Source organism: Hydrogenophaga sp. NFH-34, from assembly GCF_021401345.1.
GTDB classification, from domain to species: domain Bacteria; phylum Pseudomonadota; class Gammaproteobacteria; order Burkholderiales; family Burkholderiaceae_C; genus Hydrogenophaga; species Hydrogenophaga electricum.
The window spans coordinates 56,935-107,188 of record NZ_JACBGE010000020.1; the positions used below are offsets into that span (position 1 = coordinate 56,935).

General features: G+C 69.0%; 46 protein-coding genes (1 of these 46 cut by a window edge). 30 read left to right on the top strand and 16 right to left on the bottom strand.

Annotated elements, in window-relative coordinates; all coding sequences use genetic code 11:
* The 3 genes from L0977_RS18345 to L0977_RS18355 all read left to right on the top strand — a co-directional run.
* Positions 1-2,316 carry the 3' portion of a heavy metal translocating P-type ATPase gene (locus tag L0977_RS18345; protein WP_234266312.1) on the top strand. 21 nt of this gene lie to the left of the window's left edge, so 2,316 of the gene's 2,337 nt are visible here — the last part of the coding sequence; the start codon falls outside the window, past its left edge; it ends in the stop codon at positions 2,314-2,316.
* Between the two features lie 125 nt (positions 2,317-2,441).
* The gene (locus tag L0977_RS18350) at positions 2,442-3,038 is read left to right on the top strand and encodes a hemerythrin domain-containing protein (protein ID WP_234266313.1); all 597 of its coding nucleotides are present in this window, start codon (positions 2,442-2,444) and stop codon (positions 3,036-3,038) included.
* Between the two features lie 101 nt (positions 3,039-3,139).
* The gene (locus tag L0977_RS18355) at positions 3,140-3,520 is read left to right on the top strand and encodes a hypothetical protein (protein WP_234266314.1); all 381 of its coding nucleotides are present in this window, start codon (positions 3,140-3,142) and stop codon (positions 3,518-3,520) included.
* A 9-nt stretch (positions 3,521-3,529) separates the two neighbouring features.
* Here L0977_RS18355 and gstA read toward each other — a convergent pair whose 3' ends face one another.
* Positions 3,530-4,141, bottom strand: a complete 612-nt coding sequence (gene gstA / locus L0977_RS18360; RefSeq protein ID WP_234266315.1) for a glutathione transferase GstA — start codon at positions 4,139-4,141, stop codon at positions 3,530-3,532.
* A gap of 177 nt (positions 4,142-4,318) precedes the next feature.
* Between gstA and speB the strand changes: the two genes are divergently transcribed.
* On the top strand, positions 4,319-5,251 hold the full coding sequence (gene speB / locus L0977_RS18365) for an agmatinase (protein ID WP_234266316.1): 933 nt from the start codon (positions 4,319-4,321) through the stop codon (positions 5,249-5,251).
* An 11-nt stretch (positions 5,252-5,262) separates the two neighbouring features.
* Positions 5,263-6,573: an NAD(P)/FAD-dependent oxidoreductase gene (locus L0977_RS18370; protein ID WP_234266317.1), complete on the top strand. Its 1,311-nt coding sequence runs from the start codon at positions 5,263-5,265 to the stop codon at positions 6,571-6,573.
* A 15-nt stretch (positions 6,574-6,588) separates the two neighbouring features.
* Here L0977_RS18370 and L0977_RS18375 read toward each other — a convergent pair whose 3' ends face one another.
* Positions 6,589-6,735 (bottom strand): hypothetical protein, encoded by a 147-nt coding sequence (locus tag L0977_RS18375; protein ID WP_234266318.1) that lies wholly within the window; start codon positions 6,733-6,735, stop codon positions 6,589-6,591.
* A gap of 118 nt (positions 6,736-6,853) precedes the next feature.
* On the opposite strand from L0977_RS18375, the gene copM reads away from it, so the two are divergent.
* Complete coding sequence (gene copM / locus L0977_RS18380) at positions 6,854-7,255, top strand: CopM family metallochaperone (protein ID WP_234266319.1); 402 nt, start codon at positions 6,854-6,856, stop codon at positions 7,253-7,255.
* 13 nt (positions 7,256-7,268) lie between these two features.
* Here the strand turns inward: copM and pdxR are convergent, their stop codons facing one another.
* Entirely contained in the window at positions 7,269-8,753 is a 1,485-nt protein-coding gene (gene pdxR / locus L0977_RS18385) for a MocR-like pyridoxine biosynthesis transcription factor PdxR (RefSeq protein WP_234266320.1), read from the bottom strand.
* A gap of 154 nt (positions 8,754-8,907) precedes the next feature.
* Here pdxR and L0977_RS18390 point away from each other — a divergent pair, with 154 nt between their 5' ends.
* The 10 genes from L0977_RS18390 (at position 8,908) to L0977_RS18435 (ending at position 21,517) form a co-directional block, all read left to right on the top strand.
* Positions 8,908-9,708 (top strand): gamma-glutamyl-gamma-aminobutyrate hydrolase family protein, encoded by an 801-nt coding sequence (locus L0977_RS18390; RefSeq protein ID WP_234266321.1) that lies wholly within the window; start codon positions 8,908-8,910, stop codon positions 9,706-9,708.
* Between the two features lie 66 nt (positions 9,709-9,774).
* The gene (locus L0977_RS18395) at positions 9,775-11,136 is read left to right on the top strand and encodes a glutamine synthetase family protein (protein ID WP_234266322.1); all 1,362 of its coding nucleotides are present in this window, start codon (positions 9,775-9,777) and stop codon (positions 11,134-11,136) included.
* 122 nt (positions 11,137-11,258) lie between these two features.
* The gene (locus tag L0977_RS18400) at positions 11,259-12,698 is read left to right on the top strand and encodes an aspartate aminotransferase family protein (RefSeq protein WP_234266323.1); all 1,440 of its coding nucleotides are present in this window, start codon (positions 11,259-11,261) and stop codon (positions 12,696-12,698) included.
* 148 nt (positions 12,699-12,846) lie between these two features.
* Complete coding sequence (locus tag L0977_RS18405) at positions 12,847-14,016, top strand: extracellular solute-binding protein (protein ID WP_234266355.1); 1,170 nt, start codon at positions 12,847-12,849, stop codon at positions 14,014-14,016.
* An 83-nt stretch (positions 14,017-14,099) separates the two neighbouring features.
* On the top strand, positions 14,100-15,194 hold the full coding sequence (locus L0977_RS18410) for an ABC transporter ATP-binding protein (protein WP_234266324.1): 1,095 nt from the start codon (positions 14,100-14,102) through the stop codon (positions 15,192-15,194).
* A gap of 129 nt (positions 15,195-15,323) precedes the next feature.
* Positions 15,324-16,244: an ABC transporter permease gene (locus tag L0977_RS18415; protein WP_234266325.1), complete on the top strand. Its 921-nt coding sequence runs from the start codon at positions 15,324-15,326 to the stop codon at positions 16,242-16,244.
* Positions 16,241-17,104, top strand: a complete 864-nt coding sequence (locus tag L0977_RS18420) for an ABC transporter permease (RefSeq protein ID WP_234266326.1) — start codon at positions 16,241-16,243, stop codon at positions 17,102-17,104. The genes L0977_RS18415 and L0977_RS18420 overlap by 4 nt, the downstream gene beginning before the upstream one ends.
* Before the next feature lie 160 nt (positions 17,105-17,264).
* Positions 17,265-18,743, top strand: a complete 1,479-nt coding sequence (locus L0977_RS18425) for an aldehyde dehydrogenase (protein WP_234266327.1) — start codon at positions 17,265-17,267, stop codon at positions 18,741-18,743.
* An 81-nt stretch (positions 18,744-18,824) separates the two neighbouring features.
* Complete coding sequence (gene gabT, locus L0977_RS18430; protein ID WP_234266356.1) at positions 18,825-20,111, top strand: 4-aminobutyrate--2-oxoglutarate transaminase; 1,287 nt, start codon at positions 18,825-18,827, stop codon at positions 20,109-20,111.
* A gap of 65 nt (positions 20,112-20,176) precedes the next feature.
* Entirely contained in the window at positions 20,177-21,517 is a 1,341-nt protein-coding gene (locus L0977_RS18435; RefSeq protein ID WP_234266328.1) for a type III glutamate--ammonia ligase, read from the top strand.
* An 84-nt stretch (positions 21,518-21,601) separates the two neighbouring features.
* Here L0977_RS18435 and L0977_RS18440 read toward each other — a convergent pair whose 3' ends face one another.
* The 3 genes from L0977_RS18440 to L0977_RS18450 form a co-directional block, all read right to left on the bottom strand.
* Positions 21,602-22,375 carry a class II aldolase/adducin family protein gene (locus L0977_RS18440; protein ID WP_234266329.1) on the bottom strand — a complete coding sequence of 258 codons (774 nt, stop codon included), beginning with the start codon at positions 22,373-22,375 and terminating at the stop codon, positions 21,602-21,604.
* Between the two features lie 185 nt (positions 22,376-22,560).
* Positions 22,561-22,749, bottom strand: a complete 189-nt coding sequence (locus L0977_RS18445) for a YgaP family membrane protein (RefSeq protein WP_234266330.1) — start codon at positions 22,747-22,749, stop codon at positions 22,561-22,563.
* Between the two features lie 173 nt (positions 22,750-22,922).
* Positions 22,923-23,588: a Crp/Fnr family transcriptional regulator gene (locus L0977_RS18450; protein WP_234266331.1), complete on the bottom strand. Its 666-nt coding sequence runs from the start codon at positions 23,586-23,588 to the stop codon at positions 22,923-22,925.
* A 151-nt stretch (positions 23,589-23,739) separates the two neighbouring features.
* On the opposite strand from L0977_RS18450, the gene L0977_RS18455 reads away from it, so the two are divergent.
* The 3 genes from L0977_RS18455 to L0977_RS18465 all read left to right on the top strand — a co-directional run bounded on the left by L0977_RS18455 (position 23,740) and on the right by L0977_RS18465 (position 25,599).
* On the top strand, positions 23,740-24,294 hold the full coding sequence (locus L0977_RS18455; RefSeq protein WP_234266332.1) for a cytochrome b: 555 nt from the start codon (positions 23,740-23,742) through the stop codon (positions 24,292-24,294).
* Between the two features lie 22 nt (positions 24,295-24,316).
* The gene (locus L0977_RS18460) at positions 24,317-24,886 is read left to right on the top strand and encodes a YceI family protein (protein ID WP_234266333.1); all 570 of its coding nucleotides are present in this window, start codon (positions 24,317-24,319) and stop codon (positions 24,884-24,886) included.
* Between the two features lie 140 nt (positions 24,887-25,026).
* Positions 25,027-25,599 (top strand): YceI family protein, encoded by a 573-nt coding sequence (locus L0977_RS18465; RefSeq protein WP_234266334.1) that lies wholly within the window; start codon positions 25,027-25,029, stop codon positions 25,597-25,599.
* A 195-nt stretch (positions 25,600-25,794) separates the two neighbouring features.
* Here the strand turns inward: L0977_RS18465 and L0977_RS18470 are convergent, their stop codons facing one another.
* Entirely contained in the window at positions 25,795-26,067 is a 273-nt protein-coding gene (locus L0977_RS18470; RefSeq protein ID WP_234266335.1) for a YkgJ family cysteine cluster protein, read from the bottom strand.
* Between the two features lie 51 nt (positions 26,068-26,118).
* On the opposite strand from L0977_RS18470, the gene mprF reads away from it, so the two are divergent.
* Both mprF and L0977_RS18480 read left to right on the top strand, forming a co-directional pair.
* Positions 26,119-28,713, top strand: coding sequence for a bifunctional lysylphosphatidylglycerol flippase/synthetase MprF (gene mprF / locus L0977_RS18475; RefSeq protein ID WP_234266336.1), 2,595 nt, complete (start codon positions 26,119-26,121; stop codon positions 28,711-28,713).
* Positions 28,710-30,104 carry an AcvB/VirJ family lysyl-phosphatidylglycerol hydrolase gene (locus L0977_RS18480; protein ID WP_234266337.1) on the top strand — a complete coding sequence of 465 codons (1,395 nt, stop codon included), beginning with the start codon at positions 28,710-28,712 and terminating at the stop codon, positions 30,102-30,104. Before mprF ends, L0977_RS18480 begins: the two co-directional genes overlap by 4 nt.
* 26 nt (positions 30,105-30,130) lie before the next feature.
* Here the strand turns inward: L0977_RS18480 and L0977_RS18485 are convergent, their stop codons facing one another.
* From L0977_RS18485 to L0977_RS18505, 5 genes are read right to left on the bottom strand one after another with little or no spacing between them, the layout of a single operon-like run.
* Positions 30,131-30,721 (bottom strand): NADPH-dependent FMN reductase, encoded by a 591-nt coding sequence (locus L0977_RS18485; protein ID WP_234266338.1) that lies wholly within the window; start codon positions 30,719-30,721, stop codon positions 30,131-30,133.
* 46 nt (positions 30,722-30,767) lie between these two features.
* Positions 30,768-31,403, bottom strand: coding sequence for a LysE family translocator (locus L0977_RS18490; RefSeq protein ID WP_234266339.1), 636 nt, complete (start codon positions 31,401-31,403; stop codon positions 30,768-30,770).
* Positions 31,400-31,945: a DUF1772 domain-containing protein gene (locus L0977_RS18495; RefSeq protein WP_234266340.1), complete on the bottom strand. Its 546-nt coding sequence runs from the start codon at positions 31,943-31,945 to the stop codon at positions 31,400-31,402. The genes L0977_RS18490 and L0977_RS18495 overlap by 4 nt, the downstream gene beginning before the upstream one ends.
* Before the next feature lie 13 nt (positions 31,946-31,958).
* Entirely contained in the window at positions 31,959-32,861 is a 903-nt protein-coding gene (locus tag L0977_RS18500; protein WP_234266341.1) for a DUF6920 family protein, read from the bottom strand.
* Positions 32,862-32,915: 54 nt separating this feature from the next.
* Entirely contained in the window at positions 32,916-33,503 is a 588-nt protein-coding gene (locus tag L0977_RS18505) for a Crp/Fnr family transcriptional regulator (RefSeq protein WP_234266342.1), read from the bottom strand.
* A gap of 135 nt (positions 33,504-33,638) precedes the next feature.
* On the opposite strand from L0977_RS18505, the gene mnmG reads away from it, so the two are divergent.
* From mnmG to L0977_RS18535, 6 genes are all read left to right on the top strand, one after another.
* A complete protein-coding gene (mnmG, locus tag L0977_RS18510; protein ID WP_234266343.1) occupies positions 33,639-35,636 on the top strand; it encodes a tRNA uridine-5-carboxymethylaminomethyl(34) synthesis enzyme MnmG in 1,998 nt (665 codons plus the stop codon).
* Positions 35,633-36,409, top strand: a complete 777-nt coding sequence (gene rsmG / locus L0977_RS18515) for a 16S rRNA (guanine(527)-N(7))-methyltransferase RsmG (protein WP_234266344.1) — start codon at positions 35,633-35,635, stop codon at positions 36,407-36,409. The genes mnmG and rsmG overlap by 4 nt, the downstream gene beginning before the upstream one ends.
* Before the next feature lie 486 nt (positions 36,410-36,895).
* Positions 36,896-37,510, top strand: coding sequence for a LysE family transporter (locus L0977_RS18520; protein WP_234266345.1), 615 nt, complete (start codon positions 36,896-36,898; stop codon positions 37,508-37,510).
* A 20-nt stretch (positions 37,511-37,530) separates the two neighbouring features.
* On the top strand, positions 37,531-38,301 hold the full coding sequence (locus tag L0977_RS18525; protein WP_234266346.1) for a ParA family protein: 771 nt from the start codon (positions 37,531-37,533) through the stop codon (positions 38,299-38,301).
* Between the two features lie 24 nt (positions 38,302-38,325).
* Positions 38,326-38,874 carry an RBBP9/YdeN family alpha/beta hydrolase gene (locus L0977_RS18530; protein WP_234266347.1) on the top strand — a complete coding sequence of 183 codons (549 nt, stop codon included), beginning with the start codon at positions 38,326-38,328 and terminating at the stop codon, positions 38,872-38,874.
* Positions 38,875-38,876: 2 nt separating this feature from the next.
* The gene (locus tag L0977_RS18535; protein ID WP_234266348.1) at positions 38,877-39,797 is read left to right on the top strand and encodes a ParB/RepB/Spo0J family partition protein; all 921 of its coding nucleotides are present in this window, start codon (positions 38,877-38,879) and stop codon (positions 39,795-39,797) included.
* A gap of 150 nt (positions 39,798-39,947) precedes the next feature.
* Here the strand turns inward: L0977_RS18535 and L0977_RS18540 are convergent, their stop codons facing one another.
* From L0977_RS18540 to L0977_RS25475, 3 genes are all read right to left on the bottom strand, one after another.
* A complete protein-coding gene (locus tag L0977_RS18540; RefSeq protein ID WP_234266349.1) occupies positions 39,948-40,790 on the bottom strand; it encodes a CsgG/HfaB family protein in 843 nt (280 codons plus the stop codon).
* Positions 40,791-40,862: 72 nt separating this feature from the next.
* Entirely contained in the window at positions 40,863-41,465 is a 603-nt protein-coding gene (locus L0977_RS18545; protein WP_234266350.1) for a sel1 repeat family protein, read from the bottom strand.
* Positions 41,466-41,590: 125 nt separating this feature from the next.
* Positions 41,591-44,116, bottom strand: a complete 2,526-nt coding sequence (locus L0977_RS25475) for a YadA-like family protein (RefSeq protein ID WP_267966506.1) — start codon at positions 44,114-44,116, stop codon at positions 41,591-41,593.
* Between the two features lie 108 nt (positions 44,117-44,224).
* Here L0977_RS25475 and L0977_RS18560 point away from each other — a divergent pair, with 108 nt between their 5' ends.
* Positions 44,225-47,704, top strand: coding sequence for an AAA family ATPase (locus L0977_RS18560; protein ID WP_234266351.1), 3,480 nt, complete (start codon positions 44,225-44,227; stop codon positions 47,702-47,704).
* Here L0977_RS18560 and L0977_RS18565 read toward each other — a convergent pair.
* Positions 47,696-49,120, bottom strand: coding sequence for an FAD-binding oxidoreductase (locus L0977_RS18565; protein WP_234266352.1), 1,425 nt, complete (start codon positions 49,118-49,120; stop codon positions 47,696-47,698). The genes L0977_RS18560 and L0977_RS18565 overlap by 9 nt on opposite strands.
* A gap of 110 nt (positions 49,121-49,230) precedes the next feature.
* Between L0977_RS18565 and L0977_RS18570 the strand changes: the two genes are divergently transcribed.
* Together L0977_RS18570 and L0977_RS18575 are read left to right on the top strand one after the other, a co-directional pair.
* Positions 49,231-49,794: a cob(I)yrinic acid a,c-diamide adenosyltransferase gene (locus L0977_RS18570; RefSeq protein ID WP_234266353.1), complete on the top strand. Its 564-nt coding sequence runs from the start codon at positions 49,231-49,233 to the stop codon at positions 49,792-49,794.
* Entirely contained in the window at positions 49,791-50,141 is a 351-nt protein-coding gene (locus L0977_RS18575; RefSeq protein WP_234266354.1) for a hypothetical protein, read from the top strand. The genes L0977_RS18570 and L0977_RS18575 overlap by 4 nt, the downstream gene beginning before the upstream one ends.
* The last annotated feature ends 113 nt before the right edge of the window (positions 50,142-50,254 follow it).

The following is a 50,254-nucleotide window of genomic DNA, read 5'->3' on the forward strand; positions in this document are numbered from 1 at the left end:
ATCATCGCCGAAGGACCGCCCATCGATCTGGGGATCGGCGGCATGACCTGCGCCTCCTGCGTCACGCGGGTCGAAAAAGTGCTGCGCAAACAGCCCGGCGTGCGCGATGCCACCGTGAACCTGGCCACCGAATCGGCCCGTGTCGTGCTCCAGGGGCCCGCCGATGCCGAAGTGCTGGCCCGTCTCCGCCGCGCGGTGCGCGACGCGGGGTACGAACCCCGCGCCCTGGACGATGGAGCCCAGGACGACGTGCCCCGCTGGTTCGGCCTGCCGGTGGACGTGCTGCCCGTGCTGGCCGGGCTTCTGCTGTCGGCACCCCTGGTGCTGCCCATGGTGGGCGATCTGCTGGGCCGTCACTGGATGCTGCCGGCTTGGGCGCAGTTCCTGCTCGCCACGCCTGTGCAGTTCGTGCTCGGCGCGCGTTTCTACAAGGCCGGCTGGCACGCGCTCAAGGCCCGCACTGGCAACATGGAACTGCTGGTGGCCATCGGCACCAGCGCGGCCTGGGGCCTGTCGACCTGGCTGTGGTGGCGCGCCGCGCCCGACAGCATGCCGCACCTGTACTTCGAGGCCTCGGCCGTGGTCATCACCCTGGTGCTGCTGGGCAAATGGCTGGAAGCGCGCGCCAAGCGCCAGACCACCAGCGCCATCCGGGCCTTGCAGGCCCTGCGTCCCGAACGCGCCCGGCTGCTGCCCGACGGCGTGCGCCGCACCGAGGTGACCGAGGTGCCGGTGGACGAATTGCTGCCCGACGACCGCATCCAGGTGCTGCCGGGCGAGCGGTTTCCGGCCGACGGCGAGGTGGTGGAAGGCCAGACCCAGGCCGACGAGTCCATGCTCACGGGCGAGTCGCTGCCCGTGCCCAAGCAGCCCGGTGACGCGGTCACCGGTGGCGCGCTCAATGGCGAAGGCGCGGTGCTGGTGCGGGTGCGCGCGGTCGGCGCGCAGAGCATGCTGGCGCGGATCATCGCGCTGGTGCAGGACGCTCAGGCGGCCAAGGCACCGGTGCAGCGGCTGGTGGACCAGGTGGCGGCGGTGTTCGTGCCCGTGGTGCTGGGCATCGCCGCCCTCACGCTGGCGGGCTGGCTCTGGACCGGCGCACCGCTCGAAGAGGCTTTGCTGCACGCGGTGGCGGTGCTGGTGATCGCCTGCCCCTGCGCGCTGGGGCTGGCCACGCCGGCGGCCATCATGGCGGGCACGGGCGTTGCGGCCCGGCACGGCATTCTCATCAAGGACGCGCAGGCGCTGGAGATGGCCTACCGCGTCGACACCGTGGCCTTCGACAAGACCGGCACTTTGACCGAAGGCCGGCCGCGCCTGCGCCTGATCGAAGTCCTGCCCGGGGTTGATGAAATGGCGGTGCTGCAGGCCGCGGCCGCGCTGCAGGCCCAGAGCGCCCACCCGCTGGCCCATGCCGTCATGGACGCCGCCCGCAACCGCGGCGTGGTGGTGGCGCCCGATGCCGCGCAGTCGGTGCAGTCGGTGGTCGGGCGGGGCAGTCTGGGCCAGGTCCAGGGGGTTTCGCTGGCGCTCGGCAGCGTGCGCTGGATGGGTGAACTCGGGGTGCCGCAGGCCGAACTCGGTCCGGTGGTGCAGAACCTGCAGACATCCGGGGCCACGGTGTCGGTGCTGGCCAGCGAGCGCGACGGGGTCTGGCGGGCGCTGGCGGTGCTGGCCTTCGGCGACGAACCCAAACCCGGTGCCCGCGCGGCGCTGGAACGCCTGCGCGCCCAGGGCCTGCGCCTGTGCATGGTCTCGGGTGACAACGCCGGGGCGGCCCGCGCCATGGCCGAGACCTTGGGCCTGAAGCCCGCTGCGCTCGAAGAAGGTGGGGAGGTGATTGCCGACGTGCTGCCTGGCGACAAGGCGGCCGTGATCCGCCGGCTGAAGGCCGGGGGCTTCGCCCCCCTTGCCGGCGTTCCTGAGGCGGTGGCGTCCGATGCGCCGGTCCACACCGTGGCCATGGTGGGCGATGGCGTGAACGACGCCCCGGCGCTCGCCGCCGCCGATGTCGGCATGGCCATGAGCCATGCCCAGGGCGGCAACGCCGACGTGGCCATGCACGCGGCCGGCATCACGCTGATGCGGGGCGACCCGGCGCTGGTTGCCGCGGCGCTGGACATCTCGCGCCGCACGGTGCGCAAGATCCGCCAGAACCTGTTCTGGGCCTTCGCCTACAACGTGGCCGGCATTCCGCTGGCAGCGCTGGGCTTCCTCAGCCCGGTGGTGGCGGGGGCGGCGATGGCCCTGAGTTCGGTCAGCGTGATGAGCAACGCGCTGCTGCTGCGGCGCTGGCGGCCACCGGAAGCGCGCTGATCCGGGGACGCTGGCGAGCACGGCTTGACGCACGTCAAGCCCGTCAGCAGCCGGCTGGGGGATAGTCCACGGGTTAGCCGACTGATCGGTCGGCTCTGGCGAACTGACCGGTAGCGGAGACACCCATGACCCCCGAATCCCTGCGCGTGATCCGCGAAGAACACGCTTCCCTGGCTGCCATGCTGCAGTCGCTGCTGCAGATGATCCGCCGCGGCCCCCTTCACGACGGCAAGGACGACACCGCGCTGTATTTCGACGTGCTGCGGGCCATGCTGTTCTACATCGACGAATTTCCCGAACAGCACCACCACCCCAAAGAATCCGACCTGCTGTTCCCGCGCGTGGCGCGGGCGGCACCGCACACCCTGGCCGCGATCGACCAGCTTGAGCGCGACCACATGCAGGGCGAGACGCGGGTGCGTGCGCTGATGCACCTGCTGCTGGCCTGGGAACTGCTGGGCGAGTCGCGCCGCCAGGCCTTTGTGGACGAAGCCACGCGCTACGTGGACTTCTACCTCGAACACATGCGGCTGGAAGAAACCGTGGTCCTGCCCGAGGCCGAAAAACACCTTTCGGCGGCCGACTGGCAGGCGCTCGACGCGGCCTTCGCCACCAACCCCGACCCTTTGAACCCGCGTTTGGCGCGCGACCCGCAGTTTGATCGCCTGTTCACGCGCATCGTGATGAAAGCGCCTGCGCCCGTGGGGCTGGGCGATTCCTGACCCCAGCGCCCTGGTGCGGGGCTTGATGGCTGTCAAAGGCCGTGGGCGCAGATTGTGGGAACCTTGGTACCTCACGGTTCCCAGCGCTTGCCGCTCCCACCATGGTCCGCATTGCCTCTTCCCCCGACCGGCGAATGCCGTCGGTGGAGCACGATCTCCAGTTGCTTGAACAACTGCTGTGCCGCCTGCCCGACGAGGGCGGCTCCGGGGCTTTTTTCGACGTGCTGCAGGCGCTGGTGATCGATGCCAAAGGCCCGGCCACCGTCGAAGCGGTGACCGCCTTGCAGCAATGGAAAGACGGCCCCGGCCATCCGCACGACCGGGTCCCCCGCCTGCTGGCCTGGTTGCGGGACTGGGGGTATCTGTCGGGCGATACCGGTCGCCGCTTCAGCGACCTGCTGGCCGAAACGGCCTGGCGCTACCAGCAGCTGTTCTGGCAGGAGGCCGAGGCCGATCCGGCTACCGGTGGCGTGGCCGATTGAAGCGGCCGCTTACCTGGCCAGACCTTCGGCCTTGAGCGCCGCCTGCACGGCCGGCCGGGCCGCCACCCGGGCGCGGAAGGCCTGCAGGTGCGCCAGGTCGGCGATGTCCACGCCCACCGCGCCCGCCCAGTTGGTGACGGTGAACAGGTAGGCGTCGGCGACGCTGAAGGTGTCGCCCAGCAGATGGGGCTTGCCGGCGAGTTCACCGTCAACCCATTGCAGCCGCTGGCGCAGGCGGTCCTTGGCCAGTTGCTTGGCTTCGGCCGGCATGGCCGGGTTGAACAGCGGCGAAAAGCCCTTGTGCACCTCGGTGCCGATGAAGGTGAGCCATTCCATCAGGCGGTAGCGGCCCAGCGTGCCGTAGGCCGGTGCCAGGTTTTTCTCGGGCACCTGGTCGGCGATGTACTGCACGATGGCCGGGCCTTCGCGCAGCTTCTCGCCGTCGGGCATCACCAGCAGCGGTACGTAGCCCAGCGGGTTGATGGTGTAGTAGTCCGTGCCGTCGGGCAACTGGTGGGTTTTGGTCGGGGCGGGAATGGCTTCGAAGGGCAGGCCCGATTCGTGCAACACGATGTGGGGCGAGAGCGAACAGGCGCCGGGCGAGTAGTAGAGCTTGAGCATGGATGTCTCCGGGAGGGATGGGGGGGAAAGCGAAGCGATCCTATCGGGCTTGCGGATTCTTTGCAGTCCACGGGCCTGGCCCGGTGGCTGGATGCGCAAGTGGTTCTGTGAAATGGGGCTTTTCGCGGTATCTTTCCAGCCACTTGGGCCCGAGTCGCCCGCCAACCCCTTTGTGCCATGGCCACCGGTCACTTCGCTTTTGCCAACAACAGCAACCGCTTTCTCGCCTGCGAGCCGCTGGCCGATCAGCCGTTTGCGGTGGCCGGCGTGCCCTACGACGGCGTGGTGACGAACCGGCCGGGCGCGCGTTTCGGGCCGCAGGCCATCCGCGCCGCGAGCCTGATGCTGTGCGACGGCATCCACCCGGTGTTCGACGTCTCGCCATTGGCCCATGTGGGCGATGCGCTGGACATGCGCCTGCCCAACGCCTCGCCGCTGCCCGAGGTGCGTGCCCACATCGAGCGCCAGGCGGCCGAGCTGATGGCGAAGCACCACTGCGTGTTCCTGGGCGGCGACCATTCGGTCACGCTCTCGCTGCTGCGCGCGGCGAAGGCGTTGTACGGTCGCGGCGAGCCGCTGGCCTGCGTGCATTTCGACGCGCACTGCGACACCTGGAGCGACCATTTCGGCGAACCCTCGGGCCACGGCACCTGGACGTATGAAGCCGTCCAGGAAGGCCTGATCAGCGCGCCGCACACGGTGCAGATCGGCATCCGTTCCAGCGGAGAACGCGCGGCGCGCGAGTACGTGGCCGACCAGGGTGGGCAGATCTTCACCGCGCGCGCCCTGCGCGGCCTGGACGGTGCGGCGCTGGCGCCGGTGCTGGCGGCCATCCGCGAGCGCATCGGTGAGCGGCCCTGTTACCTCACGCTGGACATCGACGTGCTCGACCCGGCCTTTGCGCCCGGCACCGGCACGCCCGAACCGGGCGGCCTGACCAGCGCGCAGGTGCTGACCTTCCTGGAAGAACTGGCCGGGCTGAACTGGGTGGGCATGGACTGTGTGGAGGTGGCGCCGGCCTACGACCACGCCGAACTCACCAGCAACGCGGCCGCCACCTTTGTCTGGACCTACCTGGCAGGCCAGGTGGCCCGCCGTCAGCGCGGCTGAAAGGAAACCCCATGTTCAAGCGCTCTCTGATCGGCTCGGACACCCAGCTCAACCGCCTGAGCTATTACGAGGCCAGCGTGCAGCGTCCGCCCCTGCAGCCGCCGCTGCAGGGCGAGGCAGAGGCCGACGTGGTGGTGGTCGGCGGTGGTTTCGCCGGCCTGTCGGCGGCGCTGGAGATGGCGCAGCGCGGCCTGTCGGTGGTGCTGCTGGAGGCCGACCGCGTGGGCTCGGGCGCCAGCGGGCGCAACGGCGGGCAGGTGATCGTGGGCTACGCGAGCGGGCAGGAGCCGTTCGAGCAGCAGCTTGGCGCCGCCGACGCGCAAACCGCCTGGGACCTGTCGGTCGAGGCGGTGGACCTGGTGGAACGCCGCATCGCGGAACACGGCATCGATTGCGACTGGCAGCGCGGCTACCTGTACGTGGCCGACGCGCCGCGCAAGGTGCAGGCGCTGCGCACCGAGGCCGAGAGCCTGCGCCGGCAAGGCATCGATTGCGACTGGGCCGAAGGCGCCGACGTGCGCCGCCTGATCGACAGCCCGCGCTACCTGGCGGCCGTATACGAAAGCCGTTCCGGCCACCTGCACCCGCTCAAGTACGCGCTGGGTCTGGCGCGCGCGGCCGAGGCGGCGGGGGTGCGCATTCACGAAGGCTCGCCGGTGACCGCGCTGGAGCGCGGCGCCACGCTGGTGGCGCGCACCGCGCAGGGCCGCGTGAAGGCGCGCTTTGGCGTGTTGGCGGGCAACTGCATGCTGCCCGAATACGGCCCGGCTGTGGCGCCCGACATCGCGCCGCGCATCATGCCCGTGGGCACCTACATCGTCGGCACCGCGCCGCTGGACGAAGCGCTGTGCCGGCGCCTGATTCCCAGCAACGCGGCGGTGTGCGACAACAACTTCGTGCTCGACTACTTCCGTTTCAGCGCCGACCGGCGCATGCTGTTTGGCGGCCGCGTGAGCTATACCGCGCTGACGCCGCCCGATCTGCGCAGCACCATGGCGCGCCGGATGGCGCAGGTGTTTCCGGATCTGCGCGACGCGCCGGTCGATTACGTGTGGGGCGGCTTCGTGGACATCAGCATGAACCGCGCGCCCGACTTCGGGCGGCTGGGCGACAACCTCTACTACCTGCAGGGTTTCAGCGGTCACGGCGTGGCGCTGACCGGGCTGGCCGGGCAATTGGTGGCCGAGGCGGTGGCCGGGCAGGCCGGGCGCTTCGACGTGTTTGCGCGCCTCAAGCACCACGCCTTCCCGGGTGGCGCGCTGCTGCGCACGCCCAGTCTGACGCTGGGCATGCTCTGGTACCGGATGAAAGACCGGCTGTGAACGCTCTGCGCGCCTTCAGGCGCGCAGCAGCGTGACCCCCACCTGGTCCCCGATCTCGTGGGGCGCCGCCAGGTTGCCCGGCACCCCCTCCATCGTGCTGGCGGTGTTGGCCAGCTTCACGGTGTAGAGCAAGCGGCTGCCGCGGTGCGGGCGCTCGGTCACAGAGCTGGGTGTGATGGGTGTGGCGGTGGCGCGCGTGGGCGTGGCCGGGCTGGTGGTGCAACTTTCTGCCGGGGCAGGGTTCTGATGGGCGTCCCTTTTTTTCTGGCTGGAGGCCTCTGTGTCCGTTGCTTCGACCGTTTCCCGTGTTCCGGCCCTGGTGGCCGCTGTCCTGCTCACCGTCCACGGCGCTGCGGCCTGGGCCCAGACCGATCACGCCGGGCACGGCGCCCCGGCGGCGGCCGCGCAGAAGGCCGCACCTTCGTCTCAGGAGTTCCAGGCGGCCAACGACCGCATGCACCGCGACATGGGGGTGGCGCTCACGGGCGATGCCGACCGCGACTTTCTCGCCGGCATGATTCCTCACCACCAGGGGGCCATCGACATGGCCGAGGTGGTGCTGCGCCACGGCAAGGACGCGCGTGTGCGCCAGCTGGCCGAAGAGATCATCCGCGCCCAGAAGGCCGAGATCGCGCAGATGCAGGCCTGGCTGCGCGAGATGCCGGCCGCGCCGACACGCTGAGTTCGCCGGCTGTTCAGCCGGCCCGGGCCAGGGCGTCGCGCACCACGGCCGCCAGCTGGCGACCGGCCGGCCCGATGCCGGCCATGGGGGCGTAGCCGTAGCCGATGACCAGGCCCTGCAGGTCCTGGCGGCGCAGGCAGTAGGCCGACAGCGGCCGCACCGTCAGCCCTTGCTGGGCCAGCCGCTGGGCCAGTTGCCGGTCGTTCACGCCCGGAGGCAGGCGCAGGCACAGGTGCAGGCCCTGGTCGGCGCCGCTGATGAAGGTGTCGCCCGCGAGCACGGGGCGCAGCGCGTCGAGCAGGGCCCCGCGCCGTTCGGCGTAGCTCTGCCGGGCCCGCCGCAGCGCGCTGCTGAAGTGGCCCATTTCGATGAATTCGGCCAGGGCGGCCTGCAGCGGCATCTGCCCCGGGCGGTTGAAGTCGTAGTGCGCCTGGCGGAAGGCGTCGGCCAGCGGCTTGGGCACCACCAGGTAGCCCAGCTTGATGCCGGGGTAGAGCACCTTGGAGAAGGTGCCCATGTAGAACACCCGGCCGTCGGGATCGAGGCCTTCCAGGCTGGACAGCGGCGGGCCGCTGAAGCGGTATTCGCTGTCGTAGTCGTCTTCCAGGATCCAGGCGTTGTGCGCGCGCGCGGTGGCCAGCAATTGCTGGCGCCGCGGCAGCGACATCACGGCCCCGGTCGGGTACTGGTGCGAAGGCGTCACGTAGATCAGGCGTGGCGGGTGGGCGTCGTCGGGCCCGCCGGGCCGGATGCCTTGATCGTCCACCGTCACCGGGTGCAACTGCAGTCCGGAGGCCATGAAGGCTTTGGCCGCGCCCCAGTAGGCCGGGTCCTCCACCCAGACGGTGTCGCCGTGGTCGGCCAGCAGGCGCGCGCACAGCTCGATCGACTGCTGGGTGCCGGTGGTGACGATGACCTGGTCGGCGTCGAGCTGCACGCTGCGGAACACGCGGAGGTAGTCGGCGATGGCGCGGCGCAGCGGCGCGTAGCCCCCGGAGTCGTTGTAGTCCAGCATGTCCGGGTAGGTCATGCGCCAGTGCTTGTTCTGCAGCCGCTGCCAGAGCGTGAGCGGAAAGGCGCTGAAGTCGGCAATGCCGGGCGTGAAGGGCTGGACCTCCAGCTCGCTGGCGCGGAAAGCGGCGGTGAGCGCCTCGCCCCGGCGTGAGAGCCGGGCCATGGGCGCGGGGGCCAGGCCCAGGCCAGGGCGGCGCAGCGGGTTGCCGCCGGCGCGGGGCACGGAGTCGTTGACATAGGTGCCGCTGCCGACCCGGCTGGCCAGATAGCCTTCGACGCTGAGCTGGTTGATGGCGGCCACCACGGTGTTGCGCGACAAGCCCAGATCCTGCGCCAGGTCGCGGCTGGAGGGCAGCCGCTCGCCGGCCCCGAGCTTGCCTTCGAGCATGGCGCGGCGCAGCGCCTCGTAGAGCTGGCGGTGCAGCGGCAGGGCGTCGCGCGCGCCCAGGCGGTTCATTTCGGCCAGCAGGTACTCGGACAACATGTCTGTGGATTTCCGTGCGGAGCAGCAGGTCGGGGTGCCGGCCCGGACGCGGATCGGTGCCGGGATCGCGTCAAATGGCACCATGAGGTGGCATCAACTGGCTCCGATTGTGATCCAATTTGCAGAACAGAATGGTTTCAGTCTTGGAGACACCATGAAAAACCCGCCTTGCATGGTCTGGCTGCCGGCCGATCACCGACTCATGGGCGACCATGGGCACCAGATGCCCTTTCTGGTGCTGGGTGACAAATACGCTCGCGCCGTCAAGGTGGGGGCCGAGGCCCAGCCCGTCATGTTTCCCCTGGCCGACACCGGGCAGATTCAGGAACTGCTCTCGATGGTGGACGGCGTGATGCTGACCGGTTCGCCGTCGAACGTGCATCCTTCGCATTTCGACGAAGCCGTGGCCGACCCCAGCCTGCCGCTCGATCCGGCGCGCGACCAGCTCACGCTGGCGCTGGTGCGGGCCTGCGTGCACGAAGGCGTGCCGCTGCTGGGCGTGTGCCGCGGCTTCCAGGAAATCAACGTGGCGCTGGGCGGCACATTGCACCAGCGGGTGCACGAGGTGCCGGGCCTGATGGACCACCGCGAGCCCAAGACCGCCCCGTTCGAGGTGCAGTACGCACCCAGCCACCCGCTGCGGCTGGTGCCGGGCAGCGTGTTCGAGACCTGGGCTGGCGGCAGCGAGGTCATGGTCAATTCGCTGCACGGGCAGGGCATCAACCGCCTGGCCCCGGGTCTGGACGCGCTGGCCCATGCGCCGGACGGTCTGGTCGAAGCCTTCGGCGTGCGCGGCGCGCGCACCTTTGCCTACGCGGTGCAGTTCCACCCGGAATGGCGCTGCTGGGAAACCCCTTTCTACGGGGCCATCTTCGAGGCGTTCGGGCGGGCCTGCCGCTCGCGCCAGAGTCTGCGCCTGCAGGCGGCCGACCTGGCGCGCCATACCCCCGCCTGACTCCGTCCGCAGATCGGGCAATATCGCGTCACCGACCAACCCAAACAGCCAAACAGGAACCCGCATATGTCCAGCCCCCAGACCTTCAACGACCTGGAGCAATGGCTCAACCAGCACCGCGTGACCGAGGTGGAATGTCTGGTGCCCGACCTGACCGGCGTGGCACGCGGCAAGATCCTGCCGCGCGAGAAGTTCACCGAAGACCGGGGCATGCGGCTGCCACAGGGCATCGTGGGCATGGGCGTGACTGGCGAGTTTCCTGAAAGCGGACCCTATTACGACGTGGTCGACCCGACCGACCGCGACATGCAGCTGCGGCCCGATCCCTCGACCGTGCGCATCGTGCCCTGGGCCGTCGATCCGACCGCGCAGGTGGTGCACGACTGTTTCGACCACCAGGGCAAGCTGGTGCCGTTTGCACCGCGCAGCGTGCTGCGCCGCATCTGCGACCTGTTCGACGCGGAAGGCTGGGAGCCCGTGGTGGCGCCCGAGCTGGAGTTCTACCTGACCGCACGCAACACAGACCCCAACACCCTGCTCAAGCCGCCCATCGGCCGCAGCGGCCGCGCCGAGACCTCGCGCCAGGCCTATTCCATCGACGCGGTCAACGAGTTCGACCCGCTGTTCGAAGAGATCTACGACTACTGCGACAAGATGAATCTCAACGTGGACACGCTGATCCACGAGGTGGGCGCGGGCCAGATGGAGATCAACTTTTTCCACGCCCACCCGCTGGGCCTGGCCGACGAGGTGTTCTTCTTCAAGCGCACCGTGCGCGAGGCCGCGCTGCGCCACGACATGTACGCCACCTTCATGGCCAAGCCCATCGCGGGCGAGCCCGGCAGCGCGATGCACGTGCACCAGAGCATCGTCGACAAGGCCACCGGCAAGAACATCTTCAGCAACCCGGACGGTTCGCCCTCCGAGGCCTTCTACCACTACATCGGTGGCCTGCAGCGCTACATCCCGGCGGCGATGGTGCTGGTGGCGCCCTACGTGAACAGCTACCGGCGCCTGAGCCGCCACACCGCCGCACCGATCAACATCGAATGGGGCCACGACAACCGCACCGTCGGCATCCGTTCGCCCATCTCCACCCCGGCCGCGCGCCGCATCGAAAACCGCGTGATCGGCGCCGACGCCAATCCCTACGTGGCCATGGCCATGACGCTGGCCTGCGGCTACCTGGGCATGAAGAACAAGATCAAGCCCAAGTCGGAGATGAAGGGCGACGCCTACCTCTCGCCCTACGCGCTGCCGCGCAGCCTGGGCGAGGCGCTCGACTGGCTGCGCCGCGAGACCGACCTGCACGAGGTGCTGGGCAAGGAGTTCGTGACCATCTACACCGAGATCAAGGAACTGGAATTCGAAGAATTCATGAAGGTGATCTCGCCCTGGGAGCGCGAACACCTGCTGCTGCATGTTTGACCCCCGCGCCGCAGGGAAGGCCCCCCGCAGCCTTTGGCGTCACCCCCAGGGGCAACGCTGGCGGCTCCGGCGGAGCCGGTTCCGCGGCGTTCTCGACGGATACATCCCGAAAGTGAGACCCTATGAACACTTCCACCCTCATCGCTCCGCCGGCGCTGGTGCAGCGCGCTGAAAAGCAGGACACCCAGGCCATCCAGGCGCTGGACAGTGCGCACTTCATCCACCCGTTCACCGACCACGGGGATCTGGCCACGCGCGGCGCGCGTGTGATCACACATGCCGACGGCATCCATGTCTGGGATTCGGAAGGGAACAAGATCCTCGACGGCATGAGCGGCCTGTGGTGCGTCAATGCCGGTTACGGCCGCAAGGAGCTGGCCGATGCGGCCTACCAGCAGCTGATGACGCTGCCGTTCTACAACAGCTTCTTCCAGACCACCAACGTGCCGGCGGTGCAACTGGCGACCAAACTCGCGGCGCTGGCGCCCCCGGTGGGCGACCGCTCGTTCAACCACGTGTTCTTCAGCAGCAGCGGCAGCGAAAGCAACGACACCAATGTGCGCATGGCGCGCCGCTACTGGGACCTGCTGGGTCAGCCTCAGCGCAAGGTCATCATCAGCCGCCACAACGCCTACCACGGCAGCACGATGGCCGGCGCCTCGCTGGGCGGCATGAGCGGCATGCACGCGCAGGGCGATCTGCCGATTCCCAACATCACCCATATCGACCAGCCCTACTACTTCGAGAACGCCCGCGGTGGCGAGAGCAAGGCCGACTTCGGCCTGCGGGCTGCGCGCTGGCTGGAAGAGAAGATCCTCGAAGTCGGGCCCGAGAAGGTGGCCGCTTTCATCGCCGAACCGGTGCAGGGTGCCGGCGGCGTGATCATCCCGCCCGAAACCTACTGGCCCGAGATCCAGCGCATCGTCGACCAGTACGGCATCCTGCTGATCTGCGACGAGGTGATCTGCGCCTTTGGCCGCCTGGGCCACTGGTTTGCCTACGAAAAGTTCGGCATCAAGCCCGACCTGGTGACCTTCGCCAAGGGCGTGACCAGCGGCTACATCCCGCTGGGCGGCGTGATGGTGGGCAACCGCGTGGCCGAGGTGCTGATCGACAAGGGCGGCGAGTTCAACCACGGCTACACCTACAGCGGCCACCCCGTGGCCTGTGCCGTGGGCCTGGCCAACCTGAACCTGATGGAGCGCGAGAACCTGCCGGGCCGGGTGCGCACCGAAACCGGGCCGTATCTGGCCACGCAGTTCGAGGCGCTCAAGGACCACCCGCTGGTGGGCGACGCCGAGACCTGCGGCTTCGTGGCAGGCCTGGTGCTGGTCAAGGACAAGGCGAACAAGCAGATGTTCGACCCGGACCTGGCGGTGGGCATGATCTGCCGCGGCCACTGTTTCCGAAACGGCCTGATCATGCGCGCCGTGGGCGACCGCATGATCATCGCGCCGCCGCTCAGCATGACGGTGGCGCAGATCGACGAAATGATGGGCCTGATCCGCCGCTGTCTGGACGCGACGCTGGCCGATGTGCGTGCCCAGGGCCTGTTGGCGTGAATAGAATGCGTCTGCAGTGCGTTTCGCCCCATTTTGGGGACAAGGTTGGTCCGCGACTTGCTATTTCAGCGTACAAGTGCACGACCGACTTCGCTGCGCCGATCTCTGGTTTCCACCCCCATCCTCTCCTGGAGTGTTCGTCATCATGATGAAAAAGCATGTCCTGGCCCTGGCCATCTCCGCTGTCCTGCTGGCCGCCTGCGGCAAGAAGGAAGAACCCGCACCGGCGCCGGCCCCGGTCGAGACCACCGCTGCAGCACCGGCCGCTCCTGCCGGCCCGGTGCTCGATGACGAGAAGGTCCTCAACATCTACAACTGGCCCGACTACATCACGGAGACCATGATTGCCGATTTCGAGAAGGAAACCGGCGTCAAGGTGAACTACGACACCTTCGAGAACAACGAAGCGCTGCACGCCAAGCTGGTGGCCGGCAACTCGGGCTACGACATCGTGATCCCCACGGCCGGCTTCGGCAAGAAGCAGATTGACGGTGGCCTGTACCAGGAAATCGACAAGACCAAGATCCCCAACTACGCCAACCTCGATCCCGAGTTCATGGCCAAGATCGCGGGCGTCGATCCGGGCAACAAGCACTTCGTGCCCTGGGCCTGGGGCTTCACCACCGTGGGCATCAACAAGCAGAAGGTGGAAAAGGCGCTGGGCGGCATGCCGATGCCCGAAAACGCCTGGGACCTGGTCTTCAAGCCCGAGTACGCCAACAAGCTCAAGGGCTGCGGCATCATCTACCTGGATTCGCCGAGCGAAATCCTGCCGGTGGCGCTGCACTACGTCGGCAAGCCCGCGTACAGCGAAAACCCCGAGGACTTCAAGGAAGCCGGTGCCATGCTGGCCAAGGTGCGCAAGGACGTGCGCCTGTTCTCCAGCACCATGATCGACGACATCGCCGGCGGCAAGGGCTGCGCCTTCATCGGCTGGTCGGGTGACATCAACATCGCGGCCGACCGCGTCAAGGAAACCGGTGGCAAGGACGAGATCGTGCCGCTGCTGCCCACCGGCGGTGGCCTCGTGTTCATCGACACCATGGCCATTCCCAAGGACGCCAAGCACCCGAACAACGCGCTGGCCTTCATGGACTTCTACCTGCGCGCCGAAAACGGTGCCGCCATGGCCAACGAGATGAACTACCCCACGGGCAACAAGGCCGCGCTGCCGATGATCAAGGACGAGGTCAAGGGCAACAAGACCATCTTCCTGTCGGACGAAGACACGGCGCGTCTGATCCCCACCGGCGGCTTCTCCAACGAAGTGTCCGGCGTGGTCAACGACACCTACAACGCCTTCAAGCGCGGCAAGTAAGTCGCAGCACCGGGAGCGGGCTGTTCAATCCCTGGGGTTGAGCAGCCCTTTTTTTATCGATCGCACGAGAAACGGACACCCACATGGCTGAGCAAGCAGGCTTTCTGGTCACCGAAAAACTGGTCAAGCGTTTCGACGAAGCGGTGGCCGTGGACGAAGTGTCGCTGTCCATCGGCAAGGGCGAGATCTTCGCGCTGCTGGGCAGCTCGGGCTGCGGCAAGTCGACCCTGCTGCGCATGCTGGCCGGTTTCGAGACTCCCACCAAGGGCCGCATCCTGCTCGGTGGCCAGGACGTGGCGCGCATGCCGCCCTACGAGCGCCCCGTCAACATGATGTTCCAGAGCTATGCGCTGTTTCCGCACCTGAACATCTGGGAAAACATCGCCTTCGGCCTCAAGCGCGAGGGCCTGCCCAAGGACGAGATCCAGAAGCGCACCGACGAGATGCTGGCGCTGGTGCAGCTCTCGCCCTACGCCAAGCGCAAGCCGCACCAGCTCTCGGGCGGCCAGCAACAGCGCGTGGCGCTGGCACGCAGCCTGGCCAAACGGCCCAAGCTGCTGCTGCTGGACGAGCCGCTGGGCGCGCTGGACAAAAAGCTGCGCGAGCAGACCCAGTTCGAGCTGGTCAACATCATCGAGAAGGTGGGCGTGACCTGCGTGATGGTGACGCACGACCAGGAAGAGGCCATGACCATGGCCAGCCGCATCGCCATCATGAGCAAGGGCCGCGTGCTGCAGGTGGGCACGCCGCAGCAGATCTACGAATACCCGGCCAACCGTTTCGTGGCCGACTTCATCGGCAACGTCAACCTGTTCGAAGGCCAGCTCACGGTGGACGAGCCCGACCGCTGCGCCGCCAGCACCAGCGTCGGCGAGATCAGCATCGGCCATGGCATCAGCGGCTCGCTGGGCATGCCGGTGGCGGTGGCGGTGCGGCCCGAAAAGATCAGCATCGCCAAGACCCGGCCCGCGCACGTGCAGGTCAACCTGTTCTCCGGCCGGGTCAAGGAAATTGCCTACTTCGGCTCCTACAACACCTACATCCTGCTCACCCCGCAGGGCACGAAGGTCAAGATCACCGAGCCCAACGGCTCGCGCCACGAGTTGCTGGACATCACCTGGGAGGACGATGTGTTCTTCTGGTGGGAGGACATGGACGCGGTGGTGCTCCGGGACTGATGGTCCCCCCCGCGCCGCGCCTCCGGCGCGTCACCCCCTCAAAGGGGCGATGCGGGTGACCCGGCAAAGCCGGTTCCACCGCATCCCCGTTCCAGGTTTTTTCTTTCGGTCGATTTTTCGGAGCAGATGATGGCCTCTTCCTCTCTCCCCGTCCCCGGCAAGCGCTTCGTCATCGGGGTGCCTTACGCCTGGTTGTTCATCTTCTTTTTCCTGCCGTTCCTGATCCTGCTGTACATCAGCTTCGTGGACATGGGCACGGACATCCACCCGTTCAAGCCGATCTGGGACACCACCACCGGCCTGCTGCACCTGAAGTACGAAAACTACTTCTCCATCTTCCGCACGGAAGAGGGCGCACCGCTGTTCAAGACGCTGTATGTCGACGCCTACCTGCGATCGATCTGGTACGCGCTGCTGACGGCGATCTTCTGCCTGGTGATCGGCTACCCCTTCGCCTACTTCCTGGCGCGCTCGCCGGCCAGTGTGCGGCCGGCGCTGCTGCTGATGGTGATGCTGCCGTTCTGGACCTCCTTCCTGTTGCGTGTCTACGCCTGGAAGGGCATCCTGGCCGATCAGGGGGTGCTCAACCGTTTCCTGATGACCATCGGCCTGACGTCCGATCCCATCCCCATGCTCTACACCAACGTCTCCATGCTGGTGGGCATGACGTACGTGTACCTGCCCTTCATGGTGCTGCCGCTCTACGCCAACCTGGTGAAGATGGACTTCCGCCTGCTCGAAGCGGCCTACGACCTGGGCACCTCGCCTTTCAAGGCCTTCTGGCTCATCACGGTGCCGCTGTCCAAGGCCGGCATCATCGCGGGCTTCATGCTGGTGTTCATCCCCTGCGTGGGTGAATTCGTGATCCCCTCGCTGCTCGGCGGGCCGGAAAACCTGATGATCGGCCGCGTGGTGTGGGACGAAATGTTCACCGCCAACGACTGGCCCAAGGCGACCGCGCTGGCGGTGGTGATGATCGCGCTGATCGTCGTGCCGCTGGCCGTCTACTACCACTACACCGGCGATCGCAGCGAAGGGGGCAAGGCATGAAGGCATTCCTCGAAAAACACTTCGGCAAGTTCTGGCTGGCGGTGGTCTATGGCTTCCTGTACCTGCCGCTGCTGTTCATGATCGTGTTCTCGTTCAACAGCACGCGGCAGGACGCGCGCTTCACCGGCTTCTCGCTGCGCTGGTACGAGGCGCTCACGCGCGACACCAAGATCGTCGAAGGCTTCTGGCTGTCGCTCAAGGTGGCGGCCATCACCGGCGTGCTCTCGGCCACGCTGGCCACCTTCGCGGCCTTCGTGCTGGTGCGCTACCGGCGCTTCCTGGGCCGCACCGTGTTCAGCGGCATGGTCAACGCGCCGCTGGTGATGCCCGAGGTGGTGATCGGCCTGTCGCTGCTGCTGCTGGCGGTGGGCGCGCAGAATGCCTTCGGCTGGCCGCAGCGCGGCATGCTCACCATCATCCTGGGCCACACCCTGCTGGGCATGGCCTACGGCGTGGTGGTGATCCAGAGCCGTCTGCAGGAAATGAACCGCAGCCTCGAAGAAGCCGCCATGGATCTGGGCGCCAAGCCGTACCAGGTGTTCTTCCTGGTGACCCTGCCCAATGTGTTCCAGGCCATCCTGGCGGCCTTTCTGCTGGCGTTCACGCTGTCGTTCGACGACGTGGTGATCGCCGAATTCCTCTCCGGCCCGGGCGTGAACACGCTGCCGCAGGTGATCTTCGGCTACGCGCGCCGCGGCATCAACCCGACCATCTACGCCGCCGCCACGCTGCTGATCACCACCGTGACCATCGTCATCGTGGCCTATGCGGTCTGGGTGGCGCGCGCCACCCGCAAGCGCGAACGCGAGATCGCCGCTGCCGCGCGGGCGGAAGTTGCGGCCCTGAGCGGCGCCAAATAAGGCAGGGGTTTTGCGGCGACGGGCCAGTCGGGCGTGATGCCTGCCGGCCCGTCGCCTTTGGGGGCCGGCACTGGACGCGTGGCGCGGGGTCAAAGTGGATGGTTCCTGAAGGCGGGAATCGGCGTAGCATGGTGCCAATTTTCCGAGGAGATCCCTGCCCATGACCGACACCGCCGCCCCGACCTTCGACGGCCGCGCCCTCATCAACGGTGAGCGGATGGCCGCCCGCGATGGCCAGACCTTCGATTGCCTCTCGCCGGTCGACGGCCGCCTGTTGACGCAGGTCGCGCGCTGCGGCCAGGCCGACATCGACGCCGCCGTGACCGCGGCCCGCGCCGCTTTCGAAGACCGCCGCTGGGCCGGCAAGGCGCCCTCGCAGCGCAAGCGCGTGATGATCCGGTTCGCCGAGCTGATCCAGGCGAACGGCGATCTGCTGGCGCTGACCGAGGCGCTCGATATGGGCAAGCCGGTCAAATACGCCAAGGGGGTGGACGTCAACAGCGCCGCCAACTGCATCCGCTGGTACGGCGAGGCGGTGGACAAGGTCTACGACGAGATCGCGCCCACGCCCGACACCGCGCTGGCGCTCATCACGCGCGAGCCGGTGGGCGTGGTCGGTGTGATCGTGCCCTGGAACTACCCGATGATCATGGCGGCGTGGAAGATCGCGCCGGCCCTGGCGGTGGGCAATTCGGTGGTGCTCAAGCCGTCGGAGAAAAGCCCGCTGACCGCACTCAAGCTGGCCGAGCTGGCGCTGGAAGCCGGCATCCCGCCGGGCGTGTTCAACGTGGTGCCGGGCTTCGGCCCCGAGGCCGGCAGCCCGCTGGCGCTGCACATGGACGTGGACTGCATCGCGTTCACCGGCAGCACGCGCGTGGGCAAACAGATCCACGTGATGGCCGGCCAGAGCAACCTCAAGCGCGCCTGGACGGAGCTGGGCGGCAAGTCGCCCAACATCGTGTTCGCCGACTGCCCGGACCTGGACAAGGCGGTGGAGGCGGCGGTGGGCAGCATCTTCTTCAACCAGGGCGAGAGCTGCAACGCGCCCTCGCGCCTGTTCGTCGAAGCCTCGATCAAGGACGCCTTCCTGGAGAAGGCTTTGAAGCTGGTGCCGCAGTACCAGCCCGCCAACCCGCTGGACAAGAACACGGTGATGGGCGCCATCGTCGACGAGACACAACTGGCCACCGTGCTGCGCTACATCGAATCGGGCAAGAGCGAAGGCGCCAAGCTGCTGGCCGGCGGCGAGCGCGTCGCGCCCGTGGCCGGCGGCTGCTACGTGCAGCCCACCATCTTCGACGGCGTGACCAACAGCATGACGATCGCGCGCGAAGAGATCTTCGGCCCGGTGCTGTCGGTGCTGAGCTTCACCGATGCGGCCGACGTGGTGAAGCAGGCGAACAGCAACATCTACGGCCTGCAGGCGGCGGTGTGGACGCGCGACATCAACAAAGCCCACGGCGTGGCGCGCGCGCTGCGCGCCGGCACGGTGCACGTCAACAGCTACGACGAAGACGACATCACCGTGCCCTTCGGCGGTTTCAAGCAGAGCGGCGTGGGGCGCGACAAGTCGCTGCACGCCTTCGACAAGTACACCGAGACCAAGACCACCTGGATTCGCATCGACAGCCCTTTGTGAACCGGGGTGTGGCAGGCCCGTCATGCCCGCCTGCGCGGGCATGACGAAACCCTCTTTCGAATGGAGCTTTCCATGAACGCCATGAACGACCTCAAGACCGATCACACCAACGCCGCCTGGCATGCGCGCCGGCAGGCGGCCACGCCGCGCGGCGTGGGCGTGATGGGCGACTTTTTCATCGACCACGCCAAGAACGCCGAGTTCTGGGACATCGAGGGCCGCCGCTTCATCGACTTCGCAGGCGGTATCGCGGTGCTCAACACCGGCCACGTGCACCCCAAGGTGCAGGCCGCCATCGCCGCGCAGCTGCAGCGCTTCACGCACAGCTGCTACCAGGTGGTGCCGTACGCCGAGTACGTGACGCTGGCCGAACGCATCAACGCGCTGGTGCCCGTGGCGGGTCCGGCCAAGACGGCGTTCTTCTCCACCGGCGCCGAGGCGGTGGAAAACGCCATCAAGATCGCGCGCAGCGCCACCGGCCGCAGCGGCGTGATCGCCTTCGGCGCGGCCTTCCACGGCCGCAGCCTGTTCTCGGTCGCGCTGACCGGCAAGGTCGTGCCCTACAAGGTCGGCTTCGGCCCGTTCCCGCCCGAGATCTACCACGTGCCGTTCCCGGCTGAAGGCGCCTCGCTGGCCGAAACGCAGAAGGCGATGGAGCAGGTGTTCAAGTGCGACATCGAACCCTCGCGCGTGGCGGCCATCATCTTCGAGCCGGTGCAGGGCGAGGGCGGCTTCAACCCCATCAGCCGCGAGGCGGCACAGTGGCTGCGCGCGCTGTGCGACCAGCATGGCATCCTGCTGATCGCCGACGAGGTGCAGACCGGCTATGGCCGCACCGGCAAGCTGTTCGCCATGGAGCACTTCGGTGTCCAGCCCGATCTGATGACCATGGCCAAGAGCCTGGCCGGCGGCACCACGCTGTCGGCGGTGTCGGGGCGGCAGGCGGTGATGGACGCGCCCGCGCCGGGGGGGCTGGGCGGCACCTACGCCGGCCACCCGCTGGCCGTTGCGGCGGCCCATGCCGTGCTCGACGTGATGGCCGAGGAAAAGCTGCCCGAACGCGCCCAGGTGCTGGGCGACAAGCTGGTGGTGCACCTGAAGGCGCAGCAGGCCCGGCGCCCGCGCATCCGCGACGTGCGCGGCCTGGGCGCCATGGTGGCCTGCGAATTCACCGACGTCAGTGGCGCGCCCGATGCTGACCTGACCAAGGCGGTGCAGACGGCAGCGCTCCGGCGCGGCCTGCTGCTGCTGACCTGCGGCGTGTACGGCAACGTGATCCGCTTCCTGTTCCCGCTGACCATCGAAGACACCGTCTTCGACGAGGCGCTGGGCATCCTGGACGCCGCGCTGGCCGAAGCGCTGGGCTGATCGCCCGACCCTCACCAGCCGGGCCCTGTCCCGGCTTTTTTGTGCCACTGGCTGAACGGATGCCCATGAGCGCTGCCGCCGACCTGAACGACCAGATGCGGGCCCTGCAGGCGCAGGGCATCCATTCGGTGATGACCACCTTCACCGACCTGCACGGCGTGCCCAAGGGCAAGCTGGTGCCGCTCGATGGCCTGCCCGCCGCCGTGACCACGGGCGCCGGCTTTGCCGGCCCCAGCATCTGGGGCACCGGCCTGCCGCGCATGGGCGCGCGCAGCGAGTACTTCGGCCGTGTGCAGCCCGAAAGCCTGCGCCCGCTGCCCTGGCTGCCGGGCGTGGCGCACGCCGTGTGCGACGGCTTTGCGGGCGGCGAACCGCTGGCCACCTGCTCGCGCCAGATGCTGCGGCGCCAGCTGGCACGCCTGCGCGAACGCGGCTGGACCTTCCACGTCGGCATCGAGCCCGAGTTCTTTCTGCTGCGGCGCGGTGCCGACGGCCGCTGGCAGGTGGCCGATGGCGAAGACCGGCTGGGCAAACCCTCGTACGACCTCAAGGCCCTGGTGCGCAACCACGGTTTCCTCGACGACATGCGCCGCCACCTGGCCGCGCTCGGTTTCGCGCTGCAGCAGATGGACCACGAGGACGCGACCGGGCAGTACGAGATCAACTACCGGCACGACGAGGCGCTGGCCGCGGCCGACCGCTTCCAGCTCTTCAAGCTCACCGCGCACAGCGTGGCCGCGCAGCACGGCGCGGTGTTCTCGGGCATGCCCAAGCCGCTGGCGCACGCGCCTGGCAGCGGCCTGCATTGCCACATCAGCCTGACCGACGCCCAAGGCCACGCGGTGATGGCCGATCCGGCCGGCCCCATGGGCCTGAGCACCACCGGCCTGCGGTTTGCCGCCGGCCTGCTGGACCACGGCGACGCGCTGGCCGCGCTGTGCGCGCCCACCGTCAACAGCTACAAGCGCCTGGCGGTGAGCGACAGCGCCTCGGGCACGACCTGGTCGCCGGTGTGGAAGGCCGTGGGCGAAAACAACCGCACCTGCGTGCTGCGCACCGTGGAGGGCCGGCTGGAATGGCGCCTGCCCGACGCGTCGTGCAACGTCTACGCCGCGCTGGCGGCCACGCTGGCCGCCGGGCTGGACGGTATTCACCGCGCGTTGCCCGCCCCCGAAGCCTGCGACGACGATCTCTATCAGCGCCACGCCGATGGTGGGCCCCTGCCGCCGCGCCTGCCGCGCGATCTGCACGCCGCCTGTGCGGCCCTGCGCGCCGACGACACGCTGCGCGACGCGGTGGGCACCGCCTTCTGCGACCAGTTCCTGGCGCTCAAACAGGCCGAGTGGGACGCCTACGCGCAGCAGGTGAGCGACTGGGAGCAGCAGCGCTACGCCGACGCGTTCTGAGCCGCAGCGACAGCGCCCGCCCGGCGCCTCCGACCGGCTCCCGCGTCCGTCATGCCCGCGTCCGCGGGCATCCAGGCCGACCCCTCAGGTCTTGTAGGAAGCGTCCGCGCGGTCCAGCTTGCGCAGCAGCGCCGGCCAGGCCAGCATCGCGCCCTGACCGGCGGTCGCGATCTTCATCACCTCGGCCATGCCGGCGAGGATGCGCGGGTCTACCGGGGTGAGTTCACCGCCACCCGCCAGCGCGTCGATCTGGATGCGGCAGGTGTTCTCGAAGGTGTACATCGAGAGAAAAGCGTCGGGGATCGAGCTGCCCACGGTCAGCAGGCCGTGGTTGCGCAGCACCAGGAAGTTGGCGCTGCCGAGGTCGGCCTGCAGGCGCGGCTTCTCGTCGGGGCGGAAGGCCACGCCCTCGTAGTCGTGGTACGCCAGCGAGGCCAGCACGAAGGTGCTTTGCTGGCTGATGGGCAGGATGCCGGCCTTCTGCGCGCTGACCGCCACGCCCGCGCGGGTGTGGGTGTGCAGCACGCACTGCACCTCGGGCCGCGCCTCGTGCACCGCGCTGTGGATCACGAAGCCAGCCGGGTTGACGGGGAAGGGCGAGTCGTGCAGCTTGTTGCACGCCATGTCGACCTTGACCAGGCTGGACGCCGTGATCTCGTCGAACATCAGGCCGTAGGGGTTGATCAGGAACTGGTGCTCGCCGCCTGTGACGCTGTCGGGCAGCTTGGCGCTGATGTGGGTGAACACCAGGTCGGACCAGCCGTAGGCGGCCACGAGCCGGTAGCAGGCCGCGAGGTCGCAGCGCAATTGCCACTCTTCGGCACTGACCGAGCCTTGGAGCGAGGGGATATCGAGCATGCCGTGTCTCCTGCACCGCGTCGGGGCGCGCGGCTGTGCGCGACATGGTCGCGCGGAGACGGGAGGCACGCTGTCCCAATGTGGACAGACCGCCGCGACGGGCCTTGTCCAGCGATCACGGCGGGACCGGCTTTGCCGGGCCGCACGTGATGCCCTCAGGGGACGCCGCGAGCGGCGCAGGGGGGTTACTTGGCTTTGCAGGTGTTGAAGCCCAGGATCGCGTAGGGCGGGCACCAGCCGATCAGGCCGGTGAGCAGCGGCACCACGCCGATGTAGCCCCACAGGCCCACGGTGCCGGTGGCCGCTGCCGCGATCAGGGCCAGGCCGATGACGATGCGCAGGGTGCGGTCGATACCGCCAACGTTCTTGGTCATGTTCAGCTTCCTTCTGAAAAAATGGGCTATGGCCGACCGATGCTGCGGCGTTGTGCCAACGGCGGCTTCAGCCACCACAGCCCGGCGGGCCGGGGTCGGGTGTATTGGAAGGGGACGGGGCGGCAAGGGTCTGTGACTGCGGTCACACGGCGTTGGGTCGCCCGCCGCTCACCTCAGCGCCCCGCCCCCTGTGCCACCTCGCGCAGCGCGGCGCTGTCGCGGATGGTGATGCATTCGCGCGAGAGTTCGACCAGCCCCTCGCGTTCAAAGCGGTGCAGCAGCCGGGTGACGATTTCGCGCACGGTGCCCAGTTCGTCGGCCAGGGCCTGGTGGGTGGCGCGGACCTGGGTGCCGTGGCCGAGCAGGGTGGCGGCCAGGCGGCTGTCGAGCCGCTGGAAGGCGACGGCTTCGATCAGCGCGGTCAGCTCGGCCATGCGCGAGGCGTACAGCCCGAGCACGAACTGGCGGAACTCGGGGTCGGCCAGCGCGGCCTGGAAGTCCGCCGGTCGCAGCAGGGCCAGGGTGGCGTGGGCGGTGGTGGTGCCGCGCGCGCCCAGCGCTTCGCCGCCGAACAGCGCGGCCGAGGACACCAGGCACAACTGGCCGGGTTGCACGCGGTAGAGCTCCAGTTCGCGGCCGTTGGGGGCACTGCGGCAGACCTTGACCTCGCCGCTGACGACCATGGGGAAGCCCTGGCAGGCGTCGCCTTCGCGGAACAGCACGGTGCCGGCCGGCACCTGCAGCAGGGGCAGTTGCCCGGCCAGCGCCGGCAGCCCCGACAGGGCTGGGTAGAGCGCGATCAGGGACGCGGCATCGGTGGCGTTGGGGGCGGTGGACATGCGGCCATTGTAGGCAGCGGGCGGGCGCTGAAGGTGCCGGCCATGGTGGTCTGCGATCCGAATGAGACGGGTTGGTTCATTCGAATTTTTTGAATACCGGATTCAAGCGCGTGCGCTCTGGCGTGCAGGGGTTTTCCCTAAACTGCGCCGCATGAATTCGCCCGCTACCCGCACGCGTTACAGCACCCTGGCCATCGCGCTGCACTGGCTGCTGGGCCTGGCGCTGATCGGCGCCTTTGTCGTCGGGCTGTACATGACGGGCCTGCCGTTTTCGCCGCAGCGCCTGAAGCTCTACAACTGGCACAAGTGGGCCGGGGTGGTGATCCTGACGCTGTCATTCGTACGCCTGTTCTGGCGCCTGACGCACCGCCCGCCCCACCTGCCGATGGTGGTCGAGGCGGCCATGCCGCCCTGGCAGCGACTGGCCCACCACGCCACGCACCATGGCCTGTACGTGCTGTTTTTTGCCGTGCCGCTGCTGGGCTGGGCGTACAGCTCGGCGGCCGGTTTTTCCATCGTGCTGTTCGGCGTGCTGCCGCTGCCCGATTTCGTGCCGGTGAGCGAGACGCTGGCCGAGGCGATCAAGCCCTGGCACAAGCTGTCGGCCTTTGCGATGGCGGCGCTGGTGCTGCTGCACGTGGCCGGTGCGCTCAAGCACCACTTCATCGACCGCGATGGGCTGCTGTCCCGCATGAGCCCGCGCTGACCCGTTTTCTGGAGGATTTTTGATGATGCCTACCCGCTTCCTGTCTTCCCTGGCCCTGGCGGCCGCCGCCTTCGCACCGCTGATTGCCCAGGCCCAGCAGGCGCTGGTGCCGGCGCAGAGCGAGATCAGTTTCACCAGCCGCCAGATGGGCGTGCCGGTGGACGGCAAGTTCAAGAGCTTCAGCGCCCAGGTGGCGTTCGACCCGGCCAAGCCGGCGTCGAGCAGCATTGCGTTCACCGTCGACACCGGCAGCGCCGACATCGGCCGCGAGGCGAATGCCGAAATGCCCAAGGCGGTGTGGTTCAACGTGGCGCAGTTTCCCAAGGCCACGTTCCAGTCCAGCAGCATCAAGCGCCTGGGCGCCACCCAGTACGAAGTGGCCGGCAAGCTCAGCATCAAGGGCGTGAGCAGCGACGTGGTGGTGCCCGTGACGCTGGCACAGAACGGCGCCACCACCGTGGCCACGGGCGCGTTCCCGATCAAGCGCCTGGCCTTCCGCATCGGCGAGAAGGAGTGGGCCGACACCTCGATGGTGGCCGACGAGGTGCAGGTGAAGTTCAAGATCGCCCTGACCGGCGTGGGCAAGCTGTAACCCCCTGCGCCGCTCCGCGTCTTCCCCCTGAGGGGGGCGGCCCTGGTGGCCCGGCAAAGCCAGTTCCACGGGGCCCTCGATGTCAGTCACGCCTTCCGGGGCTTTTGTTTCTTTTCAACCGCAATCAAGGAGTGCTTTCCATGCGCCGTTCCCTGTCCCTGCTGGCCGCCACGGCCGTGCTGTCCACCACCGGTTTCGCCCAGGCCGCCGAGTACGCGATCGACCCGACGCACACCTTCGCGACCTTCGAGATCGGCCACTTCGGCGCGACCACCAACCGCGGCCGCTTCGACAAGAAGGACGGCAAGATCAGCTTCGACAAGGCCGCCAAGACCGGCGCGGTGGACATCAGCTTCGACGTGGCGTCGGTGAACTCCGGCACGCCCATGTTCGACAAGCACCTGGCCAGCGCCGAGATCCTGAACGCCGAAAAATTCCCGAAGGCCCGCTTCGTCTCGACCAAGTTCGTCTTCACCGGTGACAAGGTCAGCGCGGTGGAAGGCAACCTGACGCTGCTGGACAAGACCCAGCCCGTGACGCTGAAGGCCAACCAGTTCGCCTGCTACGACAGCCCGATGCTCAAGCGCGAAGTCTGCGGCGGCGACTTCGAGACCACCATCGATCGCACCGCTTTCGGCGTGAACTACGGGGTGGACTGGGGCTTCCCGAAGAACGTGCGCATCGTGATGCAGGTCGAGGCGGTGAAGCAGTAAGCCCCCCTGCGCCGCTGTCGCGGCTTCCCCCCTGCTGCGCGGGGGGACCCCGCCTGTGGCCCGGCGGAGCCGGTTCCACGGCGTGTACCCGCCGGGGCTGTTGCGCGCCTGCGTGTCGTTTGCTCAAGGCCCGCTCTGGCGGGCCTTGTTGCGTCGGTGGCGCTGGAGGTCTTTGTCGGACGCTCGCCAGGGCGTTCACGGCCGGGTGGCCTGTTCCAGATGCTGCAGGAAGTGCAGGGCGTGTTCGCGCGTGTCGCCGCACATCTCGCGGCTGGGAGGCAGCGAGCCGCACACCGCCGGCCGTTCGGGCCGGCCGAAGAGGCGGCAGCGCAGGGCCTCGTCCAGGTGCGGACAGGGGACACCGGCCGGCTTTCCCTCGGGCCAGCCGGGCATCGGGCTGCTGATCGACGGGGCGATGCAGCAGGCCCCACAGCCGGGGCGGCATACCGGTTTTTCGGGGGAAGACATGGCAAGATTGTCGGCCGTCGGGACACCGGCGGTGTCGTTTTCTGAGGTGCCATGCCCGCCGACCGTTCTGTTGTTCCCTTGCCCGCGATGCCGGCCCCCGAGGCGCTGACCGCGCGGCTTACCCGCTGGCGTTTCTGGCTGGGCCTGGCCCTGGCCCTGCTGCTGGCCGCGCTGCTGGTGGAAGCGGCGCACAAGGTCATGACCGAGCTGAGCTACGGCGCGGTGGTGGCCGCCGCCCGGGCCACGCCGGCCGGGGTACTGCTGGCGTCGGTGCTGGCCACCGGGCTGAGCTTCCTGGCGCTCACGCTGTACGACCGCTCCGCGCTGCAGTACGCCGGTGCGCGCCTGCCGTACCGCGTGGTGGCACAGACCTCGTTCATCGCCTACGCGCTGTCCAACACCGTGGGCCTGGGCGTGCTCACGGGCGGTGCGGTGCGCCTGCGGCTGTACGGCGCGGCGGGGCTGGAGGCTGGGCAGATCTCGCGCGTGATCGCCTTCAACGCGGTGGGGTTCACCGCCGGCATCGCGGTGGTGGGCGCGGCGGCCCTGGTCTGGCGCGCCGGTGCGGTGGCCGACCTGCTGGGCTGGCCGCCCGATCTGCTGCGTGCGGCCGGGGTGGTGACGCTGCTGGTCGCCGCCGCGGCGCTCGGCGCTTTCTGGCGCGGCGGCACCTGGAAACTGCGCGGCTGGTCGGTGCGACTGCCCAGCGCTTCGCTGGCGATGCAGCAGCTGCTGATTTCGGCGCTGGACGTCACGGCCGCCGCCGCCGCGCTGTGGGTGCTGCTGCCGGCCGGGTCGGTGGCCTTTCCCACCTTCGTGGGCTTTTACGCGCTGGCGATTGCGGTGGGCGTGATCAGCCACGTGCCGGGCGGCCTGGGCGTGTTCGAGGCCGTGCTGCTGCTGGCGCTGGGCAAGCAGGTGCCGGCCGACCAGCTGGTGGGCGCGCTGGTGCTGTACCGCGTGATCTACCACCTGCTGCCGCTGGCCCTGGCTTTGCTGCTGCTGGTGGCCGCGTCGTGGCGGCGCGGGGCGGCCACGCCGCTGGTGCGCGCGGCGGCGGCGCTCTCGCCCCTGCTGCTGTCGGCCTTCACCTTCGTGATCGGGGTGCTGCTGCTGGTATCGGGGGTGACGCCCGCCACCGAAGACGCCACCGCGCACCTGCAGCGCTTCATGCCGCTGCCGGTGGTGGAGGCGGCGCATTTCCTGGGCAGCGTGATCGGGCTGGCGCTGCTGTTCGTGGCGCGCGGCATGCTGCTGCGGCTGGACGTGGCCTGGTGGGCCGGGCTGGTGCTGGCGCTGGCCAGCCTGGTGCTGTGCCTGCCCAAGGGCATCGCGGTGTCGGAGGCGGTGCTGCTGGGATTGCTGGCCGTGTCGCTGGCGCTCTCGCGCCGCCACTTCAACCGGCGCGCGGCGCTGTTCTCGCTGGCGTTTTCGCGCGGCTGGCTGCTGGCGGTGGCGGCGGTGGTCGGCGCCGTGGCCGCGCTGCTGTTTTTCGTCTACCGCGACGTGCCCTATGCCGACCAGGTCTGGTGGCAGTTCGAGTTCGACGCCTACGCCCCGCGCTCGCTGCGCGCCATGGTGGCGGTGGCGCTGCTGACGCTGTGCGTGGCGCTGGCGCACCTGCTGCACCGCGCGCCGCCGCCGCTGGCGCGCCCCGACGCGGCGGCCCTGGCGCAGGCCCAGGCCATCGTGGCGGCGCAGGACAGCGCCGGCGCCGGGCTGGCGCTGATGGGCGACAAGAGCCTGCTGTTCGCCGAGTCGGGCCAGGCTTTTCTGATGTACGCGCGCAAGGGCCGTTCGTGGGTGGCGCTGTACGATCCGGTCGGTCCGCGCGAGGCCTGGCCGGAGCTGGTGTGGCGCTTCGTGGAGCTGGCGCGCGAATCGGGCGGGCGCCCGGCCTTCTACCAGGTGCGGCCGCAGGCGCTGCCGGTCTATCTGGACGCCGGGCTGCGCGTCTACAAGCTGGGCGAATGCGCCAGCGTGGACCTGGCCAGCTTCAGCCTGGAGGGCAAGCGCCGCGCCAACCTGCGCCACGGCGTGGCCCGCGCGCAGCGCGACGGGCTGGCCTTCGAATGGCTGCCGGCGGGCGCAGCGGGGCCGGTGTTCGACGCGCTGCAGGCGGTGTCGGACGACTGGCTGGGCCAGCACCAGGCGGCGGAAAAGGCGTTTTCGCTCGGCGCCTTCGAGCGCGGCTATGTGGAGCGCCAGCCGGTGGCCGTGGTGCGGCACGAGGGCCGGATCGTGGCCTTCGCCACCCTGCTGGTGACCGGGCAGGCCGCCGAGGCCGCCGTGGACCTGATGCGCCAGCGGCGCGACGCACCCAAGACCACCATGGACTTCCTGTTCACGCAGATCATCCTGCAGCTGAAAGCGCAGGGTGTGGCGTGCTTCAACCTGGGCATGGTGCCGCTGTCGGGCATGGCCGGCCACCGGCTGGCACCGGGCTGGCAGCGCCTGGGCCGGCTGCTGTTCAATCACGGCGAAAATTTCTACAACTTCCAGGGGTTGCGGGCGTTCAAGGAAAAGTTCGACCCGCTCTGGGAGCCCCGTTACCTGGCCGCTCCGGGCGGCCTGGCCCCTTTTCTGGTGTTGTCCGACACCGCCGCGCTGATCGCGGGCGGCTGGCGGCGGGTGGTGAGCAAATGAAGATGGTTGGATGGCTGGGGTCGCTGCTGCTGGTCGTGGCCCTGCAGCCCGCCGTGGCGCAGGAAACCCTGTCGCACGGCCGGTTCAAGAACGTGCAGCTTTACCGCCCGCCGGGCGAGGTCAAGACCGTGGCCCTGCTGTTTTCGGGCGAGGGCGGTTGGGGGCCGCAGGGCCCCGGCCCGGCGGCCCAGGTGCTGCTGGACACCGGCGCGGTGGTGGCCGCGATCGACACGCCGGCGCTGCTGGCCAACTTCAACCAGGACGGTGGCGGCTGTGTGGTGCCCGAAGGCGACGTGGAAAACCTCTCGCGCTTCGTGCAAGGTTATGCGCGCCTGCCGGCCTACTTTCCGCCAGTGGCGGTGGGCGTGGGCGCCGGCGGTTCGCTGGCCTACGCCATGGCGGCGCAGGCGCCCGAGGGCACCTTTTCCGGTGCTGTGTCGATCGGTTTCTGCCCCAGCCTGCCGCTGACCAAGCCGCTGTGCAAGGGCGAAGGCACGCATTTTCAGGTGATCAAAGAAAAGTCAGCGCTTGCTCTCTTGCCGGATGAGGCGATGCGGACACCCTGGCTGGCGCTGCACGGTGCGGCCGACCGGGTCTGCCCGGTGGCGGCGACCCAGGCCTTCGTGGCCAAGGTGCCGAGCAGCCACTGGGTCAGCGTGCCGGGCGTCGGCGACGACGTGCTGGCCGCGCCGGCCGGGCTGGCCAGCTTCCAGGTGGCCTACCGGCGCATGGCGACCGAGGTGACGACGGCGCGGCTGAGCGCCGAAGCCGGGGCCGAGGTGGGTGATCTGCCGCTGGTCGAAGTGCCGTCGTCGGCACTGTCCGATGCCTTCGCGATCCTGGTCTCGGGCGACGGCGGTTGGGCCGGGCTGGACAAACGCGTGGCCACGCTGCTGGCAGCCCGGGGGTTGCCGGTGGTGGGTTGGGATTCGCTGCGGTACTTCTGGTCGGCGCGCACGCCGCAGGGCTTTGCCGACGATCTGGGGCGCACCATCCGGGCCTACGCGCGGCAGTGGAAAAAGACCCGGGTGGTGCTGATCGGTTATTCGCAGGGCGCCGACGTGCTGCCTTTTGCCGTCAACCGCCTGCCGGCGGCGGCCCGCACCCTGGTGGCACAGACCGTGCTGCTCGGGCCGGGTGAGCGGGCGTCGTTCGAGTTCCGGCTGACCAACTGGGTTTCGCGCGACACCAAAGGGTTTCCGGTGGCGCCCGAGCTGGGCAGCGGCTTCACGGTGGCGAACGCGACCTGCATCTACGGCACCAGCGACCGCGAGGCGATCTGCCCGAACCTGCCGGCTGGACAGATCACGCAGGTGCCGCTCAAGGGCGACCACCATTTCGGTGGCGACTACGACGGCCTGGCCGACCAGGTCCTGCGGCGCAGCCGCTGACGAAGCGGCCCCGAGCGGCCAGGGCTTCAGGCGGCCAGGCGGGGGGCGGCCCAGAGCACCTGGTCGATCACCGCCTGCACGCCCTGGCGGGCGCCTGCCGACGCCAACTGGCCATTGGCGTCAAAAGCCTCGTGGGCCTTGGCCAGCGCGAACTGCTTCGGGGTTGTCCAGCACTGCAGCTTCATGAGCATGGGGGTCAGGTGCGACAGGCTGCTGATGCCGCCCAGTCCGCCGGGGGACGCGGCCAGCAGGCCCACAACCTTGCCCGCGAACGGCTTCAGGCCGTTGGCCCATTCGTCGTTGCCGGCGACCGGTCGCGAGGCCCAGTCCAGCGCGTTCTTGAGCAGGGCCGGATAGCCGCCGTTGTATTCGGGTGTGCTGATGATCCAGGCCGGGTGGGCGTGCAGCGCCTGCTTGAAGCGGATCACGTCGGCCGGCGTGCCCTGGGCTTCGAGGTCGCCGTTGTAGATCGGCAGGTCGAAGTCCGAGAGGTCGAGCAGCGTGACCTGGGCGCCTGCAGCCGTGGCCAGATCGGCCGTGGCTTTGGCCAGCTTGCGGTTGAGGGAGTCGGCGCGGGTGCTGCCGGAGAAGACGAGGAGGGGGGTGGGGGTGTTCATGCGGGGCATTGTGGCAGCCGGGTCGCGCAGGATTCCTGCGTGGGGTCTAGGGCGCATCCCGCCTCCACAGCGCCATGCCGCCGGCCAGCACCAACAGTGCCAGGCCGCTGGCCTGGTCGATCCGCCGCTGGGCTCCCGCCCCGAAACGGCGGGCACCCGCCGCACCCGCCAGCGCGTACCCGAGCAGCACCGCGCCGTCGACGCCGGCGAACACCACCGCCAGCAGCGTGTACTGCGGCCCCAGCGGTTCGTTGGGGTTTGTGAAGGAGGGCAGGAGGGCCGAGAAGAACAGGTAGCCCTTCGGGTTGGTGACGGCGACGGTGAAGCTGCGGCGGAACACGGCGGCGGGGCGTTCGCGGCGGGTGGCGGCGGTGGCTTCGTCATGAGGGGCTGATGCGGCTTCCTGCGCGTGCAGCAGGCGCCAGCCCAGCCAGGCCAGGTAGGCCACACCGGTCCAGCGCAGCAGCTCAAAGGCGGCGGCCGAGGTGGCGAGCAGGCTGCCCAGTCCGGCGGCCACGGCGGCGATGAGCACCGCGTCCGACAGCACCGCACCGCCCACACCGGGCAGGGCCGCGCCCACCCCGTGGCGCGCGCCATGGTTCAGCGCCAGCAGGGTGGTGGGGCCGGGTGTGGCCACCGTGACCAGGGCCAGCGTCGAAAACAGGAGCATGGAGTCGTTCATGGGCGTGGCTTCTTGGGGGGTGAAGGACGCTGCAGGCGCAGCACCAAGGTGCACAGGCCGCCCACGAACAGCGCCAGGCTCAGGCCGCTGCGCCACAGGTTGGCCCGGTTCCAGGCGTGGCGCACGTCGGCCCAGTCGGGCGGCAGGTTGGCCGCGGTCCACGATTCGGTGAGGTGGTTGAGGGGCAGGTTGACCTCCCGCGTGAACAGCACGATGCCCAGCGCGTAGGCCAGCACGGTCAGCGCCAGCAGCCGCCACCAGGCGCTGGGCCGTTCGGACCAGGCCATGGCGAGCGCCAGCAGACCCAGTGGCACCGGACCGAAGAAGCAGACGAAGAACCCGGCATGCCGCACGTTCCGGTTGAACGCCGACTGCACCTGTGCATAGGTCGGGCCGTCGAGTTCGAGCGTGGCGAGGTTGACGTTGGCGCTGTAGGTGGCGAAGAAGCCGGCCATCAGGCCCAGCAGCAGCACGGCCAGCAGCTGGGCGGCAAGCGAGAGGGTATTCGGCGATGACGGCCTGGGGTGGGCGGTTGGGTGCATGGTGGGCGGCGGTTCAGGGCTGGGTGAGCAACTGCCATTGGGTGATCCGGCCGTCCCAGAACGGGAGAATCTGGCCCCGGGCGGCGCGCGAGATGACGAAGCGGGTGGGGATGCGGACCCCGCCGATGAGCTGGTAGTCGCTGCGGCGGACGTGTTCGCCCGAGCCGTGATAGGGCGTGCCGAGGTCGCCGTCCTCCTCTGCGGCCATCGAGGCGATGCCGCCGTCTGGGCCAAAGCGCACGCGCATGCCCACGGTCTGGCCCCGGTGGCTGACCACGGCCCGCGCACTGTCTGTGTCCACGGGCTCCCAGTGGATCGCCCCGCCGGGCAGCAGGGCCTGCGGGTAGGTCGGGCTTTCGAGCAACCAGCGGCGCAGAGAGATGCGGTCGAGCTGGGGCGAGCCGGTTTCGTTGACCACGGTGAGCGCCGAAAGGATGCGGGCCTTCATCTCCATGCGGCCGTCGACATAAGCGTCCCAGGCGCGGGCCCAGACGCCGGGGGCCACCGGTGTGCGGGCATCGAACATCAAGGCCGGTACCCGGATGCCGGCGGTCTGGTGGGCGCTGGTCGGGTGAAAGCGCTCGCTGCCGGGGCGGCGGAACTGCCCCTCCATGGTGAACTGCACGGCGTGTCCAGGCACCGGTCCGCCGGGAAAGGCGAACCGGAGATAGCGTTGCACCGGTGCCGGGAGGTCGCGCAGTGCCTCGGGCCAGGGGACTGGTCGCGCCTCGCCCGTTGGCGTGGCGATCTGTGCGGCGGCCAGCACCCGCTGGTGGTGTTGCTGGATCTGCGCCTCGGTGCGCCAGTGCGCAACTCCCAGCACGGCGGTGGTGCCCGCACTCAGCAGGACCGCGGCCAGGAGCAACCGCCTTGGCCAGAGACGGGCCGGGGGGAGGGGGTTCTGGGATGGCGGCATGGTGTGCTCCTTGGGGGGGAGCCACCACTGTGAGCCTGGCGGCGCGGTGGCGCCTTAACCCGGGTTCAGTCGCCGCCGGATGCGCGAGAGCGCCACATCGGTGATGCCCAGCCAGGAGGCGAGCTGGCGCAGCGGGATGCGGGCGAGCCAGTCCGGGTGTTCGGTCCGCAGGGCCAGGTAGCGTTCGGTGGCGGTCAGTTGCAGGAAGGCGTGTTCGCGCGCCATCTTGTCTTGCAGCAGGGCGGCAAGCACGCGGTGTTCCAGCGCCTGCCAGGGGGCGAAGCCTGCGGTGGCGGTGGCCCAGCTGTCCCAAGGCAGGGCCCAGACCTGGCTCGGTTCCAGCGCCTCGACCCAGAAGTGCACCGGCAGCTCGCGCAGCGCCGGGGTGATCGGCCAGACCAGGGCACCGGCGAGATAGAAGTTCTTGTTGGCGGCCTGGCCGTCGCGGTCGAGGTAATACAGGCGCAAGGCCCCGCGCTCCAGCCACCAGAGATGTTGCCAGTGCCCGCCCTCGTGCAGCAGGGCTTGGCCTTTGGCCAGGGCGACCGGCTGCGCCTGCCGGCACAGGGCTGCCGCCGCTGGCGGCAGTGGGCCGAGCGCGGCACTCAGGTGCTCGATCAAGGGGTGGGGGACTGGGGGCATGTCTGCAGGCGCCGGGGCTTGATGGGACAATAACGGGTTCGCGCGGGCCGGGGCAGGCCTGCCGCCACTGTTTCACGTGAAACAGTCTTTGCATTGTCGGGCTGGCTGGGATCGCCGCCGCCCTGGAGCACCCTCATGTTGTACCCACAGGAATTTGACGTCATCGTCGTTGGCGGTGGCCATGCCGGCACCGAAGCCGCGTTGGCCGCCGCGCGCATGGGCTGCGCCACGCTGCTGCTCACCCACAACATCGAGACGCTGGGCCAGATGAGCTGCAACCCCAGCATCGGCGGCATCGGCAAGGGCCATCTGGTCAAAGAGGTGGACGCGCTGGGCGGGGCGATGGCGCTGGCCACGGACGAGGGCGGCATCCAGTTCCGCATCCTCAACAGCAGCAAGGGTCCGGCTGTGCGCGCCACCCGCGCCCAGGCCGACCGCATCCTGTACAAGGCCGCGATCCGCCGCATGCTGGAGAACCAGCCCAACCTCTGGCTGTTCCAGCAGGCGGTGGACGACCTGATGGTGGAAGGCGACCGGGTCGTCGGCGCGGTGACGCAGGTCGGCATCCGCTTCCGCAGCCGCACCGTGGTGCTGACGGCGGGCACCTTCCTGGACGGCAAGATCCACGTCGGCCTGAACAACTACGCGGCGGGCCGGGCGGGCGATCCGCCGGCCGTGTCCCTGTCCGCACGGCTGAAGGAGCTCAAGCTGCCGCAAGGCCGCCTGAAAACCGGCACGCCGCCGCGCATCGACGGCCGAACGATTGACTGGTCCAAATGCACCGAGCAGCCCGGCGACGGCGTGCCCGGTGGCCTGAATCCCGACGGGCCGGTGCCGGTGTTCAGCTTCATGGGCCACACGTCCATGCACCCGCGCCAGATTCCCTGCTGGATCACCCACACCAACGCCCGCACGCACGAGATCATTCGCTCCGGCTTCGACCGCAGCCCCATGTTCACCGGCAAGATCGAGGGCGTGGGCCCGCGCTATTGCCCCAGCGTGGAAGACAAGATCAATCGCTTCGCCGACAAAGACAGCCACCAGATCTTCCTGGAGCCCGAGGGCCTGACCACGCACGAGGTCTACCCCAACGGCATCAGCACCAGCCTGCCGTTCGACATCCAGTACGCGCTGGTGCGCAGCATGCCGGGGCTGGAAAACGCCCACATCCTGCGCCCGGGTTATGCCATCGAGTACGACTACTTCGACCCGCGTTCGCTCAAGGCCAGCTTCGAGACGAAGCAGATCCAGGGCCTGTTCTTCGCCGGTCAGATCAACGGCACCACCGGCTATGAAGAGGCGGCGGCCCAGGGCCTGTTCGCCGGCCTGAATGCTGCGCTGCAGTGCCAGGGCAAAGACGCCTGGCTGCCGCGCCGCGACGAGGCCTACCTGGGGGTGCTGGTCGACGACCTGGTGACCCAGGGCGTGACCGAGCCCTATCGCATGTTCACCAGCCGGGCCGAGTTCCGCCTGCAGCTGCGGGAGGACAACGCCGACATGCGCCTGACCGAGCAGGGCCGGGTGATGGGGCTGGTGGATGACGCCCGCTGGGACGCCTTCAGCCGCAAGCGCGACGCGGTTTCACGTGAAACAGAGCGTCTGAAATCCACCTGGGTGAATCCGCGCATCCTGGAGGCGGCCGAATCCGAGCGGGTGCTGGGCAAGGCCATTGAGCGCGAATACAACCTGTTCGATCTGCTGCGCCGGCCGGGCGTGTCGTACCCGGAACTGATGGGCATGGGCGAAGGGCGCTGGGCGCCTGCCACCAAGGCGGATGACGCCGACGCCCGTCCCGTGGTTTCACGTGAAACACTGGGCGAGCTGCACGACGCGGTGGTGGAGCAGGTGGAGATCGCCGCCAAGTACTCGGGCTACATCGACCGGCAGAAGGACGAGGTGGAACGCGCTGCGCACTACGAGCACCTGAAGCTGCCGCCCGATCTGGACTACGCCCAGGTCACGGCCCTGTCCTTCGAGGCGCGGCAGAAGCTGGCCAAGCACCGACCGGAAACGCTGGGCCAGGCCTCGCGCATCTCTGGCATCACCCCGGCCAGCATTTCCTTGCTGATGATTCACCTGAAGAAGGGTGGCTTCAAGGGTTTCGCCCGCACCGCGGAAACCCAGAACGCATGAGCGCCGCGAATCTGAAGCCGGCGCTGGAAGCCGGGCTGCGCGAACTCGGGCTGAATCTGTCCGAGGCCCAGGTGGACCAGTTGCTGGCCTACCAGGACCTGATCGCCAAGTGGAACAAGGTCTACAACCTGACGGCAGTGCGCGACCCGCAGGAAATGCTGACGCACCACCTGCTCGACAGCCTGGCGGCCATTCCGCCGCTGCTGCGGCAGATAGGGGCGCAGCCAGGTTTCGCCGCCGGGCCGCCCCAAGGTGAAACAGCCCCTGGACTCGGCGAAGACCAGGGCCCTTCCCGGTCTTGGGGCAGCGACCCGCAGAGCGGTGGAGCGGGGGGCGCGCCCATTCGGCTTCTCGACGTGGGCTCGGGGGGCGGCTTGCCGGGTGTGGTGATTGCCATCACCTGTCCGCAGATCGAGGTGCACTGCGTGGACACGGTGCTCAAAAAGGCAACCTTCATCCAGCAGGTGGCCGCGTCGCTGAAGCTGCCGAACCTGCGAGGGATTCATGCGCGGGTCGAATCGCTGAAAGCGGAGGAGGGCGGCGGGTACGACGTGGTCTGTTCGCGGGCCTTTGCTTCGCTGGTGGACTTCACCACCTGGTCGCGGGCGGCGCTCAAGCCGGGGGCGGTGTGGATGGCGATGAAGGGCAAACACCCGGTGGACGAACTGGCGGTGCTGCCGGCCGAGGTGTCGGTGTTTCACGTGGAACAGTTGAAGGTGCCGGGGCTGGAGGCTGAGCGGTGCATTGTCTGGCTGCGGCCTGCTGTCTCTTGAGTTCGGTGTATTTCGCTCATTGACCTCGCGCCAGGCCATTGGCGATGTGCGCGTTCTCCGGCCCACGCTTGCGGGCTGGTCGATGGGTCCGTAGAAACCTTCTCGTCAACCCTGGGCCGGTCCGTCGCCTTGAGGGCAACCGCGAATGGGGCCTGCGCCCGCGCACATCGCCAACGGCCTGTGAGCTGCAACGCGGGTGCACCACCGCTGGTTCGTCCGGGTCTTGCTGGAGGGGGCTGTGGCGTGTGGATGGGCGGCGGGACGATTCGCGGTTGCCCACTTGGCGGCGCATAGGCCCGGCGTTGACGAGGCAACGCAAGCGCTCAGACCCATCAGACCGCGAGCTGGACCAGAGCCCAGTCACGCGACGCAGCCCCCTCAGAAGCAACAGTTGAGCGAAACAAGCGGAACTCAAACCACAAAGCCAGCCGAAAGAAAACACCCCTCACGTAAACTCGACCGTCTGCACATCCCCAGAGAGCCTCCATGTTCGGCATTGCTGACTACGGCGCCTTCGTCGCCGCCATCGTTCTGTTCCTCGCCATCCCCGGCCCGGGCAACCTGGCCCTCATCACCTCCACTGGCAAAGGCGGTATCCGGGGCGGCATGGCTGCCACCTTCGGCGTCATCGCTGGCGACCAGGTTCTGATGTGGGCCGCCGTCGCCGGCGTGGCTGCACTGCTCGCCGCCTACCCGGCCGCCTTTGCCTTCGTGCAATGGGCCGGCGCCGCCTACCTCGCCTGGCTCGGCTTCAAGATGCTCACCGCCAAACCCGGCGATGCGCCCATCCTCAACATCCGCCCCAGCCAGTTCCTCCAGCAGGCCCTCACCATCACCCTGCTCAACCCCAAGGCCATCGTCTTCTACATGGCCTTCTTCCCGCTCTTCGTCGACCCGGCCCGCCACCAGGGCCTGATCACCTTCGGCGCCATGGCGGCCACCGTCGCGGTTCTGACGTTTCTCTATGGCTTGACCGCCGTCCTGCTCACCCACTTTCTGGCCGAACGCATGCGCGCCAACCCGCGCATCACCCAAGCACTGAACAAGCTGGCCGGCGTCTTCCTCATTGGGTTTGGCGTCAAGCTGGCCATCTCCAAATAAGCAGACCGGGGTTTGACACGATGGCCAAGATTTTTTGTATCGCCAACCAGAAGGGCGGCGTCGGCAAGACCACCACCACCGTCAACCTGGCCGCCGGGCTGGCCAAGATCGGGCAGCGTGTGCTGATGGTCGATCTCGACCCGCAGGGCAACGCCACCATGGGTTCGGGTGTGGACAAGCGCAGCATGGCGCTCTCGGTCTACGACGTGCTGCTGGAGTCGGCCACCGTGGCCGAGGCCGCCATCCTCGCGGACAAGTGCGGCTACCACGTGCTCGGCGCCAACCGCGAACTGGCGGGTGCCGAGGTTGAACTGGTCGAACTGGAACGGCGCGACCAGCGCCTGAAAACCGCGCTCGCCGCGGTCGACGCCGACTACGACTTCGTGCTCATCGACTGCCCGCCCTCTCTGAGCATGCTCACCCTCAATGGCCTGTGCTCGGCGCACGGCGTGATCGTGCCCATGCAGTGCGAGTACTTCGCGCTGGAAGGCCTGACCGACCTGGTCAATACCATCAAGCAGGTGCACGCCAACCTCAACAAGGACCTGCAGATCATCGGCCTGCTGCGCGTCATGTTCGACCCGCGCATCACGCTGCAGCAGCAGGTCAGCGACCAGCTCAAGGCCCACTTTGGCGACAAGGTGTTCAACAGCGTCATCCCGCGCAACGTGCGCCTGGCCGAGGCGCCCAGCTACGGCCTGCCCGGCGTGGTGTTCGACCCGTCGGCGCGCGGCAGCCAGGCCTTCGTGGCCTTTGCCACCGAGATGGTTGAGCGCATTCAATCGATGTGAGCGCCTGCTTTCTCTAAAGGCTCCATGAAACCTGAAAATGTCCTGATCCTTCCCGGCTGGCAGAGCAGTGGTCCCGAACACTGGCAAAGCCGCTGGGAAGTTCTGTACGGCTACCGGCGGGTGGACCAACACGACTGGATGACCCCGCGCCGGGGCGACTGGATTGCCCGGCTGGAAGACGTGATCCTCGGTTGCGACGGCCCGGTGGTGCTGGTGGCCCACAGCCTGGGCTGCATCCTCACCGCCGCCTGGGCCCAGGTCTCGCGCAGTACCGCCCGTGTACAGGGCGCGCTGCTGGTGGCTCCCGGGGATCCGGAGCGCGACGAACTGCGGCCACTGCTGCCGAGCTGGGCCCCCATCGTGCGCGACCGCTTGCCGTTCCCCGGCATCCTGGCCGGCAGCCGCAACGACCCGTATTGCGGCTTCGAGAAAGCCCAGTCGCTGGCCCAGAGCTGGGGCGCGCATTTCATCGACTGCGGCGAATGCGGCCACATCAACGCCGAGTCCGGCCTGGGCGACTGGCCCGAAGGGCGGGCCTGGCTGACCGAACTGACGAACCCGAAAGACAACTGACCATGGTCACCAAGAAACCCAAGGGCCTCGGCCGCGGACTCGAAGCCCTGCTGGGCCCCAAGGTGGCAGAGGGCGCCGCCGCCGCGCCCGCTGCCGAGGGCACGCCCAGCCAGTTGCCGCTGGACCAGATGGTGGCCGGCGTCTACCAGCCGCGCACGCGCATGGACGAGGGCGCGCTCTACGAACTGGCCGAGAGCATCAAGGCGCAGGGCATCATGCAGCCCATCCTGGTGCGCAAGCTGGCCGATGGGCCGCATGCGGGCAAGTACGAAATCATCGCGGGCGAGCGCCGTTTCCGCGCCTCGAAGCTGGCCGGCCTGACCGAGGTGCCGGTGCTGGTGCGCGACGTGCCCAACGAGGCGGCGGCCGCGATGGCGTTGATCGAGAACATCCAGCGCGAAGACCTGAACCCGCTGGAAGAGGCGCAGGGCCTGCAGCGCTTGGTCAAGGAATTCGGCCTGACGCACGAGCAGGCGGCGCAGGCCGTGGGCCGCTCGCGCTCGGCGGCGTCGAACCTGCTGCGCCTGCTGCAACTGGCCGAGCCGGTGCAGACCATGCTGATGGCGGGTGACATCGACATGGGCCACGCGCGCGCGCTGCTGGCACTGGACAAGGCGGCCCAGATCACGGCCGGCAACCAGATCGCGGCCAAGAAGCTGTCGGTGCGCGAGGCCGAGAACCTGGTCAAGAAGATCGGCGCCGAATTCAATCTGGTGCCGCAAAAACCCAAGAAGGAAAAGTCGCGCGACATCCGCCGGGTGGAAGAGGAGCTGTCCGACCTGCTGACGGCCGAGGTCGAGGTCCGGGTCAAGAAGCGCGTCAAGCGCCACGGCCGGGTCGAGGAGATGGGCGAACTCGCGATCCAGTTCGGCTCGCTGGACGAACTCAACGGTCTGATCGACAAGCTCAGAAACGAGCGCTGAGCCGCGGGCAAGCCCAAAGAAAAAGGCCTCCAGGTGGAGGCCTTTTTGATGGCGTCGCGCCAGCGTCCAGAACGCCGCGGAACCGGCTCTGCCGGGCCGCCAGCGTTGTCCCCCCTAGGGGGGAAGCCGCGCAGCGGCGCAGGGGGGCGCTTAGTTCCCCACCTTGAGCTGGCCGCCACGGCCCAGCCCGCCCTTGACTTCCTGCGCCTTGTAGTTGCGCAGCGAGATCACCATGTTGTTGTAGGCGTCGGTGAACGCGGCCACCGTGGCCTTGCCGGCCGGGGTGCGCGAGAAGCCGCCGAGCGTGCCACCGGCGCTGGGGCCGAAGGCGCCCAGGGCGGCGCCCCAGTTGGTGGCGGTGGAGTTGCCTTCGGAGATGGCGATCTGCACACCCGAGCGGATGTCGAACATGGTCAGGGTCACGACGGAAGCCTTGCTCTCGACCGAGCCGGCCAGGGCCGCCAGGTTGCGGTTGCGGCTGCCCAGCAGGCCACCCAGGCCGGCAGCGATGCCGCCGGTGGCTTCGTTGTCGATGATGATCGCGGGCTCCAGGTAGTAGTCGGCCGCGACGCGCTGGCCCTTCTGCTGGTTGGAGCCGGCGCGGAACTCGCCCGAATTGCGCTGCTTGTCGGTGATGCCGCTGAGCTTGCTTTCGGTGCGGTTGTTGCCGATGGAGGTGATCACGAAGCAGTTGGACTGCTGCACCGCCAGCCGGATCAGCGGTTCGATGTTGGTGACCTGGGTTTCCCGGCCGAAGGAGGCATACCACTCCTTGCCGCGACCATCGTCCACGGCCAGCGTGCCCAGCGGCGCATCACAGCGTTGCAGGGTGCTGTTGGCGTTCACGCTGGTGGCGCCGCCGGCTGCGCCGGTGGCTGCGGTGGCGTTGGTGCCGGTGGAGACGATGCCACCGCCGCCGGGCGTGACGCAGCCGGCCAGGGCCAGGGAAGCTGCCAGCGCAGCCCAGCGGAGGGAAGTAGAGGTCTTGGACATGGATAGGCTTTCTCTTGCTTGACGAACGAAATCGGACGGAGAGGGCAACGGGGCAGCGCCAGCGGCGGCGCGTCAGCGCAGGTACCAGCCTGCGGGGCCCCAGACCCAGTAGTAAGGGGCGCCGCTGTACCAGGTGCCCCAGGATTTGCGATAGGCCTCGCGGATGCGGTAGAGCCGCTGCTCGTCCTTTTTGGCGGCCTGCGCCTCGGGGATGAGCTGGCGGGCACCCTTGTGCCCTTTGCCGGCGGCGCGGGTCAGCCAGGCTTCGGCCTCGGCCGGGTCGGAGCCCATTTCTTCGAAGCCCAGCAGGTACAGGCGGCCCAGGGCGTACTGGGCTTCCACATGGCCTCCGTCGCCGGCCTTGCGCAGCCATTCGATGGCCTGGAAGCTGTTGCGCTCCACACCATCGCCGCGCAGCAGGCGCAGGCCCAGGTCGTAGGCGGCTTTGGGGTTCTGTTCGGCGAGGCTGGTCAGGGCCTGGAGGCGGCGCTCGGCCTCGGGGTCGGTGGGCGTACCCTGGAACGTGGCGGTTTCGCGGGCCTGATCGGCACAGCCCTGGCTGTTGCAGATGCGCACGGTCGGCTGCTGGGGCGCGGTCTGCTCGGCAGCCGTCTGCGTGGCGCAGCCGGCGACGGACATGGCAGCCAATGACAAGATGGACAGAACGCGGCGCATATCACCTCCTTGGGCGCTTCCTTCCCTGAAACCTAAAAAAGTATACATGGCGCCTCCGGGAAATCCCAAAGGCGCCGCGCTTCTGCCGGTCGGGTCTGCTACAAGTTGTAAGGGCTGGAGGTGAATCAGAACTGCCAGCCGGCGCCGAGCCGCACCAGGTGGCGCTTGCCGCCGCTCACCCCGATACCGCCATTGATGACCACGTTGCGCACCCGGTGCGCCAGGGCCAAGCCCACGGCCATCTGGCCGCCATAGGCCGCCATGCCCACGTTCACGGTGCTCTTGCCTTCGCCGGACGGGGCCATGGGAATCAGCGCTGCGGCCTGGGCGATGCCGGCATGCACGTCCTTGCGCAACTGGCCGATCTGCTGGTCGGTGTACTGGCGGGCCGTGTCGAGGGTGCGCACATCGCCTTCGTCGGCATAGGTCTGGGCTTGCTCCAGGGTACGGGCATCGCCCGCGTCGGCATAGGCCTGCGCCCGTTCGAAGGTGCGGGCGTCGCCGGCGTCCGCGTAGCGCTGGGCCTGGCGCAGCGTGCGCTGGTCGCCCTGGTCGGCGTAGGCCTGCGCCTCGCCCAACGACTGGGTCTGGATAGCGCGCACCTGCCGGACCGTGGCCGCATCGCTGTCGGCTTCGCCGTCGGCCACGTGCGTGATGCGGCGTTCGTTGCCGGTGCTGCCCACCGACAGCGTGTTGTCGGCCGAGGTGGTCGAACCGTTGCCCAGGGCGATCGCGTTGGTGTGGGTGGCCTGGGCGTTGTGGCCCACCGCGACGCTGTAGTCGCCCGTGGCGGCGGCGTTGTCGCCCAGCGCCGTGGTGCGGGTGCCGGTCGCTTGGGCCCCGACACCCACGGCCACCGAAGAGCGGGCGGTGGCGCCCGCGCCGATGGCGATGGAATCGGACTGCACGGCTAAGGCCCCCTGGCCCAAGGCGATGCTGTTGCTGGACTGGGCCGTGGCGTCGGGGCCGATGGCGATGGCGCCGGTGGGCGTGGCCGAGGCCCCTTGCCCGACGGCCACGGAGGTGCTGCGCAAAGCGGTGTCGAGCTGGGTGTTGGTGTGCGTCTGGGCCGCGCTCAGGGTGGTCGTGGCCGAGCTGTCGGTGTAGGCCTTGGCGTTGGCTTCGGCCTGCGAGGCGACGGTATCGGCGTGGGTTTGGGCGGCGCTCAGGGTGGCCGCGGCCGAGCTGTCGGTGTAGGCCTTGGCGTTGGCTTCGGCCTGCGAGGCGACGGTATCGGCGTGGGTTTGGGCGGCGCTCAGGGTGGCTGCGGCCGAGGCGTCCGTGTAGGCCTTGGCGTTGGTCTCGGCCTGTGCCGCAACGGTATCGGCATGAGTCTGGGCGGCGCTCAGGGTGGCTGCAGCCGAGCTGTCGGTATAGGCCTTGGCGTTGGCTTCAGCCTGTGCGGCGACGGTGTCGGCGTGGCTCTGGGCCGCGCTCAAGATGCCAGCGGTGGCACTGTCGGTATAGGTCTTGGCGTTGGCCTCGGCCTGTGCGGCGACGGTGTCAGCGTGGGTCTGGGCGGCGCTCAGGATGCCGGCGGTGGCGGCGGTGATGCTGCTTTGCATCTGGCCTAGGTTCACCGCGTCGGTGGCGTTGGTGCCGTTGGCCACATGGGTGATGCGGCGCTCGTTGCCCGTGCTGCCCACCGACAGCGTGTTGTCGCCCGAGGTGGTGGAGCCGGCGCCGATGGCGACCGCATTGGCGTGGGTGGCCTGGGCGTTGGTGCCGATGGCGACCGCGTTGTCGGTGCTGGCCTGGGCGTTGGTGCCGATGGCGACCGCGTTGTCGGTGCTGGCCTGGGCGTTGGTGCCGACGCTGATGGTGTGGCTGGCCGTGATGTTCGACCCCGCGTCCGTGCCCAGCGCCAGGTTGCCATCGCCGCTGACCGTGCGGCCCGCACGGGTCCCGATGGCGGTGTTGTCGTTGCCGGTGACCCGGCCGCCCGCGCTGTAGCCGTTGGCGGTGTTGCGGTCGCCCTTGACGATGTTGCCGCTACCGTCGCCGGTGGCGGTGTTGCTGTTGCCGGTGACGCCCGAGCCGGCACCCAGGCCGGTGGCGGTGTTGCGGCTGCCGGTGACGTTCCAGCCGGCTTCCGTGCCGCTGGCGGAATTGAAGCTGCCGTTGACGTTCCAGCCGGCGTCGGTACCCACGCTCGAATTGGCGTTGCCGGTGACCTTGTAGCCGGCGTCGGTGCCCACGGCGCTGTTCCGGTTGCCGGAGATTTCGGTGCCGGCGCTGGTGCCGAGCGAGGTGTTGCTGTTGCCGGTGATCTTCTGGCCCGCATCCACGCCGAAGGCGGCGTTCTGGTTGCCGTTGACGGTGAGGCCGGCGTTGCGCCCGACAGCGGTGTTGTCGGTGCCGGTGGTTTCCTGTCCCGCGCGGCCGCCCACGGCCACGTTGCCCTCGCCGCTGGAGCCAACGCCTGCGGCGAAGCCGACCGCGACGCTGTGCACGCCATTGGCATTGGCCAGGCGGCCACAGGCCAGGGCGCCGACGCCCGATTCGGTGGCGGTGTCGCTACAGTCCGCCCAGGCCGGCGCCTGGTGCAGGGTCAGCGCCAGCGCGGCGGCCGCGATGGCATGGCGGACAGGTTGGCCGACGAAGGCCCGGGAAGACGGCGGCAGTTGGCGGTTGGTGGCTGGGCAGCCCATGGTGTGGTCCTTTGATCGTGCGTCGGTATTGGCGACCAGGACCGTTAGACAATCGTGAGAAAATGGGCGCGAAGTGGCCCATTGGCCACAAATTGAGGCCTTGCCGCCGTGCCCGAAATCGCTGTTCCCGCCCTCGGTTTGTGCCTGCTCGGTCCGCCGCGCCTGGTGATCCGGGGCGACGATGTGTCCCGGCGCGTCAAGTACCGCAAGGCCTGGGCCCTTTGGGCCCTGCTGGGCACCACACGCGGGCAGGTGCATGCCCGGGCGGTGGTGGCGGAATGGTTGTGGCCCGACCGTCCGGCACCGGCGGCCAAAGCCAATCTGCGGCAGGTGCTGGCCGAGCTGCGCGCCTGGCTCGCTGCGGCCGGGCTGGGGCACTGCCTGGTGGGTTCCGCCCAGACGATCGGTCTGGCCCCCGACGATCGCCTCGTGGTGGATGCCGAGCAGCTCCAGCGCTGGGCCCGGGCCAGCCGGCCCGCCGAGCCGCCGGACTGGAATGCCCTGCCGGACGACGACGTGCTGGACACCCTGCCGGATGGCGGTTTCCTGCAAGGCCTGGAGTTGCCGCCCATGCCGGATGGGACGGAGTGGCTGCCGTACATGCGCGACACCTGTGCCGATGCCTTGCTGCAGGTCCTGGCTTTCAAGGCCCGGCGCGCCGCCGCGCAGGGGCGTCTGCACGGGGCCGTCGTCACGGCCCGCCGGTTGCTGCTGCTGGCGCCGGCGCAGGAGAGTCACGCGGTGTTGCTCGCCGAGCTGTTGCAGCGGCAGGGGCAGCCATTGCAGGCGCAGCAGGTGGTGCACCAGAGCATCGGGAAGATCGAAGAACAGCTCGGGCTGGAACCGTCGGACCTTCACGAACTGGCGCGGCCTGCCGACGAGGCGTTCGCGCGGTCGGTGCCCACGACCATTCCCGAGTGGCGCCGGGTGACGGGCCTCTACAGCGACATTCCCCAGGCGCACGCCACCGACGAGCAGGCCGTCGAGGCCTGGGGGCGGATCTGGGACGCCATGGCGCGTCGTGCCCACGGTCTGCCGATCGCTGTGCCCGGCCTGGGCTGGGCCGCCGTGTTCGGCCTGAGCGACGCGGGCCCGGAACCCGCCCGCAGCGCCGGCGACATGGCGCGGCAATGGATGGCCCTGGGCCTGAGCGAACAGGTGCGGGCGGGCGTGGCCGATGCGCGGGTGCTGGTGCGCCCGGGCCTGGGCGCGCGCTGGCTGGTGGGGGACGCGGTCCACGCGGCGATGCGCGTCTGCTGGCAGGCGGGCTGGGGCGAGTGGCTGGCCACCCAGGACGTGGTGCTCGCGGCGCGCGAGACGGGCTTTTCAGGCGCCCGGTCGGCGCAGGACCCGCACCTCTGGGTCGGGGGCGTCGACCGGCATCCGCCCGCGCACGCTGCTGCGGGTGCCGATTTGCCCCTGGTGGGCCGCCAGCGCGAACTGGCTTGGTTGCGCGCGCGGTGGGCGGCGGTGGCGGCATCGGGCGCCAGCGCCGTGCTGATCCAGGCGCCGGCGGGCTATGGCAAATCCCGCCTGGTGCGGGCGCTGGAGGAACAGGTGGCCGGTTCGGGCGGCCATGTGCTGCGCATGGCCTGCGGCTGGCAGATTCAGGAGCACCCGATGATGCCGTGGCGGGTGGCGCTGGGCGCGGCAGAGCCGGCCCAGGCGCTGCGCGGGACCGATGACCGGCAGGTGCTGCGCACGCAGGTGCTGCGGCTCGTCACGCAGCGGGCTTTGCAGCTGCCGCTGCTGATCAGTCTGGAAGACCTGCACTGGGCGGACCAGGCCACGCTGGACTACCTGCCCGTGCTGCTGCAGCAACTGCAGGGACTTCCCGTGCTGCTGGTCATGTCGGCGCGGCCGATGCCGGCCGGCGGGCGGCCCGCGTTCGCGCGCACGCTGGCGCTGGAGGTGCTGCCGCCGGAAGCTGCGCACCACCTGCTGCAGGCCACCGAGGCGGCCGCGCACCTGGATGCCGGTGAGCGCGACCGCCTGGTGGAATCGGCCGGCGGGGTGCCGCTGATCCTGCAATGGCTGGCCCGGAGCCGGACCGCGCCGCCGCGCACGCACGCCGGCATCGAGGCGCTGGTGCAGGACCAGCTGGACGCGCTCGGTCCGGGCCGGGTGGTGTTGCGCGCCGCCTCGGTGCTGGGCGAACGCTTCGACCTGCCGACGCTGCAGGGCCTGCTGCCCCGGCATGCGATCCGCACCGCGCTCACCCGCGCCAGCCACCTGCATCTGGTTCGCGCCATGGGGCGCGACGGGTGGGTGTTCGGGCATGGGCTGGTGCAAGGTGTGGTGTACGAGGGCATCCCTCCCGCGCAGCGGCGCCGGTGGCACGCGCAGGCGGCCAACCACCTGCAAGGCCACGATCCCGTGGTGGCGGACCAGGTGGCCCGCCACTGGGAGGCCGCGCAATCCTGGGCCGAAGCGGCCCACTGGTGGCGCCTGGCCGGCGACGCCGCGATCGAACGCGACTTTGCGGCGGACGCACGGATCTGCTACGAGCGCGCCATCGATGCGGTGGCGCGTCTGGCGCCGCACCGGCAGACGGTGCTCAAGCGCGCGGCCCTGCAGGTCCAGGTGGGGCATTGCCTGCACATGACCGAAGGCTTCGGGTCCGCGGCGGCCTGGCACGTGTTCGGCAGCGTGGACGATGCCCTGGGCGTTCTGCCGGAGGGCGGTGCGGAAGTCCTCGATCTGCGGTTTGCCGCGCTCGCCGGGCGCTACATGGGCAGCAGTTCGCAAGGGGTGGTGGGCGGCCTGGACCTGGCCCGCCAGCTTGCCGACATGGCCGAGACGCCCGAGCAAGGGCTCATGGCGCGCTACGCCCTGGGCAACTCGCTGTTCTGGCTGGGGCGTTTTGCCGAGTCGCGGCAAGCCTTGCAGGAAGCCGTGACCTTGTCCGACCGGCTGTCGCTGCACCACCGTCTGCTCTATTGCAGCGACGACCCCGCGCTGGTCTGCCGGGCGTTCCTGGCCTGGCTGTGCTGGTTCGAAGGCGATGCGGCGGGCCTGTCGCACTGGGCCGAGGCTTTGCAGCAGCGGCTGGACGGGCCGCAGCGGCCGCACGCGGTGTGCTTCGCGCTCACCCTGCTCAGCTGCGCTCACTGGTGCCAGGGCGACTGGACGGCGTTGCACGCGGGCGCCGCGCGGATCCACGCGCTGGCGGGGCAGTTCCGCTTTCCGCTCTGGGAAGGCGTCAGCAGTCTGTTGCTGCTGTGTGGACAGGCCCGGCAGGGGGCCCTGCAGGACGCCGATGCGCTGCACGCGGCGGCGCACCGCATGCGGGGCGCCTACCAGGCCGGGATCACCACCTCGCGCTGGATGGTGGCCGAGGCCCTGATGGCACAGGGCCTGCACGAACAGGCCATGCCGCTGCTGACACAGGCCTGCGGCGAGGCCCTGCACCACGAAGACCAGTACTGCGTGCCCCAGATGCACTGGCTGCTGGCCGAGTGCCACCGCCGCAACGGCGATGTGCCGCGGGCGCGGGCCCTGCAGGCCCAGGCGCGAAAAAGCGCCCGGGGCATGGGCGCCGAGGGCCTGCTGCGCCAGTGGCAGCAGGCGGGTGCGGCCTCAGAGTGAAAAGATCTTGCCCGGGTTGAGGATGTTGTCCGGGTCGAGCGCGCGCTTGAGGGTGCGCATCATCTGGATGGCGCCGTCGCCCGCTTCGGTGCGCAAGAAGTCCATCTTGTGCAGGCCCACGCCGTGCTCGCCGGTGCAGGTGCCTTCCAGGCTCAGCGCGCGCGCCACCAGCTTGTGGTTGAGTTCCTCTGCCAGCGTGTATTCTTCGGGCTTGTCCGGGTCGATCAGGTAGCCGAAGTGGAAGTTGCCGTCGCCCACGTGGCCAACGAGGAAGTAGGGCAGGCCGCTGGCGTCGGCTTCGGCCACCGAATCGAGCAGCGCGTCGGCCAGGCGGCTGATGGGCACGCAGGTGTCGGTGCTGATGGCGCGGCAGCCGGGTTTGCTCTGGATGGCGGCGAAGTAGGCGTTGTGCCGCGCGGTCCACAGGCGCGTGCGTTCCTCGGGCGTGGTCGCCCATTCAAAGGCGTTGCCGCCGTGTTCGCTGGCGATCTCCTGCACCGTCTCGGCCTGTTCTTTCACACTGGCGGGCGAGCCGTGGAACTCCATCAGCAGCATGTTCTCTTCGCGCAGACCCAGCTTGCTGTGCGCGTTGACCATGCGCACGGAATTGGTGTCGATCAGTTCGCAGCGCGCGATGGGCACGCCGAGCTGGATCACCTGGATCACGGTGCGCACGGCGGCCTCGATGCTGGGGAAGGAGCAGATCGCGGCCGAAATCGCTTCGGGCAGCGGGTAGAGTTTGAGTGTGATTTCGGTGATCACGCCCAGCGTGCCTTCGCTGCCAACCATCAGGCGCGTGAGGTCGTAGCCGGCGCTGCTTTTTTTGGCGCGCGTGCCGGTGCGGATGGCCTCGCCCTGCGCGGTCACGACTTCGAGCGCCAGCACGTTTTCGCGCATGGTGCCGTAGCGCACTGCGTTGGTGCCGCTGGCGCGGGTGGCCGTCATGCCGCCGATGGAGGCATCGGCGCCCGGGTCGATGGGGAAGAACAGGCCTTCGTGTTTGACAGCCTCGTTCAGCGCCTTGCGCGTGATGCCCGGCTGCACGGTCACGGTCAGGTCTTCGGCGTTGATCGACAGCACCTGGTTCATGCGGCTGACGTCGATGCTGATGCCGCCCTGCACCGCCAGCAGGTGGCCTTCGAGCGAAGAGCCCACGCCGAAGGGGATGACTGGCACCTTGTGTTGCGCCGCCAGCGCGACCGCGTCGGCCACGTCCTGCGTCGACTCGGCAAACACCACGGCCGCGGGCGGCGGCACGTCGTAAATGGACTCGTCGCGCCCGTGCTGTTCGCGCACCGCCAGGGCGGTGGAACACTGCGCACCGAAGCGCTGCTGCAGCGCTTCGATCACCAGGGCGGGCGTTTCGCGCAGCCGAAGCGTGGGCGCCAGATGGACGTGCTTGACGGGGGCGTTCATGGATGTCTCCTGTGGCGTGCCAGGAGGGACTGGCACGCAGATAATGGGCCATTATCGACGCTGATCTGTCTGCCCGCCAGGCAGTGATGGCGCTTCCAGGAACCACCTTCATGGGCAACCGACTCACACAGATCGCCACCCGCACCGGCGACGACGGCACCAGCGGCCTGGGCGACAACACCCGTCTGCCCAAGCACCACCTGCGCTTCCAAGCCATGGGCGACGTGGACGAACTCAACTCGCACATCGGCCTGCTGCTGTGCGAAACACTGCCGGCCGAGGTGCGCACGCTGCTGGTCGAGATCCAGCACCAGCTGTTCAACCTCGGCGGCGAGCTGTCCATCCCCGGCTACGAACTGCTCAAGGCCGACGCGGTGCTGGCGCTGGACGAAGCGCTGGCCACGCACAACGCCCAGTTGCCGCGGCTGCAGGAATTCATCCTGCCGGCGGGCACGCGCGCGGCCGCGCAGGCGCACGTGTGCCGCACCGTGGCGCGTCGGGCCGAGCGCCAGATCGTGGCGCTGGGGCAGGAGGACACGGTGCGGGACGCGCCGCGCCAGTACCTCAATCGCCTGAGCGACCTGATGTTCGTGCTGGCGCGTGTGCTCAACCGCATGGACGGCGGCGACGACGTGTACTGGCAGAGTGCGCGGCTGGCGCAGGGGGGCGATTGAAAACCGGGTGGTGGGCGCTCGCGGCCGCTACCCTGTCCGGTGGCCCGGCGTTGGCGCGCGCACCGTCGGCGCCCGGCCCGGTGCAGACCGTGCGCTGGGTCTGTGAAGCGGTCTACCAGCCCTCGCGCGCAGTCTGGCCGCGCACCGTCGAGCTGGCGCATGACGCCCAGCGCGTGACCGCGGTGCGTATCGACGGGCAGGCGGTCTACACCTTCCTGGTCGAAGGCACCACCGTGTTCACCTCGCAGGACAACGAGCGCATCCAGTTCGACACCGCCGTCCGGAGCTGGCGCAGCGATTTCCGGGGCCTGGCCCAGTCGCAGGGCCGCTGCGAACCCACCGACTGAGTAACCGTCTTGGAAGTCAAGCGCTGTGAAGCGATTTGTCCCAAGGTTTGCCAGTTCGGACCATGGCATTGAGCGTGGTCAGCAGCTTGCGCATGCAAGCGACCAAGGCGACC

Coding starts and splice junctions, on each gene's coding strand:
- L0977_RS18530 (WP_234266347.1), top strand. CDS start 38,326: ATGAAACCTGAAAATGTCCTGATCCTTCCCGGCTGGCAGAGCAGTGGT.
- L0977_RS18465 (WP_234266334.1), top strand. CDS start 25,027: ATGCGCCGTTCCCTGTCCCTGCTGGCCGCCACGGCCGTGCTGTCCACC.
- L0977_RS18545 (WP_234266350.1), bottom strand. CDS start 41,465: ATGCGCCGCGTTCTGTCCATCTTGTCATTGGCTGCCATGTCCGTCGCC.
- L0977_RS18565 (WP_234266352.1), bottom strand. CDS start 49,120: ATGAACGCCCCCGTCAAGCACGTCCATCTGGCGCCCACGCTTCGGCTG.
- L0977_RS18415 (WP_234266325.1), top strand. CDS start 15,324: ATGGCCTCTTCCTCTCTCCCCGTCCCCGGCAAGCGCTTCGTCATCGGG.
- L0977_RS18520 (WP_234266345.1), top strand. CDS start 36,896: ATGTTCGGCATTGCTGACTACGGCGCCTTCGTCGCCGCCATCGTTCTG.
- L0977_RS18420 (WP_234266326.1), top strand. CDS start 16,241: ATGAAGGCATTCCTCGAAAAACACTTCGGCAAGTTCTGGCTGGCGGTG.
- L0977_RS18400 (WP_234266323.1), top strand. CDS start 11,259: ATGAACACTTCCACCCTCATCGCTCCGCCGGCGCTGGTGCAGCGCGCT.
- L0977_RS18350 (WP_234266313.1), top strand. CDS start 2,442: ATGACCCCCGAATCCCTGCGCGTGATCCGCGAAGAACACGCTTCCCTG.
- L0977_RS18445 (WP_234266330.1), bottom strand. CDS start 22,749: ATGACCAAGAACGTTGGCGGTATCGACCGCACCCTGCGCATCGTCATC.
- L0977_RS18505 (WP_234266342.1), bottom strand. CDS start 33,503: ATGCCCCCAGTCCCCCACCCCTTGATCGAGCACCTGAGTGCCGCGCTC.
- mprF (WP_234266336.1), top strand. CDS start 26,119: ATGCCCGCCGACCGTTCTGTTGTTCCCTTGCCCGCGATGCCGGCCCCC.
- mnmG (WP_234266343.1), top strand. CDS start 33,639: ATGTTGTACCCACAGGAATTTGACGTCATCGTCGTTGGCGGTGGCCAT.
- L0977_RS18425 (WP_234266327.1), top strand. CDS start 17,265: ATGACCGACACCGCCGCCCCGACCTTCGACGGCCGCGCCCTCATCAAC.
- L0977_RS18390 (WP_234266321.1), top strand. CDS start 8,908: ATGAAAAACCCGCCTTGCATGGTCTGGCTGCCGGCCGATCACCGACTC.
- L0977_RS18450 (WP_234266331.1), bottom strand. CDS start 23,588: ATGTCCACCGCCCCCAACGCCACCGATGCCGCGTCCCTGATCGCGCTC.
- L0977_RS25475 (WP_267966506.1), bottom strand. CDS start 44,116: ATGGGCTGCCCAGCCACCAACCGCCAACTGCCGCCGTCTTCCCGGGCC.
- L0977_RS18570 (WP_234266353.1), top strand. CDS start 49,231: ATGGGCAACCGACTCACACAGATCGCCACCCGCACCGGCGACGACGGC.
- L0977_RS18500 (WP_234266341.1), bottom strand. CDS start 32,861: ATGCCGCCATCCCAGAACCCCCTCCCCCCGGCCCGTCTCTGGCCAAGG.
- L0977_RS18490 (WP_234266339.1), bottom strand. CDS start 31,403: ATGAACGACTCCATGCTCCTGTTTTCGACGCTGGCCCTGGTCACGGTG.
- L0977_RS18410 (WP_234266324.1), top strand. CDS start 14,100: ATGGCTGAGCAAGCAGGCTTTCTGGTCACCGAAAAACTGGTCAAGCGT.
- L0977_RS18435 (WP_234266328.1), top strand. CDS start 20,177: ATGAGCGCTGCCGCCGACCTGAACGACCAGATGCGGGCCCTGCAGGCG.
- L0977_RS18495 (WP_234266340.1), bottom strand. CDS start 31,945: ATGCACCCAACCGCCCACCCCAGGCCGTCATCGCCGAATACCCTCTCG.
- L0977_RS18525 (WP_234266346.1), top strand. CDS start 37,531: ATGGCCAAGATTTTTTGTATCGCCAACCAGAAGGGCGGCGTCGGCAAG.
- L0977_RS18460 (WP_234266333.1), top strand. CDS start 24,317: ATGATGCCTACCCGCTTCCTGTCTTCCCTGGCCCTGGCGGCCGCCGCC.
- L0977_RS18535 (WP_234266348.1), top strand. CDS start 38,877: ATGGTCACCAAGAAACCCAAGGGCCTCGGCCGCGGACTCGAAGCCCTG.
- gabT (WP_234266356.1), top strand. CDS start 18,825: ATGAACGACCTCAAGACCGATCACACCAACGCCGCCTGGCATGCGCGC.
- rsmG (WP_234266344.1), top strand. CDS start 35,633: ATGAGCGCCGCGAATCTGAAGCCGGCGCTGGAAGCCGGGCTGCGCGAA.
- gstA (WP_234266315.1), bottom strand. CDS start 4,141: ATGCTCAAGCTCTACTACTCGCCCGGCGCCTGTTCGCTCTCGCCCCAC.
- L0977_RS18395 (WP_234266322.1), top strand. CDS start 9,775: ATGTCCAGCCCCCAGACCTTCAACGACCTGGAGCAATGGCTCAACCAG.
- L0977_RS18355 (WP_234266314.1), top strand. CDS start 3,140: ATGGTCCGCATTGCCTCTTCCCCCGACCGGCGAATGCCGTCGGTGGAG.
- L0977_RS18455 (WP_234266332.1), top strand. CDS start 23,740: ATGAATTCGCCCGCTACCCGCACGCGTTACAGCACCCTGGCCATCGCG.
- L0977_RS18540 (WP_234266349.1), bottom strand. CDS start 40,790: ATGTCCAAGACCTCTACTTCCCTCCGCTGGGCTGCGCTGGCAGCTTCC.
- L0977_RS18470 (WP_234266335.1), bottom strand. CDS start 26,067: ATGTCTTCCCCCGAAAAACCGGTATGCCGCCCCGGCTGTGGGGCCTGC.
- L0977_RS18405 (WP_234266355.1), top strand. CDS start 12,847: ATGAAAAAGCATGTCCTGGCCCTGGCCATCTCCGCTGTCCTGCTGGCC.
- L0977_RS18485 (WP_234266338.1), bottom strand. CDS start 30,721: ATGAACACCCCCACCCCCCTCCTCGTCTTCTCCGGCAGCACCCGCGCC.
- speB (WP_234266316.1), top strand. CDS start 4,319: ATGGCCACCGGTCACTTCGCTTTTGCCAACAACAGCAACCGCTTTCTC.
- L0977_RS18440 (WP_234266329.1), bottom strand. CDS start 22,375: ATGCTCGATATCCCCTCGCTCCAAGGCTCGGTCAGTGCCGAAGAGTGG.
- L0977_RS18370 (WP_234266317.1), top strand. CDS start 5,263: ATGTTCAAGCGCTCTCTGATCGGCTCGGACACCCAGCTCAACCGCCTG.
- pdxR (WP_234266320.1), bottom strand. CDS start 8,753: ATGTTGTCCGAGTACCTGCTGGCCGAAATGAACCGCCTGGGCGCGCGC.
- L0977_RS18480 (WP_234266337.1), top strand. CDS start 28,710: ATGAAGATGGTTGGATGGCTGGGGTCGCTGCTGCTGGTCGTGGCCCTG.